The organism is Paracoccus cavernae, from assembly GCF_042430175.1.
GTDB lineage: Bacteria > Pseudomonadota > Alphaproteobacteria > Rhodobacterales > Rhodobacteraceae > Paracoccus > Paracoccus cavernae.
This window is the reverse complement of sequence record NZ_JBHMDZ010000010.1, coordinates 1-49,885: the sequence shown is the minus strand read 5'-3', so window position 1 is coordinate 49,885 and position 49,885 is coordinate 1. Positions and strand designations below refer to the sequence as shown.

The 49,885-nt window shown below is 62.7% G+C and carries 37 protein-coding genes, 2 pseudogenes and 1 riboswitch; of the genes and pseudogenes, 17 read left to right on the top strand and 22 right to left on the bottom strand.

Features of this window, described 5'->3' with window-relative positions:
• Together ACFFUC_RS09215 and ACFFUC_RS09210 are read left to right on the top strand one after the other, a co-directional pair.
• Window positions 1–534, top strand: a 534-nt coding sequence (locus tag ACFFUC_RS09215) for a peptidoglycan recognition protein family protein (RefSeq protein WP_377685585.1), incomplete at its 5' end; no start/stop codon positions are given.
• A 2-nt stretch (window positions 535–536) separates the two neighbouring features.
• Window positions 537–920, top strand: a complete 384-nt coding sequence (locus ACFFUC_RS09210) for a hypothetical protein (protein WP_377685583.1) — start codon at window positions 537–539, stop codon at window positions 918–920.
• Window positions 921–1,142: 222 nt separating this feature from the next.
• Here ACFFUC_RS09210 and ACFFUC_RS09205 read toward each other — a convergent pair whose 3' ends face one another.
• From ACFFUC_RS09205 to ACFFUC_RS09190, 4 genes are all read right to left on the bottom strand, one after another.
• A complete protein-coding gene (locus ACFFUC_RS09205) occupies window positions 1,143–2,378 on the bottom strand; it encodes a Hint domain-containing protein (protein WP_377685581.1) in 1,236 nt (411 codons plus the stop codon).
• Between the two features lie 446 nt (window positions 2,379–2,824).
• The gene (locus tag ACFFUC_RS09200; RefSeq protein WP_377685580.1) at window positions 2,825–3,208 is read right to left on the bottom strand and encodes a globin domain-containing protein; all 384 of its coding nucleotides are present in this window, start codon (window positions 3,206–3,208) and stop codon (window positions 2,825–2,827) included.
• Window positions 3,209–3,712: 504 nt separating this feature from the next.
• Entirely contained in the window at window positions 3,713–3,931 is a 219-nt protein-coding gene (locus tag ACFFUC_RS09195) for a hypothetical protein (RefSeq protein ID WP_377685578.1), read from the bottom strand.
• Between the two features lie 343 nt (window positions 3,932–4,274).
• Window positions 4,275–5,987, bottom strand: a complete 1,713-nt coding sequence (locus ACFFUC_RS09190; RefSeq protein ID WP_377685576.1) for a Hint domain-containing protein — start codon at window positions 5,985–5,987, stop codon at window positions 4,275–4,277.
• 896 nt (window positions 5,988–6,883) lie between these two features.
• Here ACFFUC_RS09190 and ACFFUC_RS09185 point away from each other — a divergent pair.
• From ACFFUC_RS09185 to ACFFUC_RS09175, 3 genes are all read left to right on the top strand, one after another.
• Window positions 6,884–7,855 carry a hypothetical protein gene (locus tag ACFFUC_RS09185; RefSeq protein ID WP_377685574.1) on the top strand — a complete coding sequence of 324 codons (972 nt, stop codon included), beginning with the start codon at window positions 6,884–6,886 and terminating at the stop codon, window positions 7,853–7,855.
• 255 nt (window positions 7,856–8,110) lie between these two features.
• Window positions 8,111–10,066, top strand: a complete 1,956-nt coding sequence (gene acs, locus ACFFUC_RS09180) for an acetate--CoA ligase (protein ID WP_377685573.1) — start codon at window positions 8,111–8,113, stop codon at window positions 10,064–10,066.
• A 122-nt stretch (window positions 10,067–10,188) separates the two neighbouring features.
• A riboswitch (cobalamin riboswitch) is annotated at window positions 10,189–10,369 on the top strand.
• A 133-nt stretch (window positions 10,370–10,502) separates the two neighbouring features.
• Window positions 10,503–12,404 (top strand): TonB-dependent receptor plug domain-containing protein, encoded by a 1,902-nt coding sequence (locus ACFFUC_RS09175; protein ID WP_377685571.1) that lies wholly within the window; start codon window positions 10,503–10,505, stop codon window positions 12,402–12,404.
• A gap of 51 nt (window positions 12,405–12,455) precedes the next feature.
• Here the strand turns inward: ACFFUC_RS09175 and ACFFUC_RS09170 are convergent, their stop codons facing one another.
• The 4 genes from ACFFUC_RS09170 to ACFFUC_RS09155 all read right to left on the bottom strand — a co-directional run bounded on the left by ACFFUC_RS09170 (window position 12,456) and on the right by ACFFUC_RS09155 (window position 15,330).
• Window positions 12,456–12,986: a hypothetical protein gene (locus ACFFUC_RS09170; RefSeq protein WP_377685569.1), complete on the bottom strand. Its 531-nt coding sequence runs from the start codon at window positions 12,984–12,986 to the stop codon at window positions 12,456–12,458.
• Window positions 12,987–13,120: 134 nt separating this feature from the next.
• Window positions 13,121–13,855: a TerB family tellurite resistance protein gene (locus ACFFUC_RS09165; protein ID WP_377685567.1), complete on the bottom strand. Its 735-nt coding sequence runs from the start codon at window positions 13,853–13,855 to the stop codon at window positions 13,121–13,123.
• 186 nt (window positions 13,856–14,041) lie between these two features.
• Entirely contained in the window at window positions 14,042–14,836 is a 795-nt protein-coding gene (gene trpA, locus ACFFUC_RS09160; RefSeq protein WP_377685565.1) for a tryptophan synthase subunit alpha, read from the bottom strand.
• 71 nt (window positions 14,837–14,907) lie between these two features.
• Window positions 14,908–15,330, bottom strand: a complete 423-nt coding sequence (locus ACFFUC_RS09155) for a VOC family protein (RefSeq protein ID WP_377685563.1) — start codon at window positions 15,328–15,330, stop codon at window positions 14,908–14,910.
• A gap of 129 nt (window positions 15,331–15,459) precedes the next feature.
• Here ACFFUC_RS09155 and ychF point away from each other — a divergent pair, with 129 nt between their 5' ends.
• Window positions 15,460–16,557, top strand: coding sequence for a redox-regulated ATPase YchF (gene ychF, locus ACFFUC_RS09150; protein WP_377685561.1), 1,098 nt, complete (start codon window positions 15,460–15,462; stop codon window positions 16,555–16,557).
• Window positions 16,558–16,666: 109 nt separating this feature from the next.
• On the opposite strand, the gene ACFFUC_RS09145 is transcribed toward ychF, so the two are convergent.
• Complete coding sequence (locus tag ACFFUC_RS09145) at window positions 16,667–20,839, bottom strand: non-ribosomal peptide synthetase (RefSeq protein WP_377685559.1); 4,173 nt, start codon at window positions 20,837–20,839, stop codon at window positions 16,667–16,669.
• 67 nt (window positions 20,840–20,906) lie between these two features.
• Complete coding sequence (locus ACFFUC_RS09140; protein ID WP_377685557.1) at window positions 20,907–21,764, bottom strand: oligosaccharide flippase family protein; 858 nt, start codon at window positions 21,762–21,764, stop codon at window positions 20,907–20,909.
• 12 nt (window positions 21,765–21,776) lie between these two features.
• Here ACFFUC_RS09140 and ACFFUC_RS09135 point away from each other — a divergent pair.
• Window positions 21,777–21,874, top strand: a pseudogene (locus tag ACFFUC_RS09135).
• Window positions 21,875–22,531: 657 nt separating this feature from the next.
• Here the strand turns inward: ACFFUC_RS09135 and ACFFUC_RS09130 are convergent.
• Window positions 22,532–23,185 carry a GntR family transcriptional regulator gene (locus ACFFUC_RS09130; RefSeq protein ID WP_377685555.1) on the bottom strand — a complete coding sequence of 218 codons (654 nt, stop codon included), beginning with the start codon at window positions 23,183–23,185 and terminating at the stop codon, window positions 22,532–22,534.
• A gap of 185 nt (window positions 23,186–23,370) precedes the next feature.
• On the opposite strand from ACFFUC_RS09130, the gene ACFFUC_RS09125 reads away from it, so the two are divergent.
• Complete coding sequence (locus tag ACFFUC_RS09125; protein WP_377685554.1) at window positions 23,371–24,375, top strand: bile acid:sodium symporter family protein; 1,005 nt, start codon at window positions 23,371–23,373, stop codon at window positions 24,373–24,375.
• Between the two features lie 74 nt (window positions 24,376–24,449).
• On the opposite strand, the gene ACFFUC_RS09120 is transcribed toward ACFFUC_RS09125, so the two are convergent.
• From ACFFUC_RS09120 to ACFFUC_RS09100, 5 genes are all read right to left on the bottom strand, one after another.
• A complete protein-coding gene (locus ACFFUC_RS09120; RefSeq protein WP_377685552.1) occupies window positions 24,450–25,298 on the bottom strand; it encodes a dipeptide ABC transporter ATP-binding protein in 849 nt (282 codons plus the stop codon).
• Window positions 25,295–26,155: an ABC transporter ATP-binding protein gene (locus ACFFUC_RS09115; protein ID WP_377685550.1), complete on the bottom strand. Its 861-nt coding sequence runs from the start codon at window positions 26,153–26,155 to the stop codon at window positions 25,295–25,297. Before ACFFUC_RS09115 ends, ACFFUC_RS09120 begins: the two co-directional genes overlap by 4 nt.
• Before the next feature lie 4 nt (window positions 26,156–26,159).
• Entirely contained in the window at window positions 26,160–27,062 is a 903-nt protein-coding gene (locus ACFFUC_RS09110) for an ABC transporter permease subunit (RefSeq protein ID WP_377685549.1), read from the bottom strand.
• Window positions 27,059–28,066, bottom strand: coding sequence for an ABC transporter permease subunit (locus tag ACFFUC_RS09105; RefSeq protein ID WP_377685548.1), 1,008 nt, complete (start codon window positions 28,064–28,066; stop codon window positions 27,059–27,061). Before ACFFUC_RS09105 ends, ACFFUC_RS09110 begins: the two co-directional genes overlap by 4 nt.
• Window positions 28,067–28,146: 80 nt before the next feature.
• Window positions 28,147–29,751 carry an ABC transporter substrate-binding protein gene (locus ACFFUC_RS09100; RefSeq protein WP_377685546.1) on the bottom strand — a complete coding sequence of 535 codons (1,605 nt, stop codon included), beginning with the start codon at window positions 29,749–29,751 and terminating at the stop codon, window positions 28,147–28,149.
• A gap of 672 nt (window positions 29,752–30,423) precedes the next feature.
• Between ACFFUC_RS09100 and ACFFUC_RS09095 the strand changes: the two genes are divergently transcribed.
• The gene (locus tag ACFFUC_RS09095; protein WP_377685544.1) at window positions 30,424–32,250 is read left to right on the top strand and encodes a TPM domain-containing protein; all 1,827 of its coding nucleotides are present in this window, start codon (window positions 30,424–30,426) and stop codon (window positions 32,248–32,250) included.
• 25 nt (window positions 32,251–32,275) lie between these two features.
• Here ACFFUC_RS09095 and ACFFUC_RS09090 read toward each other — a convergent pair whose 3' ends face one another.
• The 3 genes from ACFFUC_RS09090 to ACFFUC_RS09080 all read right to left on the bottom strand — a co-directional run bounded on the left by ACFFUC_RS09090 (window position 32,276) and on the right by ACFFUC_RS09080 (window position 36,994).
• On the bottom strand, window positions 32,276–33,964 hold the full coding sequence (locus tag ACFFUC_RS09090; protein WP_377685543.1) for an acyl-CoA dehydrogenase family protein: 1,689 nt from the start codon (window positions 33,962–33,964) through the stop codon (window positions 32,276–32,278).
• Window positions 33,965–34,161: 197 nt separating this feature from the next.
• Window positions 34,162–35,631, bottom strand: a complete 1,470-nt coding sequence (locus ACFFUC_RS09085) for an alanine/glycine:cation symporter family protein (RefSeq protein WP_377685541.1) — start codon at window positions 35,629–35,631, stop codon at window positions 34,162–34,164.
• 364 nt (window positions 35,632–35,995) lie between these two features.
• On the bottom strand, window positions 35,996–36,994 hold the full coding sequence (locus ACFFUC_RS09080) for a glycine betaine ABC transporter substrate-binding protein (RefSeq protein WP_377685540.1): 999 nt from the start codon (window positions 36,992–36,994) through the stop codon (window positions 35,996–35,998).
• Window positions 36,995–37,503: 509 nt separating this feature from the next.
• Here ACFFUC_RS09080 and ACFFUC_RS09075 point away from each other — a divergent pair.
• Both ACFFUC_RS09075 and ACFFUC_RS09070 read left to right on the top strand, forming a co-directional pair.
• Complete coding sequence (locus ACFFUC_RS09075) at window positions 37,504–38,496, top strand: glutathione S-transferase family protein (RefSeq protein WP_377685539.1); 993 nt, start codon at window positions 37,504–37,506, stop codon at window positions 38,494–38,496.
• Window positions 38,493–40,022, top strand: a complete 1,530-nt coding sequence (locus ACFFUC_RS09070) for a VOC family protein (protein ID WP_377685537.1) — start codon at window positions 38,493–38,495, stop codon at window positions 40,020–40,022. The genes ACFFUC_RS09075 and ACFFUC_RS09070 overlap by 4 nt, the downstream gene beginning before the upstream one ends.
• Window positions 40,023–40,223: 201 nt before the next feature.
• On the opposite strand, the gene ACFFUC_RS09065 is transcribed toward ACFFUC_RS09070, so the two are convergent.
• Complete coding sequence (locus tag ACFFUC_RS09065) at window positions 40,224–41,165, bottom strand: ring-cleaving dioxygenase (RefSeq protein WP_377685535.1); 942 nt, start codon at window positions 41,163–41,165, stop codon at window positions 40,224–40,226.
• Between the two features lie 121 nt (window positions 41,166–41,286).
• On the opposite strand from ACFFUC_RS09065, the gene ACFFUC_RS09060 reads away from it, so the two are divergent.
• Both ACFFUC_RS09060 and ACFFUC_RS09055 read left to right on the top strand, forming a co-directional pair.
• The gene (locus ACFFUC_RS09060) at window positions 41,287–42,216 is read left to right on the top strand and encodes a LysR family transcriptional regulator (protein WP_377685533.1); all 930 of its coding nucleotides are present in this window, start codon (window positions 41,287–41,289) and stop codon (window positions 42,214–42,216) included.
• 130 nt (window positions 42,217–42,346) lie between these two features.
• Window positions 42,347–43,507, top strand: coding sequence for an MFS transporter (locus ACFFUC_RS09055; protein ID WP_377685531.1), 1,161 nt, complete (start codon window positions 42,347–42,349; stop codon window positions 43,505–43,507).
• Between the two features lie 360 nt (window positions 43,508–43,867).
• On the opposite strand, the gene ACFFUC_RS09050 is transcribed toward ACFFUC_RS09055, so the two are convergent.
• The gene (locus ACFFUC_RS09050; protein WP_377685530.1) at window positions 43,868–44,917 is read right to left on the bottom strand and encodes a dipeptidase; all 1,050 of its coding nucleotides are present in this window, start codon (window positions 44,915–44,917) and stop codon (window positions 43,868–43,870) included.
• 239 nt (window positions 44,918–45,156) lie between these two features.
• On the opposite strand from ACFFUC_RS09050, the gene ACFFUC_RS09045 reads away from it, so the two are divergent.
• Together ACFFUC_RS09045 and parA are read left to right on the top strand one after the other, a co-directional pair.
• A complete protein-coding gene (locus tag ACFFUC_RS09045) occupies window positions 45,157–45,474 on the top strand; it encodes an antibiotic biosynthesis monooxygenase family protein (RefSeq protein WP_377685528.1) in 318 nt (105 codons plus the stop codon).
• A 97-nt stretch (window positions 45,475–45,571) separates the two neighbouring features.
• Entirely contained in the window at window positions 45,572–46,207 is a 636-nt protein-coding gene (gene parA, locus ACFFUC_RS09040; RefSeq protein ID WP_377685527.1) for a ParA family partition ATPase, read from the top strand.
• A gap of 39 nt (window positions 46,208–46,246) precedes the next feature.
• On the opposite strand, the gene uvrB is transcribed toward parA, so the two are convergent.
• Complete coding sequence (uvrB, locus tag ACFFUC_RS09035; protein ID WP_377685525.1) at window positions 46,247–48,433, bottom strand: excinuclease ABC subunit UvrB; 2,187 nt, start codon at window positions 48,431–48,433, stop codon at window positions 46,247–46,249.
• Between the two features lie 133 nt (window positions 48,434–48,566).
• Between uvrB and ACFFUC_RS09030 the strand changes: the two genes are divergently transcribed.
• Both ACFFUC_RS09030 and ACFFUC_RS09025 read left to right on the top strand, forming a co-directional pair.
• Window positions 48,567–48,878, top strand: a complete 312-nt coding sequence (locus tag ACFFUC_RS09030) for an ETC complex I subunit (protein ID WP_377685523.1) — start codon at window positions 48,567–48,569, stop codon at window positions 48,876–48,878.
• A 415-nt stretch (window positions 48,879–49,293) separates the two neighbouring features.
• Window positions 49,294–49,879, top strand: a pseudogene (locus ACFFUC_RS09025) (IS3 family transposase); the annotation flags it as partial.
• Window positions 49,880–49,885: the final 6 nt, after the last annotated feature.

Below are 49,885 nucleotides of genomic sequence, written 5' to 3'. Positions count from 1 at the left end.
ATCGGCGTCGCCCTCGATGCCATGGGCGATGCCAACGAGCGCCCGTTCCGCGCCGGCCGCTTCCCGATCACCGAGCTGCAGCTGGATGTGCTGGTGACCCTTGTTGCCGATCTCTGCTTGAAATACCGCATCCCCGTGACGCGGCGCACGGTGCTGAGCCATGCCGAGGTCCAGCCGACGCTCGGGATCCGGCAGAACGGGAAATGGGACATCAGCTGGTTGCCCGGCATGGACGCCCCCGGCGATCCGGTCGCGGTGGGCGACCAGCTCCGGGCGCGGATCCTTGCGGCCATGGGCCAGCCCGCGATCGAGGCAGTTGCCTTCACGCCCCTGCTGCGGCGCGGCTCCAAGGGCCAAGCCGTCCGCCACCTGCAAGAGCTGCTGACGGGGCAGGGGCATGTCCTCGGCAAGGTCGATGGTGATTTCGGCGAGCGCACCGATGCCGCGGTGCGGATCTTTCAAAAGCTCAACGGCCTGAAGCCCGACGGGATCGTCGGTGCGCAGACCTGGGCAAAACTCAACAAGGGGCAGTGATCATGGACATCATCAAAGCGGCAATGCTGCCGCATCTTCTGGAAATTTTCGGGATCCTGCTGGCCTCGCTGATTGGCTGGGCCGCCAATACCGCGCGCCGCAAATGGGGCATCGACATCGAGGCCCGCCACCGCGAGGCGCTGCAGTCTGCGCTGCTCAACGGCGCACGGCTGGCGCTCGAGCGCGGCTTTGGCGGACAGGCGGCGGTGACCGAGATCCTCAAGCATGTGCAGATCAGCGTGCCCGATGCGGTGATCGGGCTGGATGCGCGGGCAGAGGTACTTGGCAATCTGGCTCAGGCAAAGTTGCGGGAGGTAGTGCAGGGCGCAGGGTGCGTCCAGAAGCTTGAGGTCGCGTTGAAGGAGTTAGATACGAGGAGGGGCTGACAGCTCGCTTTTTTGCCTTCGGCACAAGCGCATGCGAAAGGTTGGCGATATTTAACAGTGTGACTGTTCGATTGACCGCAGGGCGCCGATAGTCCGGCATGACGGTGATGGGCCAAAGGCTGCGCGCCCGCGCGCGATGGTGCTTCACTTCTCCGAATGGCAGAGGCGAATGGACAGCCGGTTCGGGCTGCGGGAAACACTCAGGTTTCCCGCAGTTTAATCCTAGTGGGCTGAAGCCGGCCATCCATCGACGTTGGTGCTTTGCAAAGCGGTTTGGGGTGCGAGAAGGTCCTTGTCATTCTTCACATGACGTCGGATCAGCTCTTTTTGAAGTGCGTTCGATGGGATCAGGTGCGCCGCAATTTCCAGCTTCGCTTCGGGAAATAGTGCCTCGAACTCTTCCCGTTGGGCCTTGGGAAGAGTCCTTTTCGTCTCGTGGTTCATAAGGAAACTCTCGGTCGGCGCAGATTCGGCGAAAACGACTTCATGCCTCGAGAAGATGAGATGAAAGTATTCAACCTGCTTGACAGTGTCGTCAACGTAGATCCCCGGAAGCTCCGTAAGGCGAATTGCTGCAACCAATGCGACGTCGGACGCAAACATACGTCTAACGATGTTGGAACTGATGACCATGCGGTGCTGGCGGGAAACAAGCAGATCACGCTTCGGTAGCCCCGCCCCCAAAGCTCCAGCAGTAATCCGTACCGGAAAAAGTCTTTCATTCCGGCGCAGTTCGGGTGCTTCGACCACGCGGCTTGTCGTCACGACGAGCTCTTGAAACCCGTTGTCCCGAGTAAGGATCTTGCAGCCGGACTTGAGTTCTTCGACCGGAATCTCTCCGAGGTCCGTCGTGACCAAGGTACCGCGGACCAGACAAGTCGCTGGGGACGGAAGCAGATCGCCAGGGACCTCGAGGGTGTCAATGTCAGAGTTCCACTTTAGAAGACCAAGAAACCCGCCTGCGGGCAACTGTGAGAAATCGATCTCCATGGTGGTATAGATATCCCCGACGGCCGGACTTCCCGCAATGTTCACTGTGCCAGAATAGGTCACCGTAATGTCGCCACTCACGCCTTGATCTGCAGTATCGAGCTCGAAGGGAAAGCCGTTCTTTGATCCCGGTGTGGAAATGCCAGAGGGGAAATCATTGTAATCATATGTCGTATCGAACACGGAACTGGCGGGCTGTAAATCGATTTTGAGTGAAGCGAGGGGCTTGGTTGTCGTCAGGTTATGCCAATCCCAGCCGTATGACATTTCAATGTTATCACCGCTGGTTCCTCCATTGGTATAGGGATCATACGCTATCCATGTCAGGGTTTCGGTCGTCCCGTCAGAGTACGTGGCGGTAATCTTCGCGCCTGCCAAATCGGTGCCCCGCGACGCAGTATCTGTGCGAAAGCCGTGAACTGTTTCATGGGGATTTTCGTCACGCCGAACAATATCGATAGAAGGCATTTACTAAACTCTTTCCACTTGCATACCAAACAACTCTGAGGTTGGTTACCCAAACTCCAATAGGTGGGATGTTTCAATATGTGTTACGGCGGTTGTGACTTGGCTGAAGTTGCCGAGTCCATGAGTTGGCAACGTTGCGTGAGGTAAATGACGCCCGAAATGACTTGTATGAACACACGAGTGGTCCTGCCAAATTCCATGTCTATTATGCGGCGTGGATAATGCAGATCAAGGTGACGAAAAAGACATGCAGAAGTGTCTGCCAACAACCCGGACTTTCGGCCTAGGCCATTCCAAGCTAGCCAGTGAGGTTTTCAAGCCATCTCTGGAGCTTCGAGTTGCAGTGGTTTTGCAGGACTGACTCTGGAATGAAAGAGCGTTGGCTGATCAGCGCACTGGGACCGTAATGTAGCCACATGGCAGCCTGCCAGATCACTGCCGCCCACTTAGTCCTCGCGGTTGATCAGTACAAATGCTGCGCGACGCAGGGCCGAACGCAATGAGTCAAGCTCGGGTCCGCCATGGCCCAGATCGTCCATCGCCTGATCCATCAAGGATAGCCAACTTTCGGCATCATGCCTACGGATCACGACGTGTTCATGTATCTCACGCAAGTTCATATGACCGTGGCGTTCCTGGTAGACGCGCCATCCCCCCAGAAATCCCAACATGAAATCCAATTGCTCGACGCGGGCGTGTGCGACGCCATGACCGCGAAAGTGCAACTTCAGCAGATCAACGCCGCGCGGGTCGGTCTCGACCAGGTCGTAGAAGCGATTGACCAGTGTGCGCAGACCATCGGTGCCGCCTATGTCATCAATTCTTGCCATCTCACTAAGTGGTTCTGCCTCACGTTGGGTAAAGTCAAGGAGCCTGTCAGGTCCGTGCGTTGGGTGTACTTATGTCCACGGCGATGATCCTCGCTCAATATGATATAATATAATTCTCAGGAAGTAGTTGGAGAATAGGAGATGACTATCATTGATCAACATATAGTGCACCTTCTGACCAATATCCGCAATAATGACGGACGTCCAACCCCAGATCTAGGTAAAGTTCTCGTCGACTCGCTTCTCAGGGCGCAAATTTACTTCGACGGTTTGGAAGCTGATGGCGGTCGAGAGGCGCCGCCTGAGTTAAGCCACTAACGGAGGAAGGATTGACGGTTCGAAGCACCATTTGGCTGACCTCCCCGCACGGACAGTATGTACGGGAAGGTCAGAGCTCTCGATAGTTACTCAATAAACTCGGTAAAAACATAAGCTAACGACTACACCTTGTGTCTACTGCACAAGGATAGGTTTGGCCATTTGTCTAAAAAGGCATAGGTAATCTTACCTATCGCCCGAAGCGTCCAATTCTTCAAAAATCAGTGTCGCTTGTTTGCTCATCGCGTCGTAGGGTTCTATGACGCGATATGCCGCATCAGAAATGGCCAACGGCTCAGCTGCGCTCAGCGCCTTCTTCAAACAGAGAATCGCTCGGTCAAGGCGTTCGACATTTTCAAGAAATGCATTTTTTTCAGTGACTTTGAGCTGGACGGACGTTGTCATTTCGAGTTCTCAGATTGTCTGAAGCTTGGAAAGGGTCAATGATATTTACCTAAACGCAATGGGAATGGCGAGGCCGGTTCATCACGAAAAGGAGCGAATGGCATATCCGCCTCGCCCAGCCCGGTTGCCGTGGCGGACGGGCGCTGTCAGAACTCCATAGTCAGTCCTACACACTGACGGCAGGTGAGGGCAGGTGAGGGCTGTCTGACTGACTGCCCGATGATGTGGAAGGGGTGAAAAGCGCGGAACGATGGGCGGCTCTAATCGGTGCAAGTTGATGTGGATAGCGAATTCGAAGGCAACCCATCGAAAAACAGGAGCGCGATCGCGCTCCTGTCAATAGTCACATAAAAAGTGATCTGCTGTTCTTCTGGTGCCTTGCGGCAAGCCTGCGGGTTTCGCTACCAGAAAGAAGTGGACGCGCGGAACTTGGTTCGTAGTCTTTAGAACTTAGTTCCGGGAAAAGCGCAAAGATCTCGTTACGCGCTGTAGGGCCAATCGCTTTAAGAGCTTCTGCACCAGTGTAGAGCGACTCAGTTTCGGCTCCATTCGAAATCACGACTTCATGGCGGTCGAAGAGCATATGGAAGTATTCCACCTCTGCTACGTCCGTTGCAATTTCAATGCCCTCAATTTGTAGAAGCTGCTTGGCTGCGACCAACACTTCATCCGCCCCAAACATTCGCTGAGCGATCTTGGATCGAACAAGAATACGGTGTTGAGGGGAGACAAGCAGATCCCTGAACGGGATGCCCGCACCTATTGCGTTCGCACGTATGCGAATGGGGTGAAGGTTCCGGTTCTGAGCAAGCGTTTCTGCATCCAGCATGCGCGATCCGAGCCAACGAATGGGCTGTAGACCGTTATCTTTGGTTGCTACGGCTGAGTTGATTGTTAGATCCTCGATTGCGACATAGCCGTAATCGGTTTGGATCATGGTGCCCTTAGCGAAGCATGTAATGTCGATCTTGATAAAGCCGACATCCGTAGTTCCGTCTCCGTCACTTATCTGATAGCTGATGCTCTCCTCACCCAAACTTCCCGATGAATCAATGGTTAACGTTCCGTCCGGGTTGAGGGTCACGATTGTGCCCGAAGTGAGCGTTACGCTATCACCAGGCGAAACATTCTGGCCATTGATCTGCGTGACGGTCAAGGTGGAGGTTGGCCCGGCGGTGTCGTTACCCAAAATATTCAGGATTTCGGTCTTTCCTCGTCCCATCGTTACGGAATCGTCGAAGGCTATAACCTCCGTTTGCACACTATCAGCTGCAATGAGGAGATTAGAGTCATAGCCACTGTCTCCGGCGTCGGCGATGCCAAACCAAATGGTATTCGGGACGCCAGGATTTACAGGCGCTTTAAGTGTTAAGGTAACAGTGAACCCATCCATTTCGGTGTTGTAATCACTGTTGCGATTGTCGATGTAAAGATTTTCATTGCTTGGTGATCCGTTGTCACCACCATCGGTGATGTTGTCGATGGAGATGTTGCCGCTTCCGATCGTGAGGGTTGCTCTTACCCCATTTACGTAAATCACAACCGCGTCATTGAAACCGCCGTTAACATACTCTGGGTACTCTTCTGACGAGAACACCAGTTGCATGGTCAGAGTGCTTCCCTGAGGTACAAATGTAGCTTCAAGGATTGCACCATCGAATGTTTGTACGCCAGCAACCTCGGTCAACCTAGGGTCAGCATCGATCCCTGAAGTATCAACTGACTGGTCACTTCTTTGGTTCGCTTCGCCGGAAGAGTTCGTAAATGCGCTTGCATGACCCGTAGACAAGATGATTCCCGATTCGGCGGGAGTCACCCCAGGTGAAATGTGGTTTCCATCGGTGAAAATGCCGCTGGATAGGGGATCGCCTTGATATGCAGCCGATACCAGCGTGACGCCTTTGCCAAAAATAGTTTCGGCAAGTTGCATGGCGTTGGCGGACGTGTCTACGGGAAGTGGGGCAGCGAGGACCAATTGTATCTCCAGATTTAGCGTCACGCAGCTGAAGCCAACACCGGCAAACTGCGGCACATGGTGGTAGAAAGAAGATCTCATGTTTTGAGATGTTTAACAGGGGTTCCTGTTTGCATTCAGGCGCAAAGTATGAACAGCCTTGCCATGGATCGGACAAATCCAGTTTCTCCGATAGGTTGTTTGGTTCAACTGGAGGGATAGCTGAACAGCAATCCGATTCTCATCCGAAAGTTGCGGGACAAGTGATTACTGAGCAGTTCTGTATGAAATTGGCCACACGCTGCAAATCTCGGCTGAGCATCAGGTAAAGAAAGTCCAAATCCAACAATTTGGGTTTGGTTGGGGCGCAAATTGAGGCTGATCTGTTTCGCATTCTCCTTGTTCACTGTCCCAGCTAGCAGAAGCTGCAAGCCTACTGACGCGAACTTCGCGTGCCTGCTCTATCTTGCGCAGGCTCAGGCGCGCGAGCGCCCAGTGAGCTTGCTGCACTCGATAGGGATATCGCTGTCACGGCACTCGCGCCCGATGTTGGCAAGGCTCTCATCAAGGATGTCGTGCAGAACTTCGTCGACGAACTTCGCAAGCCAATTGATTTCTTCGGGAGCAGGTGCAGGCGTTGGAGCGAAGGTGTTGGCTGTGCTTCAGGCCGTATAATGGGCGAGGTTTCGGGGCTCACATCGGTTTCCGCTAATTACGTGCCGAGCTCCAAGAAAGAGTATTCCGATGCATGCAGACGTCACTGGGCGGATAACCGTATGCGTGGCCCTCGACGTCAACGTCGGCGGCACAACTGTGTGCTCGGCATCAGCTCAGGGGCTTTCTGATCGGCCGGGAAGCGTCGGTATGGATGTCGATTGATTAGGTCGTGTCTACCTCATGAACACGTTGCGAACGCGATGTTTCAACAACGTTTCAACGCAGTTTGCACACTTGTGTAATTTTTAAATAAAGTATTGATAATTATTAATAATAATTAAATGATCGTAGCTGCCGTGGAGATGTTCCATCTGCGCGACTGCTATGTGACGCGGCCCAAGGATCGCGGGATCACCTCGATCGGGCGGGGCTGTCAGGACATGCTGGTCGACCGCTGCCAGTTTCTCTCGAACGAGATGTCCGAACTGGCGCAGAACCGCACCACGATCGCGATCAACGTCAATGCCAACGACACCAAGATCCGCCACAACCGCTTCGTGCGTTTCGGCCATTTCATGGTGGCCAACGGCGGCGGCCATATCATCGAGGGCAATCACTGGTTCCAAGGCGATTCCGCGCAGGCGGGCGTGCGCTTTGCCGGCCTCGTGCTGACGCAGACCAATGTTCAGGGCACGGTGAATGGCAACTACGTCGACAACAGCAGCATCGAATGGACCAACGAACATGCGGCAGTGCCGAATTTCGGAGGCAGCGAATATTCCTTTGGTGGGCTGACGATCACCGGCAATACTTTTCTGGCTTCGAATACGACGCTCGGCTTTTCATGGCTGACGGTGAAACCCTACGGCACCGGACACTTCGTCCACGGGCTCGCGGTGATGGGCAATGTCTTCAAATCCGACGTGAACAAGATCGACCGGATCGACAAGGTCGACACGACCTTTGCCGATCTCAATTACAGCCGGATGCGCAACCTGCAATTTCAAGGCAACATGTTCAACGGCGTGAACACCTATGTCGCCAATCCCGTCGATCTGACCCTGCAGCAAAACACCGCCTCGAACCGCTGGGTGATGGTTGCGGGGGCGGCGCTGCCCTTCAACGGCTGGGCCCAGAAAATCGAGTCGGTCATCGCCGAGACCGCGATCACCAATGCCTCGAATGCGCGGGTGACGGAAATGCCCTGGGTCCAGACGCAGATCGGAACCGACAAGCGCTCGATCGCGCTGAACTGGTCGACGGCGGTGAAGGGGACCGTCTCGGTCAGGGTCAGGGTCGATGTCGCAAACTAGGCGCTTTGGTCTAGGGTGCTGATCCGGGGGAGAAATGAGGGCTCCGGCGGCGAAATCCGTCGGGGCCGATTTCCTTGGAACCGCCGGCCGCTGCGCGCTTGGGCCTTCCTTCCCTTGCGGCACAGGACTTTAGTCCAAATCCGGTTTACCATCGCCTGCAATCCGGCTTACCTTGCGTGAAACCGTCCGTAGCGGCGCGTCGGACCCTGAGGAGGGGGAGCGTCGAGCGGAGGGGACAACGAGAGGAGTGCACCCATGTCAGTTGAAGCCGTTTCCCGACACCCCATTCCGTCCGGATTCGAGAATGCGATCGTGAAGCCCGAGGATTACGCGCGCCTCTATGCGGAATCGATGAATGATCCGGATGCGTTCTGGGGGCGCGAGGGCAAGCGGCTGGATTGGGTCACACCCTATACCAAGGTGAAGAATACCGATTTCACCATGGGCAAGGTCTCGATCAAATGGTTCGAGGACGGGGTTCTCAACGTCGCGGTCAACTGCATCGACCGCCATCTGCCGAGCCGCGCCAACCAGACCGCGATCATCTTCGAGCCCGATGATCCCTCGGCACCCGCACGCCACATCAGCTATGGCGAGCTCTCCGAAAGCGTGAACCGTTTCGCCAATGTGCTGCTGAGCCAGGGCGTGATGCGCGGCGACCGCGTGGTGATCTATCTGCCGATGATCCCCGAGGCGGCCTATGCCATGCTCGCTTGTGCGCGGATCGGCGCGGTCCATTCGGTGGTCTTCGCGGGCTTCTCGCCCGATGCCCTCGCCAACCGCATCAACGATTGCGGCGCGAAAGTCGTGATTACCTGCGACACCGCCCCGAGGGGCGGCCGCCGCACGCCCTTGAAGTCGAATGCCGATGCAGCGCTGCTGCATTGCTCGGACCGCGTGCGCTGCCTTGTCGTCAAACATACCGGCGACCAGACCACCTGGGTCCAGGGCCGCGATGTCGATGTGCTGGCCCAGATGAAAGAGGTCGCGCCCGATTGCCCGCCGCGGCCGATGAATGCCGAGGATCCGCTTTTCATCCTGTATACCTCGGGTTCGACCGGCAAGCCCAAGGGCGTCGTCCATAGCAGCGGCGGCTATCTGTGCTATGCGGCGATGACCCATCAGATGGTCTTCGACTACAAGGACGGCGACGTCTATTGGTGCACGGCCGATGTGGGCTGGGTCACCGGCCACAGCTATATCGTCTATGGCCCGCTTGCCAACGGCGGCACGACGCTGATGTTCGAGGGCGTGCCGAACTTCCCCGATCCGGGCCGGTTCTGGGCGGTTTGCGAAAAGCACAAGGTCAACCAGTTCTATACCGCCCCGACCGCGATCCGTTCGCTCATGGGGCAGGGGCCGGAATGGGTCGACAAATACGACCTCACCAGCCTGCGTGTGCTGGGCACGGTCGGCGAGCCGATCAACCCCGAGGCATGGGTCTGGTACGACAAGCACGTCGGCAAAGGCCGCTGCCCGATCGTCGACACCTTCTGGCAGACCGAGACCGGCGGCCATATGATCACCTCGCTTCCGGGCGCGATCGACACCAAGCCCGGTTCGGCGACGCTGCCCTTCTTCGGGGTGAAGCCGGTCGTTCTCGATGCCGCGACTGCTGCCGTACAAGAAGGTAACGGGGTCGAGGGCGTCCTGTGCTTCTCGGACAGCTGGCCCGGCCAGATGCGCACGATCTGGGGCGATCACGAACGCTTCATGGAGACCTATTTCCAGCAATATCCCGGCACCTATTTCACCGGCGACGGCTGCCGCCGCGACGAGGACGGCTATTACTGGATCACCGGCCGCGTCGACGACGTGATCAACGTCTCGGGCCACCGCATGGGCACGGCCGAAGTCGAATCCGCGCTGGTCGCCCATGTGAAGGTCGCCGAGGCCGCTGTGGTCGGCTACCCCCATAGCCTCAAGGGGCAGGGGATCTATGCCTATGTCACGCTGATGAACGGGATCGAGCCCTCGGACGATCTGCGCAAAGAGCTTGAAACATGGGTGCGCACCGAGATCGGTCCGATCGCCAAGCCCGATCTCATCCAGTGGGCACCGGGCCTGCCGAAAACCCGCTCGGGCAAAATCATGCGCCGCATCCTGCGCAAGATCGCCGAGAACGATTTCGGTGCTTTGGGCGATATCTCGACTTTGGCCGATCCTTCGGTGGTCGAGGATCTGATCGAGAACCGCCAGAACCACGGCTGAGGCTTTTTCCAAAGCCTGAATGCATAGAAACCCGCCGCATCCATGCGGCGGGTTTTCTTTTGGCGACCGCTGCCGCGCGCACATCTGACAGGCTGCGGCCTTGACCGGCGGCGGGCAGCGCGGCTAATTGGTGCGGCTACGGTTCCGGAACATCCGGATGAAAAGGGAATGCGGTGAGATCCCGCAACTGCCCCCGCAACTGTAAGCGGCGAGCGACGGCCGACACGCCACTGGGCAACCGGGAAGGCAGGTCTGATGCTTTGACCCGCGAGTCAGGAGACCTGCCGGCGCGATCACCCATTCGGGGTCCGGGGCGGACCTGCGAAGCGGATTGACCGCAGCGGTGACCAACCTCACCCGTCTGCGGCGGTTTTCCGTCCGAAGACATCTTTTCATCCCTTCCGGAGAACGCTCCGGATGACGCAAGGATTCCGCCGTGAAAACCAGATCACGCCATCCCCGCAACCTGACCGGCCTGGCCGCTTTGGCCGCGCTTTCGACCGCTTTTCCGCTGGCTGGCGTCGCGCAGGACGCCGCCTCGCCGGTGCTGCTCGATACCGTGACCATCGACGGCGGCCTCTCGCCCATCGCCACGGATGCTTACGGGCGCGCCTATAGCATCGTCGAAGGCGAAGAGATGCGCAGCCGCGCCACGCCTTCGTTGCGCGCGGCGCTGACCGGACTTCCGGGGGTGTCGGTCAGCGAAACCGGCCTCAGCTTCGGCTCGATCCGGATGCGCGGCGCTCCGGCGAACCACACGCTCGTGCTGGTCGACGGCGTCGAGGCGCGCGGCGGCGGCGAGGCCTTCATCCTCTCGGGCATGGGCATCGGCGAGGTCGAGCGGCTCGAGATCCTGCGCGGCCCGCAATCGGTCTTCTTCGGCTCGCGCGCCTCTGCCGGTGTCGTCAACATCATCACGCGGCGCAGCACCGAACCGGGGACGGGCGGAGAGATCCGCGCCATGGTCGGCGACGGCTATGACGCCTCGGCCTTTGCCTATGCGCGCGGTGCGCAGGGCGGGGTCAGCCTGTCTTACGGCGCGCGCGACGATCACGGCTATGACGCCTCGGGCAAGGGCGGCGAAAAGGACGGCTCGCGCCGCCGCAGCCTGACGCTTTCGGGCGATTGGCAAGCGACCGAGACGCTGCGGTTCGGGCTGACCCAGTCCCAGGCGCGCGAGACCTACGGCTACGACAATTCCGACTACCTCGCGACCGGCGAGGCCGATTACATGCAGGATATCCGTGACCTCAACAGCAAGCGCGACGAACGGATCGGGCAGGTTTTCGCGGAATTCGATACGCTCGACGGCCGCCTGACCCATCGGCTGAGCTACGAGCGCAGCCGTTACGCGCAGGATTTCCCCGGTGATTTTCCCGTTCAGATGCTCGGCGTGACGCGGGCGCTGAAATACCGCGCGAGCCTTTCGCTCGACGGGGTGGAGGTCGAGGCGGCCAATCATCTGCTCAACATCATGGCCGAGCAGATCCGCTGGAGCGAGAGCGCGACCGGCATTGCCGCGCAGGAGAAAAGCACCGATTCCGTCGCGCTGGAATATCGCGGCTTTTACGGCAACGGGCTGGACGTGCAGGCGGGCATCCGGCGCGACAACAACAAGGGTTTTCGCGATTTCACCAGCTGGAACCTCGGCCTCTCCAAGGATTTCGGCAATGGCCTGCGGCTCCATGCCTCGGCGGGGGCCGGCATGACCAACCCGACCTTTACCGAGCTCTTCGGCTATCCGGGCTGGAGCGTCGGCAACCCCGATCTGTCGCCCGAGGTGAACCGCAGCATCGATATCGGCCTTGCCGCCGAAACCGCCGACGGGCGCGGGCAGGTTGATGTCACGCTCTTTCGCGAGAAGCTGACCGATATGATTTCGTCGGGAAGCTGCGCCACCGGCTTTTGCTCGGTCAATGTGGCCGGAGATACCGTCCGGCGCGGCGTCGAGATAGCCGGCAGCTACGCGTTGCGCGACAATTTCAGTCTGCGCGGTAGCTATAGCTATATCGATGTCGACCAGTCCGATGGTGCGCGCGCGGTCTATATCCCGCGTCACGAGGCGGTTCTCGGCGCAAGCTACCAGCACGGTCAAGGCACGGTCGGGGCGGATCTGCGCCATGTCGCGGGCGTCTATGCGCCGCAGGGCTGGGTTGGCGGAACCACGGCAGAGCTGCCCGATTTCACCACGCTCGACCTCTATGGCGATTATGCGCTCAACGATCGCGTCAAGTTGGTGGCGCGGGTCGAGAACGTCTTCGATACCGAAACCAAAGAGGCTTGGGGCTACGGCTGGCGCGGACGCAGCGCGCAGATCGGCTTTTCGACCAACTGGTGAGGGGCCGGTCCCGAGTGGGAAAAGGAAAGGGCGCCGCGGCGCCCTTTTTCGTCAAAGATCGATCTGGCCGCCTTGGCCTTGCGGCACGGCCGGCGCGGGCTCGGGCGCGTTGCGCCACGGATCGGGCCCGCGCTCGGGGGCGAGGCGGGGGTCCATGTCGGGCGAGGGGCGGGTCAGCTCCTGAAACTTGTCGCTGAGGGGCGGGGGCGGCGGCGCATCGGGTTTGCGCCGGATCAGAATGTCGCCATTGGCCAGCCGTTCGGGCGCTTGGTAATTGCCGATATCATCCATCATTGCGCCGAGATCGTCGAAGACCGGCGCGAATTCGTTGACCTTGGCACCAAGATCGCGGCCGATCGCCTCCATATGCGGCTCGATATCGCGCAAGAGATCCTCAAACAGCGAGTTCAGGCCGCGCTCGAAGGTCTTGCCGATTTCGCGATCACCTTCGTCGCTCCCGTTGCCCGCGCTGTCCTGATCGGCCGCAGGCGGCTCGTAAGCTTGGGCGAAAAGCGGCAAAGGAGCGGCAACCAGCAGCGCCAGAAGCGCCGGTTTCACAAGGGGCGAGGCAAGAAGTTTCATGTAAATCAGCCATCTTCGCGGTTGCAGGGCCAAGCCTCTGCGGCTGGGCCGGATCGGAGTCATTATAACCCCGTCGTATCGAATGGAAACCTTTGCCCGCATTGGCGCGCCGAACGGCCCGCGGTCCGGCGCGGTCAGGCGGGCTCGACGAGGTTGCGCGGGCGATGGGCCTCGCGGAATTGCTCCCATGCCTCGTTGATCGCGCGGGTGCGGGTTTCGGCCAGACGGACCGCCTCGGGCGGAAGGCCGCGCCCGACGGCGAGGTCGGGATGGGCCTCGCGGATGAGATCGCGCCAGCGTTTGCGCGCCTCGGGCAGCGGCGTATCGGCGGAAATCCCGAGGATCTCGCAGGGCAGGCATTGCTGCGACGGGTCGTAACGCAGGCGCAATGTGGCTACCTGTTCGGGTGCGACGCCGAGGATGCGCGCCACCTCGTCGATAAAGACGATTTCGGCCTCGTGCATCTCGCCATCTGCGACGGCGATGACGAAAAGCCCCTCGATCAGGTCGATCAGCACCGGATCGCCCGGCTCGAACATTTTGGCGATCCGTCTGGCCCAGCCGTCGAAACCCGCGACATCCTGACGGGCGAGGTCGAACACGCGGGCCGCGTTCTTTTCTTCGGAACGCGGGATCACGAAAACCCTGCGGAAGGCCGAAATTTCCGAGCGCTGGACTGCGCCGTCGGCTTTGGCGAGCTTGGCACCAAGGGCTATCACGGCAATGGTAAAAGCGACCGAGCGTTCAGGCGGGGTGGCCTTGCGCGGCCCCAGTCCCACCAATAGCGCCAGACGATCGGCGATTCGCTGCCAAAAGCTGCGGGGCTTGGGCAGTTCGGGGCAATCAACGGGGCGCATACGTTCGTTCATCGCGCAAATCGTATCGCGGATCGCGACGCTCCGCTAGGCGACAATCGTTTTCTTGATCGGGGCCGGTTTTTTCGTGAGCGGGAAGGGGTGCGGGCGCCTTCCGTCCGTTTGGCGTCACGAGGCGTCATGTGGCCCTACAAGGCGCGCAGGGCGGGCCGGCCCCGATCAACGGGGCCGGCGAAAGGCTTAGCGATGCGCGCCTTCGGCGAGCGAGGCCACAAAGGCCAGCACTTCGGGGACAGGGCGTCCCTCGCCGATCAGTTTGACGATGGCGCTGCCGACGACGCAGCCGTCAGCGACGCTTGCGATGGCATGGGCCGCATCGGGGGTCGAGATCCCGAAGCCCACGACGACCGGCAGATGCGCCGCCGCACGGATGCGAGCGACCTCGGGGCCGACGACATCGGCATTGGCCGCAGCCGAGCCGGTGATCCCGTTGACGCTGACGTAATAGACGAATCCGCTGGTATTCGCGAGAACGGCCGGCAGGCGCTTGTCGTCGGTGGTCGGCGTCGCGAGACGGATGAAGTTGATCCCAGCCTTTTGCGCGGGCAGGCAAAGCTCGTTGTCTTCCTCGGGCGGCAGATCGACGATGATCAGCCCGTCGACACCGGCCTCGACCGCTTCGGTCAGGAACAGGTCCACGCTGCCGTGACGGGCGTAGATCGTGTTGTAATAGCCCATCAAAACGATCGGGGTCGCGTTGTCGTCCTTGCGGAAGGCGCGCACCATATCGAGCGTGCGGCTCAGGCTGCCGCCGGCCGCCAGCGCGCGCTGGCCGGCCAGCTGGATGGTCGGGCCGTCGGCCATGGGATCGGTGAAGGGCACGCCCAGCTCGATGATGTCGACGCCCGCCGCAGGCAGGCCGCGCATGATCGCGAGCGAGGTGTCGAAATCGGGATCCGACGCCATCATATACGCCACGAACGCCTTTCGGTTGCGTTCTTTCAGCTGTGCAAAACACGTATCGATTCTGGTCATCTCAAGCCCTTCCGTCCGTTGCAACAAGGGTTAGCCTGCCGGAAGGGGAAAGATCAACGGCTTGGACCCGATCAGCGACTTTCTGTGGTCATCACGAGCCAGCTCGTGCCATATCGGTCGCGCGTCGTGCCGCAGCCCGGCGAGTAGAAGGTCGCGCCGAAGGGGCTCGCGACCGCGCCGCCATCCGAGAGCTGCTCGAAAACCGCGCGCGCCTCGTCGATGTCGCCAAAGCGCAGCGCGACCGAGACCCCCGATTGCGGTGCGCCGCCGAGTTGTGCGGGCTTGTCGGCGCCCATCAGGGTCGTGCCGTCGGGTAATCTCAGCTCCGCGTGGATGATCCATTCCTGCTGCTCGGCGCGCAAGGCGGGTGTGCCGGGGTGGCTGGGGATCTGCCCGAAGGGGGTCAGGGCAGGGGTTGTGCCGAAGATTTCGCCGTAAAAGGCCATGGCGGCGGCACATTGGCCCTGAAAGAATAAATAGGGGGTGATCTGCATCGCGCCCTCTCTGAAAATGTGACTCGTTAAAAACACCCCCAGTTTTGCGCAAACTCGGATGCGGCTCAATACTGGACTTGGCCTCTGCGCCCGCCTAGATAGCAGCAACGTATTTTGAAGGGATGACACATGGGCTTTCGCATGGGGATCGTTGGTATGCCGAACGTCGGCAAATCGACGCTGTTCAACGCGCTGACGCGGACTGCTGCGGCTCAGGCCGCCAACTTTCCGTTCTGCACGATCGAGCCCAATGTGGGCGAGGTCGCCGTGCCCGATCCGCGCCTCGACAAGCTGGCCGAGATTGCGGGCTCCAAGCAGATCATCCCGACGCGCATCACCTTTGTCGATATCGCGGGTCTGGTGAAGGGCGCCTCGAAGGGCGAGGGTCTGGGCAACCAGTTTCTCGCGAACATCCGCGAGGTCGATGCCATCGCTCATGTGCTGCGCTGTTTTGAAGACGGCGACATCACCCATGTCGAAGGCCGTATCGATCCCGTCGCCGATGCCGAGACCATCGAGACCGAGCTGATGATCGCCGATCTGGAATCGATCGAGCGCCGTCTGGCCAACCTCGTGCGCAAGGTCAAGGGCGGCGACAAGGAGGCGCTCGAGCAGGAGGCGCTTTTGAAACGCGCCCAGACCGCGCTGAACGAGGGCCGTCCGGCACGCACCGTCTCGGTTTCCGAGGACGAGCAGAAAGCCTGGAACATGCTCCAGCTGCTGACCTCGAAGCCGGTCCTTTACGTCTGCAACGTCGAGGAAGACAAAGCGGCCACCGGGAACAGCCAATCCGACCGCGTAGCCGAAATGGCCGCGAAACAGGGTGCGGGCCATGTCGTGATCTCGGCCAAGATCGAGGAAGAGATCAGCCAGCTCGACGCCGAAGAAGCCGAAATGTTCCTGAGCGAGCTGGGCCTGCACGAAGCCGGTCTCGACCGTCTGATCCGCGCGGGCTACGAGCTGTTGGGCCTTCAGACCTACTTCACCGTCGGCCCCAAAGAGGCCCGCGCCTGGACCATCCGTCAGGGCACCTCCGCACCGCAGGCCGCAGGCGTGATCCACGGCGACTTCGAGCGCGGCTTCATCCGTGCCGAAACCATCGCCTATGACGATTACGTTGCCGGCAACGGCGAGGCCGGTGCGCGCGAGGCGGGCAAGTTCCGCGTCGAGGGCAAGACCTATATCGTCAAGGACGGCGACGTCCTGCACTTCCTGTTCAACGCCTGAGGGCGGAATACGGGAAACGGCAAGGGCGGGGATTTCCCCGCCCTTTTGCATTGCCTGACCCTTCTCTTGCGGCGCCGTTGCGCGGCCGGTTGTCCCGCGCACAAGGAGTTCAACCGCCCCTGATGTCTTCGCGCAGGCGGTCGGCCAGTTCTTCGACATAGGGCTCGCCCAGAATGGTCAGATGCTCGCCATCCGTGTCGATGATGCGCACGCCGCGCGGCGCGACCATGGCCCAGCCCAGACCCGAGGCCAGCCCTTCGGGCGTGTCGCGGTCGCTGCCTGCCGCGCGAAAAACGGTGATCTCGCGCGGATAGGGCAAGGGGCGGTAGGAGCGGATCGCGAGATCGATCGCGGCCTGATGCGCGGTGGTGCCGCGCGCCGCGCCCTGACCCGAGACCCCGACCGAGCGGAAAAGCCGCAGCCGCAGCCGCTCGACGCGGAAGTCGATCTCGGTGCGCAGGACCTTCCAGCGGCCGGCGGCGACACCGCGGAAATTGTGGCGCAAGCGGCTGAGGTAATGGCGAAGCGAGCGCGGAACCGCTTTGGCGGGCCGCCCGCCCGGCCCTTCGGCATCGACGAAATAGAGGGCCGCCACATCGCGCCCCGCAGCGATCAGCTGTTGGCCCAGCTCGAAAGCGGCATAGCTGCCCTGCGAGACCGCGATCAGCCGCACCGGCCCTTTCGGCGCGGCGCGGGCAAGGCTTTGGGCATAGACCGCCGCGATTTCGGCGATCTCGGTCGGGCTGCTCGGGTCGAGCAGATCAAGGGTCAGCCCGTAGATCGGCTGGTCCTCGCCCAGAAGCTTCGCCAGCGGCCGGAAGAAATCGCCGCCCGGCCCGATGATATGGACGGCAAACAGCGGCGGCAGATCCCCCTTGGGCTGGATCGGGACCAGAGCATTCGGCGCGACGATCCCGTCGAGCCGCGCGATCTCGGCCGCGATCTGGCGCGCGGTCGAGGCCTGATAAAGCGTCGCAAGCGTGAGCCTTTTGCCGAAATCCCGCTCCAGCAGGCTCATCAAACGCACCGACAAGAGCGAATTGCCCCCCAGATCAAAGAAGCTCTGGTCGGGGCCGAGCACGTCGCGGCGCAAGAGCTCGCGAAAGATCGCCTGCACTTTGCGCGTCGCCTCGTCGGCGGGCGGCGCATCGGCAAGTGCGCTGCCTGCGCCCGCATTCGCGCTACCGTCACGGGCCGGTCGCGGCAGGCGGGCCATGTCGATCTTGCCGCCGCTCGATTGCGGCAGATGGGCGACGGGAATGATCTCGGGCAGCATGAAGGCAGGCAGATGCTGGGCGAGCCGCTCGTGCAGGCTGGTGGCCAAGGGCTGCGCTGCGGCGGCGGCTCTGTTGGCATCGGGGCCGCCGTCCTGACCGCCGGTCGTGCCGGCTTGCGGAGCGGGGGCCATCTCGGGACGGGGTTTGACCCAGGCCAGCAGCCGCGCCATCGGCGTGCCCGCCTGATCCAGTCCGACAACCGCGCTTTCGACGAAAGGCGAGGCCTCGAGCAGGGCCTCGATCGCGGAAAGCTCGATCCGGTAGCCGCGCAGCTTGATCTGCTTGTCGGCGCGCCCGTGATAGGTGAGCTGGCTTTGACCTTGGCTGTCGGTGATCCAGCTGACTCGGTCGCCGCTGCGGTAGATGCGCAAAAGCGGCAGGGCATGGCTTTCGCCCGCGCGGGTTGCGAAAGGATCAAGCCGGAAGACCGCCGCCGTCTGGTCGGGCTGGCCCTGATAGCCGTTCGCCAAAAGCGGCCCGCCGATCCACAGCTCGCCGCTGACGCCCTCCGGCGCAAGCGAGCCGTCGGGGCAAAGCACATAAAGCTGGGCCGCGCCGGTCGCCCGCCCGATAGGAACTTCGCCCGCAATCGTTCCCTGCGCCTCGTAAAGGGTCGAGGTGATCGTGGCCTCGGTCGGGCCGTAACCGTTCATCCAGCGGATCTTGGGGAAAAGCGCGCGCCACCGCTGGAGTGCCGCCGCCGAGACACGCTCGCCGCCGACCACCATCAGCCGCAATTGCGCGGCAATGGCGGCAAGGGTCGGATCCTTTGCCGGATCCTTGGGCGCGACATCGCGCAGATGGGCGACCAGAACATGCCAGAAGGCCGTCGGCAGATTCGCGACGCTGATGCGGTGATGGGCCATTGCCGCAAGGAAATCGGGCATCGATTGCGCCATTTCGGGGCTGCGCAGCACAAGGCGCGCGCCCGCGATCAGGCTGGGCAGGATTTCCTCGATCGAGATGTCGAAGTTGAGGCTGGCGAATTGCAGCACGCGGTCGCGCTCGCTCAGGCCGAAGGCCTTGACGGCGGCGCGGGCGTGATAGACCAGCGCGCCCTGCGCGATCTCGACGCCTTTGGGGCGGCCGGTCGAGCCCGAGGTGAAGATGACATAGGCGCGCCGCGCCGGATCGAAGGGCCCGCGCGCGGGGGCCAGTTCGGCGAGGCCCTGCTGGGCCGGCTCGTCAAGCGCGAGCTGCGGGATCGCGGCCCAGCCGAAAGCGGGGCGCAGCGTCGAAAGCGTCAGCAGCATGACCGCACCCGAGCGGGTGGTCATGTCCTGAAGGCTGGCCTCGGGGTAATCGGGATCGAGGGGCAGAAAGCTCGCCTCGGCCTTGAGCACCGCCAGCAGTGCCACGACGTAATCGTGCCCGCGCGGCAGGGCGAGGCCGACAATCTGGCCCGGCTGCACCCCCTCGAGGCGCAGCCTCTGGGCGAGATGGTTGGCGCGTCGGTCAAGTTCGTGGTAGCTCAGGCCTTCGTTCGGCCCCGCGTTCTGGTCAAGGGTGGCCTGTGCCGGGGCGACCGTTTCCACCGCGAGATGGTCGGGAAAGCGGGCGGCGGCGGCCTCGAAAAGATCGATCAGCGGGGCCTCGACCTCGGCGGGCAGCACCGGATCGGCGGGCGCGCCTTGGGCAAGAAGCGCCGCGATCTCGGCATCGGGCAGGGACTGGATCTGCGCCAGCGGCACATCGCCCGCTTCGGACATTGCCAGAAGCGTCTGGACGACATAGCCCGCCAGCCGCTCCATCCCCGCCGCATCGAAACGCTGCGGGTCGTATTCCAGCCGGATGAGCATCTCGGGATTGTCGTAGACCCCAAGGGTCATCGCGGTCGCCATCTGGCTGAGTTCGCGGCTGTCCGCGCCCTTGCCCTCGGGGCCCATGAGGTCGACGAACGTATCGGGCGAAACGCGGTCGAACATCACCAGACTGTCGAAAAGCGGCGTATCCTTGGGGGTCTCGGCCAGTTCGGAAATCACGGCGAGCGGGGTCTGCTCGAACCTTTTTGTGGCGGCGACGAATTTGCGCTGCTCCTGCAGCAGCTGGTCGAGGGTCAGCCCCGCAAGCTGGCTGCGCACCGGCAAAGTGTTGATCAGACAGCCGACCGAACGCATCGCCGGCCGCGAGATGAAGCGCCCCGCTCGGGTCAGGCCGAAGACCGCCTCGCTGCGTCCGGAAACCCGTGCGAGCACCAGCCCCCATGCCGCGCAGATGATATTGGCGGTGGTCGCCCCCGCAGCACGCGCGCGGTCGCGGATCGCCTGCGACTGGCGCAGGTCGAGCCGGTGGGCGATGATCTTGCTGCTCTGGCCGTCAAGCGGCGGCGCGCCTTCGGCAGGGCGCGCGAGAAAGACGGGATCAAGCCGGTTCGGCTCGTCGAAACCCGCCAGATGATCGCGGAAAAACTCTTGCGCCTGCGTCAGGTCCTGATCGGCAATGGCGCGGCAGATCTCGAGGAAAGAGGGGCTCGCGGCCAGTTTCGGCTCGGGCGTGGTGCCGTCGCGATAGGCGCGGTAGTGATCCATCAGATCGCCGAGCAGCATGACGAAGCTCTGCCCGTCCATGATCGCGTGATGCATGGCGATGACCATGGCGACATGATCGGGGGCGAACTGGATCATCCGCACCCGCCAGTTCGGGGCCCGACCCAGCGCGATCCCCTGACGGCGGTCGGCGGCGAGCCAGTCGGGCAGATCCTCGTCTTGCGCCTTGCTGTCGAGCCCGGTCCAGTCGAGATGGAGGAAATCGACCTCGACCTCGGGCAAAGCGAATTGCACCGGCCCGTCCACCGCCAAAGGATCAAGCGCGGTGCGCAGCACGTCATGGCGCGTGGTCAGCTGTTGCCACGCCTGACGCATGGCGGCGATATCGATGGTTTGGCCGCGGAAATGGACGATGAACTGCAGCACGTTCAGCGCGGGGCGGCCGGCGAGCTGGCTTTCCAGCAAAAGCCCGACCTGCATCTGGGTCATCGGCGCGCGCTCGATTCCGGCCGTCGCCACCTGGCCGTCCTGCGGCTCGGGGAGGGTCTGATCTGGGGGTGCGCTGAAAGACATAGGGGGCACTAGCCTAGATGGGAGCGAGAATCGAGGAGGAATGCAGCCCCGCCATCAAAAGCGCTGTTGCAGCCGTAATCAAGGACATAGCCAAATCGTGGCGCGGATCCCAGACGTGATAGCGTCGCGCGAATGCCGCGATCAGCGGATAGGCGAGGACGAAGGACAGCCCCTGACCAAAGATCGCGCCCTTGAGCCCGAAAAGCGCCGCCATCCCCGCCGTACAGAGAACGAAAAGCCCGCCGCGTGCCGCCGTGAGCCAGAAGAACTGCCGAGAATCTCCCATGGTCAGCGCGATCTGGTCGTAGCTCATGACGATGAGCTGCGGCATGAAGGCCAAAGACAGCAGCATGACGATCGTGCCCGCCGTCTGATAACGCGGGTCGTAAAGCAGGTCGACCAGCGCATAGCCGCCAAGCGCCAAGGTCATCGCCAGCACCATCAGCGCGCCGGTCAACACGAAGCGGAAGCGGCGCAGCGCGGCGAAATCGGCGGGGGTGGGGGCGCTGCCGTCCTCGGGCAGATGGGCGCGGTAGAGCGGAATCATCATGCGCCCGACCAATGCCCCTCCGAGCATCAGGGGCACCGAGGCCAAAGTATAGCCGATGTTGTAGATCCCGAGCATTTCAAGGCTCAGGAAGGTGCTCAGGATCAGCTTGTCGCCCTGCGCCACCAGAAAACCCGCAACCGTGCTGAGAAAGATCCATTTGCCGAAATGGAGAAGCTCGCGCGCCGCGCGCCCCTCGATGCGGAAGCGGTTGGCGGGGCCGGGCAGGTGGCGCGACATGAGGTAAAGACGCAAGCCCGCTCCCAACAGCTGGCCCGCGACCAGCGACCAGACAGATCCGGTCCACCATGCAAGCGTGATCATCACCACCGTTGCCGCGATCTGGCTGAGCAGGTCGAAAAGCGTCACCCGTCCAAGCTGCAGGTGGCGCGCGGCGGTATCGACGCGGGTGGGCTCGAATCCGGTGATCGCAAGGATGGCGGCCGCGACCTGAATGATCAGCACCAGCTCGGGGATCTGGTAGAACCGCGCCATCGGCCAGGCCAGAAGGCAGGCGATGATCCACAGTCCGAAGCCGCGCACGAGGTCGAGCGACCAGGCCGTGTCGAGAAATACCGGATCATCGCCACGCGGGCTGCGCAGGATCGACTGGCCGATGCCGATATCGGAAAAGAGCTTGAGCCCGACCACCAGCATCGTGACCAAAGCCATGAGGCCGAAAGCCTCGGGCATCAGCAATTTCGCCAGAACCAGATTGCCGCCGAGCCGCAGCGCCTGGGCGCCGCCGAAACCGATGATCGTCATGGCCGAGCCATGCATGATGCGGCGGCCGAGCCGCGAACCCTGCGCGGAAACGGCTTCAGGCGCGGCAGCGGCCGCGTCGGTCGGTAGGGCGGAGGCGTCGGAACCAGTGGTCATGGTGAAACAGGACAAGCTACGCGGGACAGGCGGAAAATCGGTTTGGGCAATGTCGGGGGCTGCAGGGCCGTTACAGGCGGGCTGCGGGGAAAACTGTTAGCTATGGGAATGGATCATTATCGCGGGAATGGACAGCCTGTCTTTTGGCTAGGTCGGGCCTCGGGATGCAAAATATCTGCCCCGCCGGTTGAACTCGCACGGGCGGGAGGCGTCTAGTCCGGCGTGTCGGCTCCGTCGCGCAGCCGCAATGTCGCGGCCATCGCACCGCGCAGATGGGCGCGCACCAGACGCGCGGCGCTATCGGCGCGGCGCTCGGCCAGAGCGGCGAAGATCTGGCGGTGCTCGGCAAGGGATTGGCCGATCCTTTCGGGGCGCTGCAGTTGGGCGCGGCGCAGGATCTCGAAACGGTTGCGCAGGTCGCGGGCGATCTGGGCGAGCTGGCCGTTGCCGCTGAACTGGCAGATCCGGTCGTGGAAGTCGAAGTTGAGCTGCTGGTAGGTCTCGTGCGCGCCCGCGGCCTGCGCTTCGGCCATCTGCGTCATCAGGTCCTCGAGAACGATGGTCTGGGTGATCGACATGCGGCCGGCGGCAAGGGCGGCGCAAAGCGCTTCGACCTCGGACATGGCCTCGAAACTTTCGGCGAGATGGGCGGGATCGGGGGCGATGACCTCGACCCCGCGATAGGGGCGGCGCAGGGCAAGGCCGCGCGCGCAAAGCTCGGTCAGGGCCTCGCGCACCGGCGTGCGCGACAGATGGTGGGTCTCGGCGAGGGTTTTTTCGTCCAGCCGGGTTCCGGCCGCGATCCGGCCCGAGATGATCTCGCGGGAAAGCTGCTCGAGAAGGCGCAAGGCGTTGGTTTCGGTCATGACTTCCGTTGGGCTGGGCGCATTCGCTTGGCGCGGTTGCATGGCTTGGCTCGGTCCGAGCGCGGTTTTTGGCGCGGTTTGCGGTGAAAGATCGCGAATATCTCGCGATAAATCGGTTGGATTGTGTGCAATATAGGTCTATTAGCGCGATTAAGTATACAACTTTGCGTCGGAAGGAAAGGTTCATGGCGATTTCGACCGTCGAGGCGCGTCTCAAGCGATTTGGGCTGGATCGCTATATGATGCTCTTGATCCTGACCGTGGCTCTGGCGACCTTCCTGCCGGCGCGGGGCGTGTTTGCGGGCGTTCTGGGGCAGGTAACCTATTGGGCTGTCGCACTTTTGTTCTTCATCTACGGCGCGAAACTCTCGACGGCGACCATTGTTTCGGGGCTGTCGAACTGGAAGCTGCAAATCGGCTGCCTGCTGTGCACCTATGCGCTTTTCCCGCTGCTCGGCTTGGGGATTGCCCCGATTGCGGGTGCCTATCTGCCTGCGGCTTTCGGAATCGGACTGCTTTATATCGGATGTCTGCCCTCGACGGTGCAAAGCTCGATCGCATTCACCTCGGTTTCGGGGGGCAATGTCGCGGGGGCGGTTTGTGCAGCCTCGATCTCGAATGTGCTGGGGGTGGCGCTCGCGCCTTTGCTCATCGCGCTGCTGATCCCTTCCGATGCAGGTTTCGGGATTGATAGCGGCGCGGTCTGGAAGATCGTGCAGCAGATCCTTTTGCCCTTCGCGCTCGGCCAGCTGTGCCGCCCGTTGCTGGGACAATGGCTGCATCGCCACAAGCTGGCGACCACGATCGTCGATCGCGGCTCGATCCTGCTGATCGTCTATTCGGCCTTCAGCGCCGGTGTGGTGAACGGGATTTGGCATGCGGTGGACGCGCCGCATATGGTCGCGCTTTGGGCGCTCGTTTGCGCCATGATGGGGCTGGGGATGATCATCACCGTCATTGCCGGACGCGCGGCAGGGATGGAGCGGCCCGATCTTTTGGCGCTGTTTTACTGCGGTTCGACCAAATCGCTCGCGACGGGGATGCCGATGGCGGGGATCTTGTTCGCGGGTCAGGATGTCGCGATGATCGTGCTGCCCCTGATGCTGTTCCATCTGACCCAGCTGTTCGTTTGCGCGGTGATCTCGCAGCGTATGGCGATGCGGCTGGAAGAGGCGGCGGCCGCCGCCTGAGGAAAGCGGCGGGGAAAGAAAAAGGCTCCGGTCCTTGCGGATCGGAGCCTTTGTTTTTCTACCTTTGCCGGCGATCAGGCCGGAAGTTTCGCGGCCCTTTTGGCCTGGCGCGCGGCGACGCGTGCGCGGATCGCTTCGACATCCGTGATGGGCGTCGCGGCGAAGAGCTCTTGCGTATAGGGGTGCTGCGGATTGGTGAAGACCGCCTCGCGGCTGCCTTGCTCGACCGCCTCGCCCTTGTTCATCACCAGCACGTCGTCGGCAATATAGCGCACCACCGACAGGTCGTGGCTGATGAAGACGTAAGCGAGATTGAACTCTGCCTGAAGGTCGGCGAGCAGGTTGAGAACCTGTGCCTGCACCGAGAGATCCAGCGCCGAGACCGGCTCGTCGAGCACCAGCAGCGTCGGGTTGAGCATCAAGGCCCGCGCGATCGCGATCCGCTGGCGCTGCCCGCCCGAGAACATATGCGGGTAGCGGTTGAAGTGCTCGGGGCCGAGGCCGACCTTGACCAGCATCGCCTCTGCCCGCGCGCGCCGTTCGGCCGCGGGGGTATTTGTGTTCAGGAGAAGCGGCTCCATCAGCACGTCGCCGATCTTCTGGCGCGGGTTGAGGCTGCCGTAGGGGTTCTGGAACACCATCTGCACCTTGGAGCGCATCACCTTGTCGGGGCGGCTTTTGTTGATGTCGACGGCTTTGCCCTCGATCAGCAATTCGCCTCCCGAGGCGGGGTCGATCAGCGCGACGATCCGCGCCAGCGTCGATTTGCCCGAGCCGGATTCGCCGACGATGGCGAGGGTTTTGCCGCGCTCGACCGAGAAGCTGATGCCCTTGACCGCGCGCACGGTTTTGGCGGCGCGCATCATCGAGCCCGGGACGATATAGTCGCGGGTCAGGTTGCGGCCTTCAACGATAACGCTCATTGCTGCACCTTTGCTTGCTGGGCCGCTTCATCGGGCGAGATGAAATCCGCCACCGTGGGCAGGCGGTCTCCGGTCGCGTTTTCGGGCAAAGCCGAGAGCAGCGCGCGGGTATAGTTGCTTTTGGGGTTCTCGAAGAGGTCGAGGACCTTGGCCTCTTCCATCTTGCGGCCCTTGTATTGCACCTGCACCCGATCGGCGGTTTCCGCGACGACGCCCATGTCGTGGGTAATCAGGATCAGCGCCATGTCGAGACGCTCCTGCAGCTCCATCAGCAGATCGAGGATCTGCTTCTGGATCGTCACGTCGAGCGCGGTGGTCGGCTCGTCGGCGATGATCAGGCGCGGGTCGGTGGCGATCGCCATGGCGATCATCACGCGTTGGCACTGGCCGCCCGACATCTGGTGGGGATAGGCCTTGAGCTTCTGCTCGGGGTCGGGGAGGCCGACCTTCTTGAACAGGTCGAGCGCCTTGGCCCGCGCGGACTTGCGGTCGAGACCGGCGTTGAAGCGCAGCACTTCCTCGATCTGGTAGCCCGCCGTGAACGAGGGGTTGAGCGAGGCGATCGGCTCCTGGAAGATCATGGTGATCTCGCGGCCGATCAGCTTGCGGCGGTCCTTTGCCGACATCGTCAGCAGGTTCTGGCCGTCATAGCTCATCTCGTCGGCGGTGATGGTGGCGGTATCGGGCAAAAGCCCCATGACCGCAAGCATCGAAACCGACTTGCCCGAGCCGGATTCGCCCACGATCGCCAGCACTTCGCCCTTGTCGACCGAGACGTCGATCCCGTCGACAGCCGTGAAGCTGCCGGTCGAGGTCGCGAAACGGACGGTGAGGTTTTTGATGGTAAGAAGGGCCATGACCTCAGCTCCGCTTCAGTTTCGGATCGAGCGCGTCGCGCAGCCCGTCGCCCATCAGGTTGATCGCGAGGACCGAAACCAGAATGGCGAGGCCAGGCAGCGTGACGACCCACCATGCGCGCAGGATGAACTCGCGTGCTTCGGCGAGCATCGTGCCCCATTCCGGGGTCGGAGGTTGTGCGCCCATGCCGAGAAAGCCGAGAGCCGCCGAGTCGAGCACCGCCGAAGAGAAGCTCAGCGTGGCTTGGACGATCAGGGGGGCGAGGCAGTTCGGCAGGATGGTTTTGAACATCAGCCGCAAATTGCCCGCGCCGGCAACCCGTGCCGCCGAGACGTATTCGCGCTCTTTCTCGCCCATGACCGCCGCGCGGGTGAGGCGGGCGAAATGGGGTTGATAGACGATGGCGATGGCGATCATCGCATTGGTGAGGCCCGGCCCGAGGACCGCGACCAGCACCAGCGCCAGAAGCAGCGACGGGAAGGCGAGGATGACATCCATGACGCGCATGATCACGGTATCGACCCAGCCGCCGAAGAAGCCCGCGACAAGGCCGATGATCACGCCGCCGGTCAGGGCGATCGCCACGACGACGATGCCGATGAACAGCGAGTACTGCGAGCCGTAGATCAGGCGCGACAGCATGTCGCGACCGACCGCATCGGTGCCCAGAAGAAAGCCTGCGCGGCCGCCCTCCTGCCAGACCGGCGGCACCAAAAGCGCGTCGCGGAACTGTTGGGTCGGGTCATGGGGCGCCAGAAGCGGAGCGAAGATCGCCGTCAGCACCAGCAGGACGAAGACGCAGAGCCCGAAAACCGCGCCGCGGTTCTGGCGGAAGTAGAACCAGAATTCCGCGAGCATCCGGCGACGGATCGCGCTGCTTGAAAGAGTGGCGGTTGCGTCGGTCATTTGTGCCGGATCCTCGGGTTGATGAGACCATAGGTCAGGTCGACGATCAGGTTCACGATCATCACGATGGCGGCGATCAGCAGAAGGCCCGATTGGACGACCGGATAGTCACGCCGCGAGATAGAATCGATCATCCATTTGCCGATGCCCGGCCAGGAGAAAATCGTCTCTGTCAGGATGGCGCCGGCCATCAGCACGCCGATTTGAAGGCCGATGGTGGTGATCACGGGGATCATTGCGTTGCGCAGGGCGTGCACGCCGATCACGCGCGACGGCGGCAGGCCCTTGGCCTTGGCGGTGCGCACATAATCCTCGCCCATGACCTCGAGCATGGCCGAGCGCGTCTGGCGCGCAATGACCGCAAGCGGGATCGTGGCCAGCACGACCGAGGGCAGGATCAAATGCGAAACCGCCGAGGCGAAGGCGCCTTTTTGTCCCGACAGCAGGCTGTCGATCAGCATGAAGCCGGTGACGGGCGGGAAGAAATACATCAGCGAGATCCGGCCCGAGACCGGCGTCCACTGCAAAATCCCCGAGAAGAAGATGATCAGCAGCAGGCCCCACCAGAAGATCGGCATCGAAAAGCCGACCAGAGCGCCCGTCATCGAGATCTGGTCGAACCACGAGCCGCGCTTGATCGCGGCCAGCACGCCGATCGGCACGCCGATCAGGGTTGCCAGCAGGATCGCCACGAGGCCCAGCTCGACCGTTGCCGGGAAGAGCGCGAAGAACTCGTCGAGAACCGGCTTTTTGGTGACCAGGGAATTGCCCAGATCGCCCTGCATCAGATTGCCGAGATAATGCAGATATTGCTGGACGACCGGCTTGTCGTAGCCGAGCTGTGCCGAGATTTCGGCATAGCGCTCCGGCGAGACGCCGCGCTCGCCCGCCATCAGCAGCACCGGATCGCCCGGAAGCAGGCGGATGAAGCTGAAAGCGACGATCGTGATGCCCAGAAAAGTCGGCACCAGATACAGTAATTTGGAAAGGATGAACTTGATCATCGTACCTCTAACCCGAAAGCCGCGCGGAGGGTGTGGACCCCGCGCGGCCTGCCTGATTGTGCTATCGATATCGACCGATATTATTCCGTGATATCAACGGTGCCGAAAGTGTAATCGCCAAGCGGCGACTGGACGAAGCCGGTGACGTTTTTGGTCATCGGCACATATTGGGTCGAGTGGGCCAGCGTGCCCCAGGGAGCCTGATCCTTGAAGATGACCTGGGCTTGCTCATAGAGCTTCACGCGTTCTTCGTGGTCCGTGGAGGTTTTCGCTTTGGCGAGGATATCCGAAAACTCCTTGTTGCACCAGAAGGCGCGGTTCGCACCGCCCTCTGCGGCCGATGCGCAAGACAGCAGGACCGACAGGAAGTTGTCCGGATCGCCGTTGTCGCCGGTCCAGCCGAGGATGACGGCGCCCTTGCGGTCGGCTTCCATCGACTTTTTCAGATACTCGCCCCATTCATAGGACACGATCTCGACCTTGACGCCGACTTTCGCGAAATCGGCCTGCATCATTTCGGCGGCGCGGCGGGCGTTCGGCATATAGGGACGCTGCACCGGCATCGCCCAGATCTCCATGCTCAGATCCTTGACGCCGGCTTCGTCGAGAAGCTTTTTCGCGGCTTCGGGATCGAATGCGTCGTCGGCGATTGCGTCGTCATAGGACCACATGGTCGGCGGGATCGGGTTCTTGGCGACAACGCCCGAGCCCTGATAGACGGCATCGACCAGCGCCTGCTTGTCGATCGACATGTTGAGCGCCTTGCGCACGCGCACATCGTCGAAGGGGGCGACGGTGGTGTTATAGGCGAGGTAGCCCACGTTCAGACCGGCCTGCTCGTCCATCTTGAGGTTCGCATCGGCGCGGATCGTTTCGAGATCGGCGGGCGAAGGATAGGGCATCAGCTGGCATTCGTTGGCCTTGAGCTTTTGCAGGCGCACCGAAGCATCGGGGGTGATGGCGAAAACCAGATCGTCGATCTTGGGCGCTTCGCCCCAGTAATCGGCGTTCTTGGCGTAACGGATGACCGCGTCTTTCTGGTAGGCCACGAATTTGAACGGGCCGGTACCGATGGGCAGGTTGTTCAGGTCCTCGCGGGTGCCGGCCGCGTCGAGCGTATCGGCGTATTCCTTGGACATGATCGAGACGAAGGGCATCGCGATATTGGCGAGGAAGGGCGCTTCGGGCTGGTTCAGCGTGAACTTGACCGTGTAGTCGTCGACTTTCTCGATCGACTTGATCAGCTTGTCCATCTCCATCGAGCTGTAATACTCGTAGGTGATGCCGGCGTTATAGGCGTGCCACGGGTTGTCGGCCTTGCCCTGACGCTCGTAGCTGAAGATCACGTCGTCGGCGTTGAAGTCGCGCGTCGGGGTGAATTTGTCGTTCGAGTGGAACTTGACGCCCTTGCGCAGGTGGAAGGTGTATTCGGTGCCGTCTTCCGAAACGTCCCAGCTTTCCGCCAGAGCCGGCTCGACCTCGGTCGTGCCCGCCTTGAACTCGGTCAGGCGGTTATACATCGTATGGGCCGCTGCGTCGAAGGTCGTGCCCGACGTATAGGGCGCCGGATCGAAGCCCTCAGGGGAACCTTCCGAGCAATAAACGAAGGTTTTGGCGTGCAGCGGTGCCGCGGCCATGAGCGCAAGCGCAGTGGTCGCGAGGAACCGTTTGGAGATGATCGACATAAGGCCTCCCATGCCTGTGTAGAGTTGTGATCATGATGCAATCCAATCTGACCCACAGGTCAAGTAGGGCTGCTGGCAGCTTCGTTGTATTTGCATGAATTGCGCTACAAAATGACGAAATCATGCGGGTCCAATCATAAGATTTGCCAGAGGGCGATGATTTGTCGCAAGGCTCGCGCAATGGGAGAAGGGCTTGCCCTAACGTCAATGTGATCTGATTCTTTAGTCGCAATCAATGCGGTCCGGCGGGCGTGCTGTTTGCGGGTGCGAACGCCGTTCTGCCGGTGACGGGCGGGGGCATTGGCGTGCGGGCCAAAGCCGGTTTTCCGCTCGGGATCTCGCACTGGCGATCACGGGAGCGCGAGAGGCTTTGGCATCTGCGTGTCGGGAGGGCTGCGCGGGACGGCGATGGAGGGTTCGGCCCTTGTGCGATCCGGCCGTCGCGACAGGCGGGAAAGATCAAGGGAAATCAACCAAAAGGCGAGAAATGCCGCATGGTCGCTCGCGTTTTATAAAGAAAAATCGCATGGTTACGCTTTCGTGAGGCAGAGCCGCCACCAAGGCTATTCCCGCTTGGTGGTGGGGCTGTTATGCGAGGTCACGACATGCGCGAGGGGAGAGGTGATGCCGGTGAAAAGCACAGAAGCAAGGTTGCGCAAAACTGTGGCGGTCATGGCGCTTTCTCTCGGATTGGCGGCGCAGGGCGGCTGGATTCAGCCTGCATTCGCGCAAGGCGCACCGGATGCGGATGCGGCGGTGCAGTTTCGGGGATTGCCCGATGCCGAGCCGGCTGCGGCCGCGCTCGGGGTCGCGGATATGGCCGGACTTCTGGCCAAAAGCACGGCGAGCGCCGCCGAAATCAAGGATGCGCAGACCGCGCTTGACGGGGTCATGACCTTGACCGGCCTGCCGCAGAATTTCACGCTGGTCCTCGCCGATGTGCCGCGCATTTCCGCCGTGATCCTGCCGGACGATAACGGCATTCCGCGTCGGGTGTTGGTCGTGCCGCAAGAGCGGACAGGCAATCTCGCGCAGGCCCGCGCGGCACAGGATTGGCCGCTTCTCGCCGCTCTTGCGCATGAGGTCTCCCATCACCTGATGGGCCACAGCCTGCTTGCGGGTGCGAGCATGCCTGTCGAGGAGCGCGAGGCCGACCGCAATGCGGGCTTCCTGCTCGAACGGATGGGCGCGGATCTTCCGGCGGCTCTGGCGGCGATCGATGCGGCCAATGCGGGCGATCCGGCCAAGCGCCTTGCGGCTTTGCCACAACTCGAGGAGTTGGCGGCAGGCTGGATACAGGCTTGCGGCGAGGACGGGGGCTGCATCCAGCCCGTGCCTGTCGCGGTGGAGTCGGGCGCCATCGCGGCCCGCCCGCAACCGCGCCCCGACCGCGGCGAGGGCGCAAGCCCCGATCTCTCGCGCCATGCCGCCGAGGCGGCCGATGCTGCTTTGGCGCTGTTGCGCGAAAAGCTTCAGACCCAGCTCAAGCCTGCGAATGCGGGGGCGGAGGCTGCTACCTTGGTTGCTCATGGCGCTCCGCAACCGGCAGGCGCCCAGCATACGGTCTCCGCAAACGGCAGCCACGGGCGCAGCGGCTACAGGCTGCCCTTGCCCGATCCCCATGCGGTTCCGGTGAAATTCGAGCGCTTCGTCTATGACCCGATGGGGTTGGTCAACGAAAAGGAAATCGCCTCGCTCGCGCGCGACGCTTTTGCCTATGCCCAAAAGCCCGGCGTCGAGATCGTGACCATCGTCACCGACAGCCTGCACGGGCTGAGCCCCGAAGCCTATGCCCAGATCATGCTGCGCCAGCTTCAGGTCGGCCAGCAGGATCTCGGCAATGGCGCGCTGATCGTGATCGCGCCCAACGAGGGGCGCTCGGCCGTGGCTTTGGGGGCAGGGGTGATCTCGGCGATCACGGCCGCGCCTTCGGCGGGCAGCCCGACCAGCGGCGACGAGGCGATTGCCACGATGCGCAACCGCGCCGCCGCTTTTGTCGAGGGGCTCAAACAGGGCAGCGATCCCAAGGTTCCCACCGTCGCCATGGCCCTGACCGAGGCGGCCCATGCCGTCATGCGCAGCCCCGATATCGCCAATGCCGAATGGTTCATCCGCTACGGCTCGCTTCAGGCGGCGCTGGCCGCGCAAGAGGCCGATTGGTCGGCGCGGGCGAAATCGGGGGTGGGCTATGATCCGGCGAAGGATCCGGTCGGGCGGCGCATCTTGTCGTTGCGCGCCGAAGTGAGCGGCGCACTCGATCCCGAGGCGGCTGCCCGGATCGACCCGGAGCAGCTGCGCCTTTACGGCTCGGCGATTGCGGTGCGCGATACGGCGGGCGAGGCCTATACGCTTTTCGTCCCGCCGGTTGCGACCTCGGTGGCGCAAGGGCCGCTGGTCGCGGGGCGGAGCTACCAGATCGTTGCGCGTGTGGTCGAGAACGGCGGCGAAAAGCCGATGCTCGCACTCATGAGCTATGACGATCTGACGCCGCTGCCGTAAGGGCGCGGATCGGGGCGGGATTGCCCTAGCCCTGCATTGGCCCAACCGCCGCGCGTTCGAGAATGCGGGCGGCGGGGCCGATGCCGCTGGTTGCGCCGTAATCCTGCCCGTGATGGGGCCCAAGCCGCGCGCGACAGAAGGCATGGGCGACCGTATCGGGCGCATGGCGCAGCAAAAGACCGGCCTGAAAAAGGCGCGCCATCCGCTCGACGATCAGCCGCGCCCGCGGCTCGGCGGTGTCGAGATCGCGCAGGAGCGGCTCGAAATCCGCGAGCGCGCGGTCGAATTCGCGGCTGGCGCCACGCGCTTTGCGCGTCTCGTCCAGCCAGAGCCCCAGACTTTCGGGCGCATTGCGCGCGGCGCGCAACACGTCGAGGCAGACGACATTGCCCGAGCCCTCCCAGATACCGTTGAGCGGTGCCTCGCGGTAAAGCCGCGCCAGCGGATGGGGTTCGACAAAGCCGTTGCCGCCGTGACATTCCATCGCCTCGGCGACAAAGGCGGGCGTGCGTTTGCAGGCGAGATATTTCCCCATCGGAATGACCAGCCGGCCCAGCAGATGCTCGGCCTCGTCATCGCCGCCCTGTGTCGCGGCAAGGCGCAGGCCCGACCACAGGAAGGCCTCGCTGTCCAAAGCCAGATCGGCAAGCACCGCCTGCATCAGCGGCTGCTCGATCAGGCGGCGGCCGAAGGCGCTGCGGTGGCTGGTGTGATGGATCGCCTGCGTCAGCGCCTGACGCATGATCGCCCCCGCGCTGATCGCACAATCGAGCCGCGTCAGATGCGCCATCTCGAGGATGGTGGCGATGCCGCGCCCTTCCTCTCCGACCAACCGTGCCTCGAGGCCGCGAAACTCCACTTCGGCCGAAGCGTTGGAGCGGTTGCCGCATTTGTCCTTGAGGCGCTGGATGAAAAGCCCGTTGCGGCTCCCGTCGTCGCGCCAGCCCTGCGCGAGAAAGCAGCTGATGCCGCGCCCGCTGCGGGCCAGCGTCAGAAAGAGATCGGATTGGGGGACCGAAAAGAACCATTTATGCCCGTCGAGGAGCCACAGATCCCCCGCCTGCCTTGCCGTGGTGCGGGTCTGGCGCAGATCGGAGCCGCCCTGCTTCTCGGTCATGGCCATGCCGACCGAGAGCGCGGTCTTTTGGTCGGGGGCAAGCGGGCGGGGGTCATGGCCTGCTGCCAGAATGCCGGCTGAAAACCGCGCCAGAAGATCGGGCGCGTGGCGCAGCGCGGCAGGGGCGGCGAAGGTCATCGTGATCGGGCAGCAGATGCCGTTTTCGGCTTGGTTGAGCAGATAGGACAGTCCCGCGCGGACCAGATGTGCGCCCTTGCGCGCCGCGGTCCCCGAACCCGAAGGGTGCGCCTCTGCGGACCATGGCAGCGAATGGACCTCGGCCCCGCGCGCCAAGGTCATCAGCGCATGCCAAGCCGGATGAAAGGCGATCTCGTCGCGACGGTTGCCGAAACGGTCGTGGCTTTGCCATTCGGGGGGATGGCGGTTGGCGGCTTCGGCATTGGCGATGACCTCGGCCGAGCCGACCGCCGCGCCAAGTGCGCTCAGGCGGTCGCTGGCCCAATCCGCGCCCAGAGCGGTCACCGCCTCGCGAAAGGCACGGTCGCCGAGAAAGGCGTTATAGCCCGCAAGCGCGCCCGACTGGTTGAGCGCCGCATCAAGGGCGGAGGAAGGCTCGGCATGCGGATCTGTGGTCATGGCCTCACCCGATCTTTGCGCGCGACTTCGGCCCCGTTGGGGGCATCGCATCATTCTGCCACGAAACCGCCCTTGGCGGAATGTCCGATGAGCTGGGCGAAGAGGCCAGAACCTGCCGCCATGAAAAAACCGCGCCCCGATGATCGGGACGCGGTGTCTGGAGAGGGGCTTGGCCCCGCATTCGGACGCGGCGGGTCTTAGCCTTTGCGTTCGTTCGCTTTCCATTCCTCCCAGCCGCGATCACCCTTCATGAAGGCTTCGATCTCGGCCGAAGTCGCTTCGAGTTTGGGGTCATGCTTGAGGTAAAGCTTGGTCTCGCGCGCGATCAGTCCGGACATGATCAGCAGGCCGATCAGGTTCGGAATGGCCATCAGGCCGTTCATCACGTCAGAGAAGTTCCACACGACACCCAGCTGCACGGTGCAGCCGAAGAAAACGACCAGCGAGAAGAGCACGCGGAAGGGCATGACGCCGCCACGGCCGACCAGACGCTCGATGTTGCGCTCGCCGTAATAGGCCCAGCCGAGGATGGTCGAATAGGCAAAGAGCACCAGACCGATGGTCACGATCCAATGGCCCCATTCGCCCGGCAACCCGTGCGAGAAGGCCTGACCGGTCATGATCGAGGCCGAAATGAGCTGGCCGGAGGCCGGATCGACCTCGTTCCAGACGCCGGTCGTGATGATGACGAGGCCGGTGCAGGAGACGACGATGATCGTGTCGATGAAGGTCTGGGTCATCGAGACCAGACCTTGACGCACCGGATGGGAGGTCTGGGCGGAAGCGGCGGCGATGGCTGCCGAACCCATGCCGGATTCATTCGAGAAAATCCCGCGCGCCACGCCGTATTGCACCGCGATCATGATGGTCGAGCCGAGGAAGCCGCCGGTGGCCGCCGTGCCGGTGAAGGCCTGCGAGAAGATCTCGCCGAACGCTGCCGGAACCATGCTGGCATTGGCGCCGAGAATGTAGAGCGCGCCCAGAACATAGAACAGGATCATCGCCGGAACGAGGCCCGCGGTGACTTTGCCGATGGATTTGATGCCGCCGACCAGAACGACCAGAGTCAGAACCGCCAGCGCGCCGCCGGTCACCCATGCGGGAACGGCAAAGCTGCGCTCGAGGTTCGAGGCGATCGAATTGCCCTGCGTCATGTTGCCGATGCCGAAACAGGCACAGACCGCGAAAATCGCGAAGCAGAGCGCGAGGAATTTGCCGAAACCGTTCGGAATGCCGCGCTCGAGATAATATTGCGGACCGCCCGATTTCTCGCCCGCCGCATCGGTGGTGCGGTAACGCACGCCGAGGAAGGCTTCGGAATATTTCGAGGCCATGCCCAAAAGCGCGGTCATCCACATCCAGAACAACGCGCCGGGGCCGCCGATGCTGATCGCGGTCGCGACGCCGACGATGTTGCCGGTGCCCACGGTTGCGGCCATGGCGGTGGTCAGCGCCTCGAATTGCGAAATGTCGCCCTCGGCGCCTTCGTCGTCATGGCGCTTGATCAGGCCGAGGCGAAGCGCCGCGCCCAAACGCACCAGCTGGATGCCGCCAAGACGAATGGTGAGATAAAGCCCCGTTCCGAGCAAAAGGGGGATGAGCAGATAGGGCCCCCAAATGATGCTTCCGAGCTCCCCCAGAAAACTCTCCAACCGATCCATACCCATTAGGCCCTTCCTCCGATCACGTTTCCGTGGCTGCAAACGAAGGGTTGTTAACTGTCTTGTCAAGTTGTCGCGACATAATCTGTCGCAATTTTGGGGTCGCGCATCCGGATTGTTTTGCCGGATCATGGCGGATTTTCCCATATGCGCCACTTGCCGCGGAGGACAGGGACTTCCGAAGCGCTTTATCGGACATGAGCGGTAGTCTGCTGTTATGTCTTTACTTTATCGGATGGACGCGCGCGCCGCGCGCGGCGTGGAGGGGCCGGTTCCGCCGCGCATGGCGCAATGGGCGAGCGTCATGGGCGGGTCGTTCGCGCGGGGGAGAAAAAAGGCCGGCCCAGGGGCCGGCCTTTGCAGTTTTGTCTTAAAGCGCGGCGCGGATCTTGTCGGCCGCCTCGGGAGTCACCCAGCCGAGCCAGAGATTCTCGTTGTTTTTGAGAAACTCTTTCGCGCCTTCCTCGCCGGTCGCCTGATTGTCGGTCATCCAGGCCATCAGCACGTTGACGGTGTCGTTGCTCCAGCTGCGCTTGGCGAGATAGTCGAGAACCGCCGGATCGGCCTTGTCGGCATAGGGTTTGGCGACGAGGGTGAAGACATTGTCGCGCGGAAAGGCGTTCGGCTTGGGATCGGGGCAATCGGCGATCGAGGTGCAGCGACGCCATTCGTCCATATCCATCGGCACGCCGAAATCGACGCTGACCATCTCGTATTTGCCCAAAAGCGAGGTCGGCGCCCAGTAAAAGCCGAGCCAGGGGGCCTTTTGCTCGTAGGCTTTGGCGATCGAGCCATCAAGCCCTGCCGCCGAGCCGGTATCGATCACGTCAAAGCCCTTGCCCGCCACGTCGAAAGCCTTGGCGAGCTGGTTGGTGACGATCGTGCCGCCCCAGCCTTCGGGGCCGTTGTAGATCGCCCCGCGCGAGGGGTCCTCGGGCGAGGGGAAGATCTCGGGATGGGCGAGGATATCGGTTACGGTTTTCAGCTCGGGATGGGCGTCGGCCACATATTTCGGGATGAACCAGCCCTGCTGGCCGCCATCGGGCAGCGAGCGCCCGACCTGCACGATCTTGTCCTCGGCCATGCCTGCGGCGAAGACCTCGGGGACGAGATCGACCCAGGCCTCGGGCACGATCTCGGGCTGGCCCTTTTCCACGAGCGAGGTGATCGCGGGAACCGTGTCGCTGGTCACGATCTCGGCCGAGCAATCATAGCCGTTGTTGAGGATGAACTGGTCGAGGCTGGCAAGGATTTCCGCGCTTTGCCAGTTCATGCTGGCGATGGTCGGGCTGCCGCATTCGGCCCAAGCGGCGGCGCCAAAGGTGATCAGCGGAAGGGCGAGGGCGGTAGACAGATAGCGAGGCTTCATCGTTTTCTCCCTGTTGCGGCGGTTTTGATCATCGTCGCGGGCTGCCGCATGCGCCCGCGACGTATTCCGGTCAGGGCCGCGGCGCGGGGGCGGGACGGCAGGCGGGCCGAGGCGGGGCAGGTACGGGCCGATGGCGCGCGCGGCGCGCTTTTGTCGGGGCCACCACGGCGGGCGGGCCGAAAGCCGCCTCGCCGCGCAGCTGTCGCGCGTCGGTTTGCGGCGGAAGGGGCGGTGTCGGGGCGACCATAAAGCAAGCCTATTGCGCGGCTTGTGCCCGGGGCAAGCTGAATTCGCGCGGCGCGGACCGGCGGCCGGAGCGGAGGGTGGCGGGAGCGGTGGAGCAGGGGCCGGGTCGAGCCCCTCGTGCCTTTGGGCGATTGCGAACGCGCAAGCCGGCCCGCGTTCGGCCTGAGCTGACACGGCTTTCGCGACGGAAGGCTTTGTGAACCACGGGAAAGGGAACTAAAACAGCGCCAAACAGATATGTGTGTGACGACGGAGGATGCCGGATGGGCTTGTTGGTTGACGGAGAATGGCGTGATCAATGGTATGACACCACGAGCACGGGCGGGCGCTTCCAGCGCAGCGTTACCTCTTGGCGAAACTGGATCACCCCCGATGGTGCCGCAGGGCCGAGCGGGACGGGCGGCTTCGCGGCCGAAAGCGGGCGCTATCATCTCTATGTCAGCTATGCCTGCCCTTGGGCACATCGCGCGCTGATCTTCCGCGTTCTCAAGGGCCTCGAGGAGCATATCTCCTATTCGGCCGTCCATCCGGTCATGCGCGAAGACGGCTGGACCTTCGCGACCGATTTTCCGGCCGCGACCGGCGACACATTGTTCGGACTGCCCTTTTTGCGCGACATCTATCTGCGCGCCGATCCCAAGGCCTCGGGCCGCGTGACGGTGCCGGTTCTGTGGGACAAAAAGCTGGACACCATCGTCTCGAACGAATCCTCGGAAATCATCCGGATGCTGAATTCGGCCTTCAACGGGCTGACCGGCAATCATGCCGATTACTGGCCCGAGGATCTGCATCCCGAGATCGACGCCCTCAACGCGCGGATTTACGACACGGTCAACAACGGCGTCTACAAGGCCGGTTTCGCCACCTCGCAGGAAGCCTATGACGAAGGGGTCGGGCCGCTGTTCGACAGCCTCGACTGGCTGGAAAACATCCTGTCGCGCAAACGCTATCTGACGGGCGACCGGCCGACCGAGGCCGATTGGCGGTTGTTCACGACTTTGGTCCGCTTCGACGCGGTCTATCACACCCATTTCAAATGCAACCGCTACCAGCTGCGCGATTATCCCAACCTGCTGGGCTGGGCGCGCGAGCTGTACCAAGTGCCGGGGATCGCGGATACGGTGAATTTCCCGCATATCGTTAACCACTATTATCGCAGCCATCCGACCATCAACCCCTACGGGATCGTGCCGACCGGCCCGATCATGGATTGGGACGCGCCGCACGGGCGCGATGCTTTGGGACAGAAAAAATGACGACTGGCATTCATCACGTCACCCTGATTACCCGCAAGGTTCAGGCGAACGTGGATTTCTACGCGGGCTTTCTCGGCCTGAGGCTGATCAAGCGCACCGGCGGCTATGAGGACAGCGAGCAGCTGCATCTCTTTTACGGCGACCAGCTGGGGAGCCCCGGCTCGGTCGTGAGCTTTCTGGTATGGGAGGACGGCGCAAGCGGGCGCACCGGTGCGGGGCAGGTCGGCGAGCTGGCCTTTGCCGTGCCGGTCTCGAGCATCGGCGACTGGCTGACCCGCGCCATGAGCGCGCATATCCCGCTCGAGGGGCCCAAGCACGAATTCGGCGAGCCGGTCCTGCGTCTGCGCGATCCAGACGGGGTGATCGTCAAGCTGGTCGGCGTCGATATGCCCGCAGGCGCGGCCTTGCCCGACCCGATCGCGCCGACGCGGATCCGCGCGGTGACGCTTTTGACCGAAAAGCCGGAAGAGACGCTGGAATTCGCCAAACGCTTCGGCTACCGGCCCGGTCCGGTCGAAGGCAATACCCAGCGCATGTATTCCGAGACCGATGCGATCGACGTGCGCAACGTGCGCGGCTACGTCCCCTCGATCCCCGGCGCGGGGATTTTCGACCATGTGGCCTTCCGTGCCGCCGATGTCGGTGCGGTCCGCCAGATGCGCCTTGATCTCAAGGGCGAGGAGGGCGTGACCAATGTCCATGACCGCAAATACTTCCTCTCGCTCTATGTGCGCGAGCCCGGCGGGATTCTTTATGAATATGCGACCGACGAGCCGGGCTTTACCGTCGATGAAGAGGCCGCGCATCTGGGCGAAACCCTGTTCATTCCGGCCAATGCCCTGACGCCGGCCGAGGATCTCAAGATCATCCTGCCGCAATTCGCCCTTCCGGGCGAGGAAAGGAATCCGATGCGCGATCTGCCTTTCGTCCACCGCTTCCACACGCCCGAAGAGCCCGACGGCAGCGTCATCGTCCTGCTGCACGGTACGGGCGGCAACGAATCCGATCTGATGCCGCTGGCGCATCGCATCAATCCGCATGCGACCCTTTTGGGGGTGCGCGGGCGCTCGACCGAAGAAGGGGTCGGACGCTGGTTCCGCCGCCTGAACATGCTGTCTTTCGATCAGGACGACATCCGTTCGGAGGCCGAAGCCTTTGCCGCTTTCATGCACGAGGCGGTGCGCGCCTACGGGCTCGATGCCGCGCGGATCACGGCGATGGGCTATTCCAACGGCGCGAATTTCGCGGCGGCCGTCATGGGGCTTTATCCCGACGTCATCCGTCAGGCGATCTTGTTGCGCGCGATCCCCGTGCTTGACGATCTGCCGCAGGCCGATCTGGCGGGGGCGAAGGTTCTGATGCTGACGGGCGCGAGCGACCCCTACGGCACCAATACGCCGAAGCTGGCCGCCTGGTTCAAGGATTCGGGGGCCGATCTCGACGAGCAGATCCTCGAGACCGGCCATCAGCTCACGCCCGATGATCTGGCGCGGGCAACGCAATGGATGAAGGCGCATCACCAGTAAATCCGGCGCGCCCGAACGGAAACAGGCCCCGAAGCTCGGCTTCGGGGCCTTTTGCTGCCGTCTCGGTCCGGATGACCGCTTGCGTTGAGAGCAGCTGGCGTGGTTCGGGTATTTGGGTGATGAAGAAAGGCCCGAAGGTGGCCCAAAAGGAAAGGCCGGAGTCCTGCGGGGCTCCGGCCTTCGTGTTACTTGCGGCTTTGCTTAGTCGAGCGGCTTCAGGCCCGCCTCGATGCGGTCGCGCTGGTTTTCGAGGAAGGGCGGCAGCGAGAGCCGTTCGCCAAGCGCATCCATCGACTCGTCCACGGCGAAACCGGGGGTGTCGGTCGCGATCTCGAACAGGTTGCCGCCCGGCTCGCGGAAGTAGAGCGAGCGGAAGTAGTAACGCTCGACCTCGCCCGAGTTCGGCACCCGCATCGACTGCAGCTGGCGCGCCCATTCCTGGATCTGCGGCACATCCGGCACGCGGAAAGCGACGTGATGGACCGCGCCCGCGCCCTGACGGGCGATCGGCAAGCCGGGCTGGACCGCGACATGAAGTTCGGCCGAGGGGCCGCCTTCGCCCATCTCGAAGACATGGACCTGACCCTCGCCGTCGGGGCTCGCATAATCGCGGACGCGGCGCATGTTCATGAGCTGGGTCAGCACGGCCTCGGTCGGGGCGAGATCGGGGACCGAAATCGTGATCGGGCCGAGACCGCGGATCTGGTGGGCCGCATCGATCGGGCTTTTCGCCCAGGGATGACTTTGACCCGCGACATCTTCGGTCAGGCGGAAGCGTTGGCCCTCGGGATCCTCGAAGTCGAGCGTGGTGCGCCCGTCGAGCAGGGTGACCGCGCCGGTGATCAGATCGGCCTCGCGCAGGCGCGCTGCCCAGAAGTCGAAGCTGTCCTCGTTCACGCGCAAGCCCGTCCGGCTGATCGAATGCGTGCCGCGCCGCGCCGGAGCGGCCGGCCAGTCGAAGAAAGTCAGATCGGTTCCCGGCGTTGCCTGTCCATCTGCGTAGAACAGGTGATAGGCGCTGGTGTCGTCCTGATTGACGGTTTTCTTGACCAGACGCAGACCGAGCGTCTCGGTGTAAAAGCGCTTGTTGGCCGCAGCATTGGCGGTAATGGCGGTCAGATGGTGGATGCCTGTGAGTTGCATGATGTCCCCCTGCAGCAATGTCGCCACTGATATCGACCTTCGCGAAACTTTTCGCTATCCCGCCACGATCAAATCCCGCGTTCGGTATTTGCGAACGGAAAGCGGCGCGCTATAAGGGCCCATGCGTTATTCCCTTGATGAGATCGAGACCTTCCTGACCGTTATGGAGTTGGGGACCGTCACCGCCGCCGCCGAGCGGTTGAACCTGTCGAAATCCGTGGTCAGCAAGCGGGTTTCGGATTTCGAGGCCGCCTTGGGCGCGGCGCTCTTTCGCCGCAATGCCGGACGGATCACCCCGACCGAGGCTGCAACGCGGCTGGCCGAAAAGCTGCGGCCGGCGCTGAGCGATCTGTCCGCCGCCGCCGAAAGCGCGGCCTGGGGGATGGACGGGATCAGCGCCCTGCGCGGCCGTCTGTCGATCTGCGCCCCCATGAGCTTCGGCACCATGCATCTCGGCCCGATCATCGCGCGTTTCGCCGCGCTCCATCCCGAGCTCGAGCTGCGCATCGACTTCGACGACCGTGCGCGCGATCTGCTGCATGACGGTTTCGACGTCGCGGTGCGGATCGGCGAAATGCGCGATACCGCCCTCAAGGCGCGCAAGCTTTGCGAAGATCACGTCGTTCCGGTCGCGAGCCCCGCCTATATCGAGCGGCACGGCATGCCGGAGGATCTGGCCTCTTTGCGCGATCATCCGGTGATCAGCTACAGCCATCTTGCCGATACGCGGATGTGGCAGTTCCAGATGAGCGGGCGGGCGGTGTCGCCGCAGGTCAGCAGCCGGATCTCGATGAACAATGGCGAGGCGATGCGCGATTTCGTGCTGGCCGGTCTGGGGCTGGGCATGTTGCCGGGCTTTATCGTCGGGCCCGAGATCGCCAAGGGTCGGCTGGTGCGGATCCTGCCCGATCTGCCGATGCGGCCGCTGCCGATCTCGGTCGTGTGGCCGCCGGTGAGTCCGATGCCGGCCAAGCTGCGCGCCTTCATCGACCATCTTGCGCTGGCGCTGAATGAGAATAAACCCTGGAGCGCGACGGCTTCAGAAGCATAAGGCCGCCGCGCGCCTTCACCCGATCCCCCGCGTTTTCCAGCGATTCCCGCCTTGTCTGGGGCGGAGGGGAAGACGGCGGGGTGGAGGCGCGAGGCCCGAGAACAGGACGGAAAAAGGCGGCAAGAGCGGAATGCGGACGACACTTTCGGGACTGGCCTTGGGGCTCTTGGTGGTCGGCGTGGTTCTGGTCGGAGCGAATGCTTTCGTCCTGAGCCCGATCATGGGGGATGTCGCGCGCGAGCTCGGGACCGATCCGATCCGCATCGCGCGCTCGATTTCGGCATTCGGGGCGACCACGGCGTTTTCCGCCTTCCTGCTCTCGGGGCTGGTCGACCGCTACGGGCCGCGCATCACCCTTGCGGGTTGTGCGGCACTGGTCGGTATCGCGCAGGTGGTCGCCGGACTAAGCGCGAGCTGGCAGATGCTTGCAGCCTCGCAAGCACTTGCGGGGCTTGCGGTCGGGGTGATGCTGCCCGCGATCTATGCCACCGCGACCAGCACCGCACCCGAAGGGCGGGAGACGGGGCGTCTGGGCACCGTGCTGACCGGCTGGGCGGTCTCTTTGGTGGCGGCGGTGCCGCTTTCGGCCTTCATGACCAGCCATTTCGGCTGGCGCAGCATCTATCTGACGCTGGCGGTCGCCTCTTTCGCGGTGGCTGCGGGCTATGCTTTGCGCATGCCGCGCGCGCTTGGCGGCAAGCGGAGCGCCAGCCGTCCGATGCAGGCCTTCATGCTGCCCGGCGTGCGTCCGGTTATGCTGATCTGCCTTGTTTTCATGACCGGATTTTACGGCACGTTTTCCTATTTCGGCGAAGGCGTACGCGCCGCCTCGGGCCAAGGCGCGGGCAGGGCGGGGCTCTACGTCATGGCCTATGGTCTGGGCTTCGGCCTAAGCGGCGCGCTGGTCGGCCGGTTCGGCGCAATCCGCAGCCAGCGCGGCTTGGTCGTCCTGCTATTCGCGATCAGCTTTGCCTATTTCGCAATGTCGGTGACGCTGGCCCATCCCGTGCTTGCGATGCTCAATGCCGCCGCATGGGGCTTTCTGAACCAATATGGCGTGAACGGGATCATCGTGCTGTTGAACCGCGCGGCCCCTCATGCCGGAGGCGCCGCGATGGGGCTCCACAGTACGGTGACCTATCTGGCGGTCTTTCTCGGGCCTTGGCTCATGTCGCTGGTCTATCTGCGGGGCGGCTTTCCTGCGGTTACGACCGGCGCGGGGATACTGCTTTTGGCAACGGCGGTCGGGCTCGTGCTGTTTCGCGGCAGGGATGGCGGCACGCGGCTTTAGGCGAGCAGGTCGGGGCCGCGCGCAGCCATGATTTTGGATCAAAAGCGCGCCAATATTGCTGTCTGGCATGAGCGCTGAATTTAGCAAATAGTAGTTATATCAATCAATTATATTGACAACATAATGTTGTTTCATGGCGGCGTTTCCGAAGATCGGCACTCTCCAGGGAAACTCCCGACAAGTTTCATGAAGGAGCGCTTTCGCAAACCGCCCCTTCATGTCCCTATGGTTTCGTGAGAGCGGATTTCATGCCCGCTTCGTTCGAGGGTTTTTGGTCATGAGTTCCGTCGGAGAGAGCCGTTCTCACACCCGCAAGCCTTTGGACGGCCCGCAAATCGCGATGCCGCCCGACCGCCGGTTTCAGGCGCCCCAGGTCCGCTCGAGCACATTGACCCAGTTCTTCCACGCAATCTTGGCGACCAGCTCGTCACTATAGCCATGCGCCTGCATGGCGGCGGTCAGGTTCTGCAGCTTGCCCGCATCCGACAGATCAAGCGGCATCAGCGCCCCGTCGTAATCCGATCCCAACGCCACGCCATCCTCGCCAAGAATGGCGAGCATATGGTCGAGATGGGCGAGAATGACATCGAAACCGGCAAAGCTTTGGCGCTTTCCGTCCGCACGAAGGAAACCCGTGGCATAGTTCAGCCCGACCAATCCCTTCGAGCGGGCAATCACCTGCAACTGGCGGTCGGTGAGATTGCGCGAGCTGGCCGAGATCGCATGGGCGCAGGAGTGGCTGGCGACCAGCGGCGCATCCGAGAGCGCGGCAATATCGTCAAAGCCTTTTTCGTTCAAATGCGACAGATCGAGCATGATGCGCAGCTGGTTGCACTCACGCACCAAGGCCTTGCCCGCATCCGTCAGACCCGGTCCCGTATCGGGCGACGAGGGGAAGGCAAAGGGCACGCCATGGCCGTAGATCGTCGGACGCGACCAGACCGGCCCGAGCGAACGCAGCCCCATCGTATGCCAGACATGGAGCATGTCGAGATCGGCAACCGGCTCGGCCCCCTCGATATGCATGACGGCGGCGATCCGGCCTGCCGCGATCGCCTCGCGGATGTCGGCGGCACTGCGGCAGATTTGCAGCGTGCCGGTGCGTTCCATCGCAAGGAGGTTTGCGGCCTGCGCCATTGCATGGGGCAGGGCCTCGGTTGCGGGAACCGGATCGGGCAGGTCGAGCGCGAAGGGCGGATTCTCCATCTGCGCCACGGCAGCATCATCGTTCGGCCCCTCGGGCGAGGGTGTCCAGATCGCGAAAAAGCCGCCGATCATACCGCCGGCCTTGATGCGCGGCAGGTCGAGATGGCCGGTGCCGTCACCTTTCAGCCAAAGCGCGTCTCGGGCCGGTCCGGCCTCGACCATGCGTTGCAGAAAATCGTTATGGCCGTCGAATACCGGAATCATCGCGCTGCTCCTGAGCTTGGATCGGCGCGGAAGATGCGCCCTTTGTCGCGGCGGTGCAATGGGATGCGCGTGGCAAGCGCGGGGGCACAAGCCCCTGCCGCAAGACCTGCGCTTGTGACGCTGTGCGGAAGGCTTTGTCATCGCGCGAAAGCGACGTAAGCTGGGATCATGGCGGATCGGCCCGACCGGTTGGGGCGGCCGGTTCAGCCAGCAAGGCCAGCCAGCAGGGAGAGCGAGCCATGACCGAGATCAAAGCAGGCTTTACCGGACAGACCGTGATCTGCACCTTCGACGTGACGCCGGGCACCGCGCATGACGTGCTCGAAGCCCTTGAGGATGCCTATGCCGCCGTGATCAGCCACCAGCCGGGCTATATTTCCGGCGCGGTGCATCTCAACGACGCGCAGACGCGGATCGCGACCTATTCGCAATGGCAGGCGCGCGGCGATTATCAGGCAATGCTGCGCAACCCCGAAATGCGCAACCGCAACCGCGTCATCCACGGCATGTGCCGCAGTTTCGAGCCGGTGATGTACGAGGTCGTCTCGGCCTTCTGAGAAAAAATGCTGCACCTGCGAAAAGATCGTGCATCGCGCCGCGCCAGTCTCTAGGCTCGGGCAAAGGACGGCGGGTTTCGCGAGGGCTGGAGGCGAGATGGCAGGACGCATCATTACCGTGGCGCAGCAAAAGGGCGGCTCGGGCAAGACCACGCTGACCATCCATCTCGCGATCGAATTGCGCGCGCGCGGCCATTCGGTTGCCCTGATCGATACCGATCCGCAGGGCAGTCTGGGGCGCTGGTTCGTCGAGCGTTTGCGCCAGCGCGGCGATGACGAGGCGATGGAGTTTTCGACCTCCTCGGCTTGGGGGGCGAGCTACGAATCCGAGAAGCTGAAGAAGCGTTTCGATTTCGTCCTGATCGACACGCCGCCGAAAATCGACAGTGATCTGCGGCCCGCGCTCCGGGTGGCCGATCTGGTCATGGTGCCGGTCGCGATCAGCCATGTCGATCTTTGGGCGACCGAGGGTGTGCTGGATCTGGCGCGGCGCGAAAAAGCCGAAGCGATGATCGTCCTCAACCGCACCCGCCCGAACACCCGCCTTGCCGCCGAGATTGCCGGAAAGGCCTCGGAGATGGGGGCGGGGGTGGCACAGGTCCAGATCGCGAACCGTGTCGCCTATGCCGAGGCTTTGGGGCTGGGCATGGCCGCAAGCGAAAGCAGCCGCAACGCTGCCGCCAAAGCCGAAGTCGCGGCACTGGTCACCGAACTTCTGTCCCATTGGGATTGAGGAAATCCGCGAAATCTCGTGATTCCGCGGATTGGACAATTAATGGCTTTTGCGCGAGCGTTTGGTGCCGCCGCGCTGGCCGGCGCGACCGGCGGTCGAGCGTCCCGAGGATTTGACTGCGGCCTCTGCCGCAGCCTCGATGCTCGATTGCCGCGCCAAAGGATCATCCGATACCGCCAGTTCGACCGCTTCGAGGCGTTTGACCTCGTCGCGCAGCCGCGCCGCCTCTTCGAACTCGAGGTTCTCCGCCGCCTTGCGCATCTGGGCGCGGATCGCGTCGAGATGGGCTGCGAGGTTGGCGCCGACCAGCGGCTTGTCGATGGTCGCGGTGATGCGCGATTCATCGGTATCGCCCTGCCACAGCCCTGCGAGAACATCTTCCACATTCTTGCGCACCGTCTGCGGCGTGATGCCGTGGGCCTCGTTATAGGCCATCTGGATCTCGCGGCGGCGGTTGGTTTCGGCGATGGCGCGCTCCATGCTGCCGGTGATTTTGTCGCCGTACATGATGACGCGGCCATCGGCGTTGCGCGCCGCGCGACCGATCGTCTGGATCAGCGAAGTGGTCGAGCGGAGGAAACCCTCCTTGTCGGCATCGAGGATTGCGACCAGGCCACATTCAGGAATATCAAGGCCTTCGCGCAACAAGTTGATCCCGACCAAGACGTCGAACGCACCCAGACGCAGGTCGCGCAGAATCTCGATCCGCTCGATCGTGTCGATGTCGGAATGCATGTAGCGGATGCGGATGCCCTGTTCGTGCAGATACTCCGTCAGGTCCTCGGCCATGCGTTTGGTCAGGGTGGTGACGAGCGTGCGCATGCCGTTTGCGGTGACCTTGCGAACCTCGTCGAGCAGGTCGTCGACCTGCATCTCGACGGGGCGGATTTCGACCGGCGGGTCAAGCAGGCCGGTCGGGCGGATGACCTGTTCGGTAAAGACGCCGCCGGTCTGGTCCATCTCCCATTGCGCGGGGGTGGCGCTGACGAAGACCGATTGCGGGCGCATCGCGTCCCATTCCTCGAATTTCAGCGGCCGGTTGTCCATGCAGGAGGGCAGGCGGAAGCCGTGCTCGGCCAGCACCGATTTGCGCCGGAAGTCGCCGCGATACATGCCGCCGATCTGGGGCACCGAGACGTGGGATTCATCGGCGAAAACGATGGCGTTGTCGGGGATGAATTCAAAGAGCGTCGGCGGCGGCTCTCCGGGGGCGCGGCCGGTCAGATAGCGCGAGTAGTTTTCGATGCCGTTGCAGACGCCGGTGGCCTCGAGCATCTCGAGGTCGAAGTTGGTGCGCTGCTCGATCCTTTGCGCCTCGAGCAGCTTTCCCTCGTTCTGAAAAACCTGAAGCTGATTGGCAAGTTCTGCCCGTATCCCTTTGATTGCCTGTTGAATTGTCGGTCGAGGGGTCACGTAGTGGCTATTGGCGTAGATGCGGATCTGCTTGAAAGTGTCGGTTTTCTGTCCGGTCAAGGGATCGAATTCGGTGATCGCTTCCAGCTCGTTTCCGAAGAAGTCGAAGCGCCAGGCGCGGTCCTCGAGGTGGGCTGGCCAGACCTCGACGATATCGCCGCGCACGCGGAAACCTCCGCGCTGGAAGCTGGCGTCGAGGCGACGGTAATGCTGGGCGACAAGCTCGGCCAGAAATTCGCGTTGATCATACATTTCGCCGACGATCATATCCTGCGTCATCGCCGAATAGGTCTCGACCGAGCCGATGCCGTAGATGCAGGAAACCGAGGCCACGATGATCACGTCGTCGCGTTCGAGCAGCGCCCGCGTCGCCGAGTGGCGCATGCGGTCGATCGCCTCGTTGATCTGGGATTCTTTCTCGATATAGGTGTCGGTCCGCGGGACATAGGCTTCGGGCTGGTAGTAATCGTAATAGCTGACGAAGTACTCCACCGCATTTTCCGGGAAGAAGCCTTTGAATTCGCCGTATAATTGCGCCGCGAGGGTTTTGTTGGGGGCAAGGATGATGGCGGGCTTTTGCGTCGCTTCGATGATCTTGGCCATCGTATAGGTCTTGCCGGTGCCCGTCGCGCCCAGCAAAACCTGATCGCGCTCGCCCCCGCCGATGCCGCCGACCAGCTCGGCAATCGCCTTGGGCTGATCGCCCGCAGGCTGGAATTCGCTATGCATCACAAGGCGTTTGCCGCCTTCGAGCTTGGGACGAGTGACTTCGACAAAACGCGTAACGGGTGCGTTGGTATTGTTGTGGCCCATGGTTGCACCTTTGTTCTCAGGCCTCAATTTGGCACTTTTGCGCGCGGATGCAAGGGCAGGCGGCACGCTTCGAGGCTTGAAGATTGGCCGCGGTTCGGGGATAAGGGGTGATGCTTTCCAAGGGTTTCCGCAGATGAGAGTCCGTATTTACCAACCCGCGCGCAACGCTATGCAGTCGGGCATGGCCAAGACCAGGGATTGGGTCCTGGTTTTCCCGCAGGCCGACGAGCGCGAGATCGATCCGCTGATGGGCTGGACGAGCAGCGACGACACCCAAAGCCAGGTCCGTCTGCGCTTCGAGACGCGCAAACAGGCCGAGGAATACGCCCGCGAGAACGGCCTCGACTTCGAGGTGATCGAGCCCCAACCGCGCAGCGTCAACATCCGCCCCCGCGGCTACGGCGAAAACTTCGCCACAGACCGCCGCGCGCCCTGGACCCATTGAGCCTGTAAATCGGGCGAAAGTTAGACCCCAATCGGGGTCGTTTTGTCCGAGTTCGGGGCATAGTTTTTTGCATGTGATTGAATTCGCTGGGGTCGGGAAACGATCCCAGCGTTTTTCTTTTTGAGGCGCGACGCAGACCAAGCATCTAGTGACTTCGTTCATGCAGCTCGGCGTTCTCGGTACCCATAGCGGCGGTTTCATGCGGATGACTTTTCTTAAGCGTCATCCTGACCCGGCATCTCCCCGGATGCCCGAATGATCCGCAGCCGCGCGTCTGGATGGATCACGCTCGGTTCTGATCGCATGGCAATGACGGAGATTGCTGTGCGTGGGGCTGCGATGACGGCATGATGATCAGGTGATCCTCCCCCCGTGAAGTGGTCCGCCGTTATGCTTAGGAAACGGAGGATCAAGAATGGCAAACAAGCGACCGAAGCCGGAAGAGATTGTGTCGAAGTTGCGGCAGGTTGAGGTGGTTCTCATGGGTCAAGGCCTGTCCCGTCTGGATGCGATCAGGCGGATCGGTGTCGTCGAACAGACCTATTACCGCTGGCGCAAACAGTGAGCCGTTGAAGGCGCCACTGGTCCAAGCCCAACGGCGAACGCGGGATGGGTGTGGATCAGCTGAAGGAACTGAAGCGGCTTCAGCAGGAGAATGAGCGGCTCAAGCGTGCTGTTTCGGATCTGACGCTGGACAAGCTGATCCTGACGGAGGCGGCTCGGGGAAACTTCTGAGCCCCGCTCGCCGCCGGGCCCTTATCGATCATGTCCGGGGTGAGCTGGGCGTTTCCGAGCGTCGGGCTTGCCACGTGCTGCGCCAGCATCGCTCCACGCAGCGCAAGCTACCGCGAGGTCGGGCTGATGAAGATCGTCTGGTTGCCGACATGATCGAGCTGGCTCGGCAGTATGGCCGCTATGGTTATTGCCGGATTGCGGCCTTGTTGCGGGATGCCGGGTGGCAGGTGAACGACAAGCGTGTCGAGCGCTTGTGGCGACGAGACTGAGGA

Bases quoted from the DNA above. Each gene is read 5' to 3' on its own strand.
- ACFFUC_RS09210 (WP_377685583.1), top strand. From the start codon at position 537: ATGGACATCATCAAAGCGGCAATGCTGCCGCATCTTCTGGAAATTTTC.
- ACFFUC_RS09205 (WP_377685581.1), bottom strand. From the start codon at position 2,378: ATGCCTTCTATCGATATTGTTCGGCGTGACGAAAATCCCCATGAAACA.
- ACFFUC_RS09200 (WP_377685580.1), bottom strand. From the start codon at position 3,208: ATGGCAAGAATTGATGACATAGGCGGCACCGATGGTCTGCGCACACTG.
- ACFFUC_RS09195 (WP_377685578.1), bottom strand. From the start codon at position 3,931: ATGACAACGTCCGTCCAGCTCAAAGTCACTGAAAAAAATGCATTTCTT.
- ACFFUC_RS09190 (WP_377685576.1), bottom strand. From the start codon at position 5,987: ATGAGATCTTCTTTCTACCACCATGTGCCGCAGTTTGCCGGTGTTGGC.
- ACFFUC_RS09185 (WP_377685574.1), top strand. From the start codon at position 6,884: ATGATCGTAGCTGCCGTGGAGATGTTCCATCTGCGCGACTGCTATGTG.
- acs (WP_377685573.1), top strand. From the start codon at position 8,111: ATGTCAGTTGAAGCCGTTTCCCGACACCCCATTCCGTCCGGATTCGAG.
- ACFFUC_RS09170 (WP_377685569.1), bottom strand. From the start codon at position 12,986: ATGAAACTTCTTGCCTCGCCCCTTGTGAAACCGGCGCTTCTGGCGCTG.
- ACFFUC_RS09165 (WP_377685567.1), bottom strand. From the start codon at position 13,855: ATGAACGAACGTATGCGCCCCGTTGATTGCCCCGAACTGCCCAAGCCC.
- trpA (WP_377685565.1), bottom strand. From the start codon at position 14,836: ATGACCAGAATCGATACGTGTTTTGCACAGCTGAAAGAACGCAACCGA.
- ACFFUC_RS09155 (WP_377685563.1), bottom strand. From the start codon at position 15,330: ATGCAGATCACCCCCTATTTATTCTTTCAGGGCCAATGTGCCGCCGCC.
- ychF (WP_377685561.1), top strand. From the start codon at position 15,460: ATGGGCTTTCGCATGGGGATCGTTGGTATGCCGAACGTCGGCAAATCG.
- ACFFUC_RS09140 (WP_377685557.1), bottom strand. From the start codon at position 21,764: ATGATCACGCTTGCATGGTGGACCGGATCTGTCTGGTCGCTGGTCGCG.
- ACFFUC_RS09130 (WP_377685555.1), bottom strand. From the start codon at position 23,185: ATGACCGAAACCAACGCCTTGCGCCTTCTCGAGCAGCTTTCCCGCGAG.
- ACFFUC_RS09125 (WP_377685554.1), top strand. From the start codon at position 23,371: ATGGCGATTTCGACCGTCGAGGCGCGTCTCAAGCGATTTGGGCTGGAT.
- ACFFUC_RS09120 (WP_377685552.1), bottom strand. From the start codon at position 25,298: ATGAGCGTTATCGTTGAAGGCCGCAACCTGACCCGCGACTATATCGTC.
- ACFFUC_RS09115 (WP_377685550.1), bottom strand. From the start codon at position 26,155: ATGGCCCTTCTTACCATCAAAAACCTCACCGTCCGTTTCGCGACCTCG.
- ACFFUC_RS09110 (WP_377685549.1), bottom strand. From the start codon at position 27,062: ATGACCGACGCAACCGCCACTCTTTCAAGCAGCGCGATCCGTCGCCGG.
- ACFFUC_RS09105 (WP_377685548.1), bottom strand. From the start codon at position 28,066: ATGATCAAGTTCATCCTTTCCAAATTACTGTATCTGGTGCCGACTTTT.
- ACFFUC_RS09100 (WP_377685546.1), bottom strand. From the start codon at position 29,751: ATGTCGATCATCTCCAAACGGTTCCTCGCGACCACTGCGCTTGCGCTC.
- ACFFUC_RS09095 (WP_377685544.1), top strand. From the start codon at position 30,424: ATGGCGCTTTCTCTCGGATTGGCGGCGCAGGGCGGCTGGATTCAGCCT.
- ACFFUC_RS09090 (WP_377685543.1), bottom strand. From the start codon at position 33,964: ATGACCACAGATCCGCATGCCGAGCCTTCCTCCGCCCTTGATGCGGCG.
- ACFFUC_RS09085 (WP_377685541.1), bottom strand. From the start codon at position 35,631: ATGGGTATGGATCGGTTGGAGAGTTTTCTGGGGGAGCTCGGAAGCATC.
- ACFFUC_RS09080 (WP_377685540.1), bottom strand. From the start codon at position 36,994: ATGAAGCCTCGCTATCTGTCTACCGCCCTCGCCCTTCCGCTGATCACC.
- ACFFUC_RS09075 (WP_377685539.1), top strand. From the start codon at position 37,504: ATGGGCTTGTTGGTTGACGGAGAATGGCGTGATCAATGGTATGACACC.
- ACFFUC_RS09070 (WP_377685537.1), top strand. From the start codon at position 38,493: ATGACGACTGGCATTCATCACGTCACCCTGATTACCCGCAAGGTTCAG.
- ACFFUC_RS09065 (WP_377685535.1), bottom strand. From the start codon at position 41,165: ATGCAACTCACAGGCATCCACCATCTGACCGCCATTACCGCCAATGCT.
- ACFFUC_RS09060 (WP_377685533.1), top strand. From the start codon at position 41,287: ATGCGTTATTCCCTTGATGAGATCGAGACCTTCCTGACCGTTATGGAG.
- ACFFUC_RS09055 (WP_377685531.1), top strand. From the start codon at position 42,347: ATGCGGACGACACTTTCGGGACTGGCCTTGGGGCTCTTGGTGGTCGGC.
- ACFFUC_RS09050 (WP_377685530.1), bottom strand. From the start codon at position 44,917: ATGATTCCGGTATTCGACGGCCATAACGATTTTCTGCAACGCATGGTC.
- ACFFUC_RS09045 (WP_377685528.1), top strand. From the start codon at position 45,157: ATGACCGAGATCAAAGCAGGCTTTACCGGACAGACCGTGATCTGCACC.
- parA (WP_377685527.1), top strand. From the start codon at position 45,572: ATGGCAGGACGCATCATTACCGTGGCGCAGCAAAAGGGCGGCTCGGGC.
- uvrB (WP_377685525.1), bottom strand. From the start codon at position 48,433: ATGGGCCACAACAATACCAACGCACCCGTTACGCGTTTTGTCGAAGTC.
- ACFFUC_RS09030 (WP_377685523.1), top strand. From the start codon at position 48,567: ATGAGAGTCCGTATTTACCAACCCGCGCGCAACGCTATGCAGTCGGGC.